54 protein-coding genes (2 of these 54 cut by a window edge) are annotated in these 57,099 nt (G+C 66.0%); 20 read left to right on the top strand and 34 right to left on the bottom strand.

The window, feature by feature from the left end; translation table 11 throughout:
* On the top strand, positions 1-1,189 hold the 3' portion of the coding sequence (gene glnA, locus F791_RS0105760; protein WP_018139726.1) for a glutamate--ammonia ligase. 221 nt of this gene lie to the left of the window's left edge; 1,189 of the gene's 1,410 nt are visible here — the last part of the coding sequence; its start codon lies beyond the left edge, outside the window; its stop codon occupies positions 1,187-1,189.
* Positions 1,190-1,287: 98 nt separating this feature from the next.
* Here glnA and F791_RS0105755 read toward each other — a convergent pair whose 3' ends face one another.
* Both F791_RS0105755 and F791_RS0105750 read right to left on the bottom strand, forming a co-directional pair.
* On the bottom strand, positions 1,288-2,184 hold the full coding sequence (locus F791_RS0105755) for a lysophospholipid acyltransferase family protein (protein WP_018139727.1): 897 nt from the start codon (positions 2,182-2,184) through the stop codon (positions 1,288-1,290).
* Positions 2,159-2,953 carry a tRNA 2-thiocytidine(32) synthetase TtcA gene (locus F791_RS0105750; protein WP_020146083.1) on the bottom strand — a complete coding sequence of 265 codons (795 nt, stop codon included), beginning with the start codon at positions 2,951-2,953 and terminating at the stop codon, positions 2,159-2,161. Before F791_RS0105750 ends, F791_RS0105755 begins: the two co-directional genes overlap by 26 nt.
* Before the next feature lie 210 nt (positions 2,954-3,163).
* Here F791_RS0105750 and F791_RS0105745 point away from each other — a divergent pair, with 210 nt between their 5' ends.
* The 3 genes from F791_RS0105745 to dtd all read left to right on the top strand — a co-directional run bounded on the left by F791_RS0105745 (position 3,164) and on the right by dtd (position 4,954).
* A complete protein-coding gene (locus F791_RS0105745; RefSeq protein WP_018139729.1) occupies positions 3,164-3,454 on the top strand; it encodes a hypothetical protein in 291 nt (96 codons plus the stop codon).
* Between the two features lie 73 nt (positions 3,455-3,527).
* Positions 3,528-4,514 (top strand): prolyl aminopeptidase, encoded by a 987-nt coding sequence (gene pip / locus F791_RS0105740; protein ID WP_018139730.1) that lies wholly within the window; start codon positions 3,528-3,530, stop codon positions 4,512-4,514.
* Positions 4,511-4,954 carry a D-aminoacyl-tRNA deacylase gene (dtd, locus tag F791_RS0105735; protein WP_018994438.1) on the top strand — a complete coding sequence of 148 codons (444 nt, stop codon included), beginning with the start codon at positions 4,511-4,513 and terminating at the stop codon, positions 4,952-4,954. The genes pip and dtd overlap by 4 nt, the downstream gene beginning before the upstream one ends.
* Before the next feature lie 77 nt (positions 4,955-5,031).
* Here the strand turns inward: dtd and F791_RS0105730 are convergent, their stop codons facing one another.
* From F791_RS0105730 to rpmH, 21 genes are all read right to left on the bottom strand, one after another.
* Positions 5,032-5,328, bottom strand: a complete 297-nt coding sequence (locus tag F791_RS0105730) for a hypothetical protein (protein WP_018139732.1) — start codon at positions 5,326-5,328, stop codon at positions 5,032-5,034.
* 109 nt (positions 5,329-5,437) lie between these two features.
* Entirely contained in the window at positions 5,438-7,288 is a 1,851-nt protein-coding gene (gene glmS, locus F791_RS0105725) for a glutamine--fructose-6-phosphate transaminase (isomerizing) (protein ID WP_019592297.1), read from the bottom strand.
* Between the two features lie 33 nt (positions 7,289-7,321).
* A complete protein-coding gene (gene glmU / locus F791_RS0105720) occupies positions 7,322-8,701 on the bottom strand; it encodes a bifunctional UDP-N-acetylglucosamine diphosphorylase/glucosamine-1-phosphate N-acetyltransferase GlmU (protein WP_081622275.1) in 1,380 nt (459 codons plus the stop codon).
* Positions 8,702-8,771: 70 nt separating this feature from the next.
* Complete coding sequence (locus F791_RS0105715) at positions 8,772-9,191, bottom strand: F0F1 ATP synthase subunit epsilon (protein ID WP_018139735.1); 420 nt, start codon at positions 9,189-9,191, stop codon at positions 8,772-8,774.
* Between the two features lie 12 nt (positions 9,192-9,203).
* Positions 9,204-10,580: a F0F1 ATP synthase subunit beta gene (atpD, locus tag F791_RS0105710; RefSeq protein ID WP_012983948.1), complete on the bottom strand. Its 1,377-nt coding sequence runs from the start codon at positions 10,578-10,580 to the stop codon at positions 9,204-9,206.
* A gap of 58 nt (positions 10,581-10,638) precedes the next feature.
* Positions 10,639-11,499, bottom strand: a complete 861-nt coding sequence (gene atpG, locus F791_RS0105705) for a F0F1 ATP synthase subunit gamma (RefSeq protein ID WP_018139736.1) — start codon at positions 11,497-11,499, stop codon at positions 10,639-10,641.
* Between the two features lie 12 nt (positions 11,500-11,511).
* The gene (atpA, locus tag F791_RS0105700; RefSeq protein WP_018139737.1) at positions 11,512-13,053 is read right to left on the bottom strand and encodes a F0F1 ATP synthase subunit alpha; all 1,542 of its coding nucleotides are present in this window, start codon (positions 13,051-13,053) and stop codon (positions 11,512-11,514) included.
* A 13-nt stretch (positions 13,054-13,066) separates the two neighbouring features.
* The gene (locus F791_RS0105695) at positions 13,067-13,603 is read right to left on the bottom strand and encodes a F0F1 ATP synthase subunit delta (RefSeq protein WP_012983951.1); all 537 of its coding nucleotides are present in this window, start codon (positions 13,601-13,603) and stop codon (positions 13,067-13,069) included.
* A 9-nt stretch (positions 13,604-13,612) separates the two neighbouring features.
* Entirely contained in the window at positions 13,613-14,083 is a 471-nt protein-coding gene (locus tag F791_RS0105690) for a F0F1 ATP synthase subunit B (RefSeq protein ID WP_012983952.1), read from the bottom strand.
* Positions 14,084-14,136: 53 nt separating this feature from the next.
* Positions 14,137-14,373 (bottom strand): F0F1 ATP synthase subunit C, encoded by a 237-nt coding sequence (gene atpE / locus F791_RS0105685; RefSeq protein WP_012983953.1) that lies wholly within the window; start codon positions 14,371-14,373, stop codon positions 14,137-14,139.
* A gap of 51 nt (positions 14,374-14,424) precedes the next feature.
* On the bottom strand, positions 14,425-15,267 hold the full coding sequence (gene atpB, locus F791_RS0105680) for a F0F1 ATP synthase subunit A (protein WP_018139738.1): 843 nt from the start codon (positions 15,265-15,267) through the stop codon (positions 14,425-14,427).
* A 31-nt stretch (positions 15,268-15,298) separates the two neighbouring features.
* Positions 15,299-15,685: an ATP synthase subunit I gene (locus F791_RS0105675; RefSeq protein WP_012983955.1), complete on the bottom strand. Its 387-nt coding sequence runs from the start codon at positions 15,683-15,685 to the stop codon at positions 15,299-15,301.
* Between the two features lie 132 nt (positions 15,686-15,817).
* Positions 15,818-16,660: a ParB/RepB/Spo0J family partition protein gene (locus F791_RS0105670; protein WP_019592296.1), complete on the bottom strand. Its 843-nt coding sequence runs from the start codon at positions 16,658-16,660 to the stop codon at positions 15,818-15,820.
* Positions 16,661-16,958: 298 nt separating this feature from the next.
* The gene (locus F791_RS0105665) at positions 16,959-17,714 is read right to left on the bottom strand and encodes a ParA family protein (RefSeq protein ID WP_018139740.1); all 756 of its coding nucleotides are present in this window, start codon (positions 17,712-17,714) and stop codon (positions 16,959-16,961) included.
* Entirely contained in the window at positions 17,711-18,340 is a 630-nt protein-coding gene (gene rsmG / locus F791_RS0105660) for a 16S rRNA (guanine(527)-N(7))-methyltransferase RsmG (RefSeq protein WP_018993358.1), read from the bottom strand. Before rsmG ends, F791_RS0105665 begins: the two co-directional genes overlap by 4 nt.
* Positions 18,330-20,204 (bottom strand): tRNA uridine-5-carboxymethylaminomethyl(34) synthesis enzyme MnmG, encoded by a 1,875-nt coding sequence (gene mnmG / locus F791_RS0105655; protein WP_019592295.1) that lies wholly within the window; start codon positions 20,202-20,204, stop codon positions 18,330-18,332. Before mnmG ends, rsmG begins: the two co-directional genes overlap by 11 nt.
* Before the next feature lie 111 nt (positions 20,205-20,315).
* Positions 20,316-21,629 carry a tRNA uridine-5-carboxymethylaminomethyl(34) synthesis GTPase MnmE gene (gene mnmE, locus F791_RS0105650; RefSeq protein ID WP_018139743.1) on the bottom strand — a complete coding sequence of 438 codons (1,314 nt, stop codon included), beginning with the start codon at positions 21,627-21,629 and terminating at the stop codon, positions 20,316-20,318.
* A gap of 7 nt (positions 21,630-21,636) precedes the next feature.
* Positions 21,637-23,340: a membrane protein insertase YidC gene (gene yidC, locus F791_RS0105645; RefSeq protein WP_018649132.1), complete on the bottom strand. Its 1,704-nt coding sequence runs from the start codon at positions 23,338-23,340 to the stop codon at positions 21,637-21,639.
* A gap of 8 nt (positions 23,341-23,348) precedes the next feature.
* Entirely contained in the window at positions 23,349-23,606 is a 258-nt protein-coding gene (yidD, locus tag F791_RS0105640; protein WP_012983962.1) for a membrane protein insertion efficiency factor YidD, read from the bottom strand.
* A complete protein-coding gene (gene rnpA / locus F791_RS0105635; protein ID WP_012983963.1) occupies positions 23,603-23,953 on the bottom strand; it encodes a ribonuclease P protein component in 351 nt (116 codons plus the stop codon). Before rnpA ends, yidD begins: the two co-directional genes overlap by 4 nt.
* Positions 23,954-23,975: 22 nt before the next feature.
* The gene (gene rpmH, locus F791_RS0105630; RefSeq protein WP_012983964.1) at positions 23,976-24,116 is read right to left on the bottom strand and encodes a 50S ribosomal protein L34; all 141 of its coding nucleotides are present in this window, start codon (positions 24,114-24,116) and stop codon (positions 23,976-23,978) included.
* A 151-nt stretch (positions 24,117-24,267) separates the two neighbouring features.
* On the opposite strand from rpmH, the gene dnaA reads away from it, so the two are divergent.
* From dnaA to ubiD, 8 genes are all read left to right on the top strand, one after another.
* On the top strand, positions 24,268-25,635 hold the full coding sequence (gene dnaA, locus F791_RS0105625) for a chromosomal replication initiator protein DnaA (protein WP_012981417.1): 1,368 nt from the start codon (positions 24,268-24,270) through the stop codon (positions 25,633-25,635).
* Positions 25,636-25,887: 252 nt separating this feature from the next.
* Entirely contained in the window at positions 25,888-26,991 is a 1,104-nt protein-coding gene (dnaN, locus tag F791_RS0105620; protein ID WP_018175068.1) for a DNA polymerase III subunit beta, read from the top strand.
* A 23-nt stretch (positions 26,992-27,014) separates the two neighbouring features.
* A complete protein-coding gene (locus F791_RS0105615; RefSeq protein WP_081622273.1) occupies positions 27,015-28,088 on the top strand; it encodes a DNA replication/repair protein RecF in 1,074 nt (357 codons plus the stop codon).
* A 65-nt stretch (positions 28,089-28,153) separates the two neighbouring features.
* Positions 28,154-30,586 (top strand): DNA topoisomerase (ATP-hydrolyzing) subunit B, encoded by a 2,433-nt coding sequence (gyrB, locus tag F791_RS0105610; protein WP_018139749.1) that lies wholly within the window; start codon positions 28,154-28,156, stop codon positions 30,584-30,586.
* Between the two features lie 6 nt (positions 30,587-30,592).
* The gene (locus F791_RS0105605; protein WP_018139750.1) at positions 30,593-31,123 is read left to right on the top strand and encodes a hypothetical protein; all 531 of its coding nucleotides are present in this window, start codon (positions 30,593-30,595) and stop codon (positions 31,121-31,123) included.
* Positions 31,124-31,237: 114 nt separating this feature from the next.
* Positions 31,238-33,286, top strand: a complete 2,049-nt coding sequence (locus tag F791_RS0105600) for a M3 family metallopeptidase (RefSeq protein WP_018175070.1) — start codon at positions 31,238-31,240, stop codon at positions 33,284-33,286.
* Positions 33,283-34,050 (top strand): exodeoxyribonuclease III, encoded by a 768-nt coding sequence (gene xth / locus F791_RS0105595; protein WP_018139753.1) that lies wholly within the window; start codon positions 33,283-33,285, stop codon positions 34,048-34,050. The genes F791_RS0105600 and xth overlap by 4 nt, the downstream gene beginning before the upstream one ends.
* Positions 34,051-34,083: 33 nt before the next feature.
* Complete coding sequence (ubiD, locus tag F791_RS0105590) at positions 34,084-35,547, top strand: 4-hydroxy-3-polyprenylbenzoate decarboxylase (RefSeq protein ID WP_019592293.1); 1,464 nt, start codon at positions 34,084-34,086, stop codon at positions 35,545-35,547.
* Between the two features lie 25 nt (positions 35,548-35,572).
* Here ubiD and F791_RS0105585 read toward each other — a convergent pair whose 3' ends face one another.
* Positions 35,573-36,145, bottom strand: coding sequence for a hypothetical protein (locus F791_RS0105585; protein WP_018139755.1), 573 nt, complete (start codon positions 36,143-36,145; stop codon positions 35,573-35,575).
* 158 nt (positions 36,146-36,303) lie between these two features.
* Here F791_RS0105585 and F791_RS0105580 point away from each other — a divergent pair, with 158 nt between their 5' ends.
* Positions 36,304-37,332, top strand: a complete 1,029-nt coding sequence (locus F791_RS0105580; protein ID WP_019592292.1) for a CDP-6-deoxy-delta-3,4-glucoseen reductase — start codon at positions 36,304-36,306, stop codon at positions 37,330-37,332.
* 19 nt (positions 37,333-37,351) lie between these two features.
* On the opposite strand, the gene F791_RS0105575 is transcribed toward F791_RS0105580, so the two are convergent.
* From F791_RS0105575 to F791_RS0105560, 4 genes are all read right to left on the bottom strand, one after another.
* Complete coding sequence (locus F791_RS0105575; protein WP_012981427.1) at positions 37,352-38,167, bottom strand: uroporphyrinogen-III synthase; 816 nt, start codon at positions 38,165-38,167, stop codon at positions 37,352-37,354.
* Positions 38,168-38,169: 2 nt separating this feature from the next.
* Positions 38,170-39,117, bottom strand: a complete 948-nt coding sequence (gene hemC / locus F791_RS0105570) for a hydroxymethylbilane synthase (protein ID WP_081622270.1) — start codon at positions 39,115-39,117, stop codon at positions 38,170-38,172.
* A 94-nt stretch (positions 39,118-39,211) separates the two neighbouring features.
* Positions 39,212-39,937: a LytTR family DNA-binding domain-containing protein gene (locus tag F791_RS0105565; protein WP_018175074.1), complete on the bottom strand. Its 726-nt coding sequence runs from the start codon at positions 39,935-39,937 to the stop codon at positions 39,212-39,214.
* Entirely contained in the window at positions 39,927-40,967 is a 1,041-nt protein-coding gene (locus F791_RS0105560; RefSeq protein WP_012981430.1) for a sensor histidine kinase, read from the bottom strand. Before F791_RS0105560 ends, F791_RS0105565 begins: the two co-directional genes overlap by 11 nt.
* 107 nt (positions 40,968-41,074) lie before the next feature.
* On the opposite strand from F791_RS0105560, the gene argH reads away from it, so the two are divergent.
* Positions 41,075-42,511 (top strand): argininosuccinate lyase, encoded by a 1,437-nt coding sequence (gene argH, locus F791_RS0105555; RefSeq protein ID WP_018139760.1) that lies wholly within the window; start codon positions 41,075-41,077, stop codon positions 42,509-42,511.
* 49 nt (positions 42,512-42,560) lie between these two features.
* Here argH and F791_RS0105550 read toward each other — a convergent pair whose 3' ends face one another.
* On the bottom strand, positions 42,561-43,064 hold the full coding sequence (locus tag F791_RS0105550) for a hypothetical protein (protein ID WP_018993369.1): 504 nt from the start codon (positions 43,062-43,064) through the stop codon (positions 42,561-42,563).
* 139 nt (positions 43,065-43,203) lie between these two features.
* Here F791_RS0105550 and F791_RS0105545 point away from each other — a divergent pair, with 139 nt between their 5' ends.
* Positions 43,204-44,706 carry a YdiU family protein gene (locus F791_RS0105545; protein ID WP_019592290.1) on the top strand — a complete coding sequence of 501 codons (1,503 nt, stop codon included), beginning with the start codon at positions 43,204-43,206 and terminating at the stop codon, positions 44,704-44,706.
* 15 nt (positions 44,707-44,721) lie between these two features.
* On the opposite strand, the gene F791_RS0105540 is transcribed toward F791_RS0105545, so the two are convergent.
* A complete protein-coding gene (locus tag F791_RS0105540) occupies positions 44,722-45,210 on the bottom strand; it encodes a universal stress protein (RefSeq protein WP_018993371.1) in 489 nt (162 codons plus the stop codon).
* Between the two features lie 247 nt (positions 45,211-45,457).
* Between F791_RS0105540 and F791_RS0105535 the strand changes: the two genes are divergently transcribed.
* Both F791_RS0105535 and F791_RS0105530 read left to right on the top strand, forming a co-directional pair.
* Complete coding sequence (locus F791_RS0105535) at positions 45,458-46,963, top strand: SulP family inorganic anion transporter (RefSeq protein WP_018993372.1); 1,506 nt, start codon at positions 45,458-45,460, stop codon at positions 46,961-46,963.
* 188 nt (positions 46,964-47,151) lie between these two features.
* Positions 47,152-47,880, top strand: a complete 729-nt coding sequence (locus tag F791_RS0105530) for a rhomboid family intramembrane serine protease (RefSeq protein WP_018175081.1) — start codon at positions 47,152-47,154, stop codon at positions 47,878-47,880.
* Positions 47,881-48,085: 205 nt separating this feature from the next.
* Here the strand turns inward: F791_RS0105530 and F791_RS0105525 are convergent, their stop codons facing one another.
* The gene (locus F791_RS0105525; protein ID WP_369771587.1) at positions 48,086-50,200 is read right to left on the bottom strand and encodes a TonB-dependent receptor family protein; all 2,115 of its coding nucleotides are present in this window, start codon (positions 50,198-50,200) and stop codon (positions 48,086-48,088) included.
* 6 nt (positions 50,201-50,206) lie between these two features.
* Positions 50,207-51,619, bottom strand: a complete 1,413-nt coding sequence (locus F791_RS0105520) for a hypothetical protein (RefSeq protein ID WP_019592288.1) — start codon at positions 51,617-51,619, stop codon at positions 50,207-50,209.
* 246 nt (positions 51,620-51,865) lie between these two features.
* On the opposite strand from F791_RS0105520, the gene F791_RS0105515 reads away from it, so the two are divergent.
* Positions 51,866-52,885: a porin gene (locus F791_RS0105515; RefSeq protein WP_018993374.1), complete on the top strand. Its 1,020-nt coding sequence runs from the start codon at positions 51,866-51,868 to the stop codon at positions 52,883-52,885.
* A 150-nt stretch (positions 52,886-53,035) separates the two neighbouring features.
* On the opposite strand, the gene F791_RS0105510 is transcribed toward F791_RS0105515, so the two are convergent.
* Complete coding sequence (locus F791_RS0105510; RefSeq protein ID WP_012981439.1) at positions 53,036-54,655, bottom strand: BCCT family transporter; 1,620 nt, start codon at positions 54,653-54,655, stop codon at positions 53,036-53,038.
* A gap of 240 nt (positions 54,656-54,895) precedes the next feature.
* A complete protein-coding gene (locus tag F791_RS0105505; RefSeq protein WP_019592287.1) occupies positions 54,896-55,948 on the bottom strand; it encodes a porin in 1,053 nt (350 codons plus the stop codon).
* A 287-nt stretch (positions 55,949-56,235) separates the two neighbouring features.
* Between F791_RS0105505 and F791_RS0105500 the strand changes: the two genes are divergently transcribed.
* Positions 56,236-56,754, top strand: coding sequence for a MarR family winged helix-turn-helix transcriptional regulator (locus tag F791_RS0105500; protein ID WP_012981441.1), 519 nt, complete (start codon positions 56,236-56,238; stop codon positions 56,752-56,754).
* Between the two features lie 26 nt (positions 56,755-56,780).
* On the top strand, positions 56,781-57,099 hold the 5' portion of the coding sequence (locus F791_RS0105495; protein WP_018175089.1) for a hypothetical protein. Its footprint extends 83 nt past the window's final position; 319 of the gene's 402 nt are visible here — the first part of the coding sequence; its start codon is at positions 56,781-56,783; the stop codon falls past the right edge of the window.

Here is a 57,099-nt window from a genome sequence, read left to right as displayed (position 1 = left end):
CGCGGTCATCGATCCGTTCTTCGAGGACATGACGATGAACATCCGCTGCGACGTGGTCGAGCCGGCCACCATGCAGGGCTACGACCGCTGCCCGCGCTCCCTGGCGCGTCGTGCCGAGGCCTATCTGCAGAGCACCGGCATCGCCGACACCGCGCTGTTCGGGCCGGAAAACGAATTCTTCGTGTTCGACGACGTGAAATGGGGCTCGGACCTCTCCGGCTCCTACTGCCGCGTGGACTCCTCCGAGGCCTCCTGGAATTCCGAGCGCGTCTACGAAGACGGCAACATCGGGCACCGCCCGGGCGTGAAGGGTGGCTACTTCCCGGTGCCGCCGGTCGACAGCCTGCACGACATCCGCTCGACCATGTGCGAAGTGATGACCGAGATGGGCCTCGTTACCGAGGTGCACCACCACGAGGTGGCCACCGCCGGCCAGTGCGAGATCGGTGTCGGCCCCGCAACGCTGACGCAGAAGGCCGACGAGGTGCAGGTACTGAAGTACGTGGTGCAGAACGTGGCCCACATGCACGGCAAGACCGCGACCTTCATGCCCAAGCCGATCGTCGGCGACAACGGTTCCGGCATGCACGTGCACCAGTCGCTGTCCAAGGACGGCAAGAACCTGTTCTCCGGTGACCTGTACGGCGGCCTGTCCGAGACCGCGCTGTACTACATCGGCGGCATCATCAAGCACGCCCGCTCGCTGAACGCCTTCACCAACCCGTCCACCAACAGCTACAAGCGTCTGGTGCCGGGCTTCGAGGCGCCGGTGATGCTGGCCTACTCCGCGCGCAACCGCTCCGCGTCGCTGCGCATCCCGTTCGTGATGAGCCCGAAGGCCCGCCGCATCGAGCTGCGTTTCCCGGACTCCACCGCCAACCCGTACCTGGCGTTTGCCGCGATGCTGATGGCCGGCCTGGACGGCATCCAGAACAAGATCCACCCGGGCGACGCGATGGACAAGAACCTCTACGACCTGCCGCCGGAAGAGGAAAAGGGCATCCCGCAGGTCTGCCATTCGCTGGACCAGGCGCTGGAAGCCCTGAACCAGGACCGCGAATACCTGACCCAGGGTGGCGTGTTCACCGACGACATGATCGATGCCTACATCGACCTGAAGATGGAAGAAGTCACGCGCATGCGCATGACCACCCATCCGGTCGAATTCGACATGTACTACAGCCTGTAAGGCATCCGCATCCGGCCCCTCGGGGCCAGATGCACCGGCCGCCGCGACCTTCGGGTCCGGCGGCTTTTTTTGTGCTCGGAACCTGGCTCGACCGGGTGTCAGCGATAGGGGTTGGGCTGGCCCTCGGGGGCCGGGTGGAAACGCTTGTAGGCCCAGTTGTACTGCTCGGGGCAGCGCCGGACCAGGGCCTCCACATGGGCGTTGATCGCGGCAGCGGCGCGGGCGAAGTCGCGGTCGGCAACCTCCGGCCCGGCCTCGATCTCGTGATAGCGAAACCCGCGCCCCTTCGGCAGGCGCTCGGCGAACAAGAACACGACATGGTCCTCGCGCCCACGCAGCAGGCGCGGCAGCAGGGTCATGGTCAGCGCCGGGTGGCCGAAGAACGGCGCATGCGTACCCGAGGCGCCCTTCGGGCTCTGATCCGGCAGGATGCCGATGATCTCGCCGCGATCACGTGACTGCTGCAGCACGCGCAGCCCGGAGCGGTCGGCCGGGGCCAGGGTCGCGCCGGTGGAGGCGCGGGCGTCGCGCACCCAGCGGTCGATCTCGGGGGTCTTGAACGGGCTGTACAGGGTGGCCATCGGCCCGTGGCAGGCCGCCTGCAGCCCGGCGAACTCCCAGGAACCCAGATGCGGGGCACACAGGAACAGCGCCCGCCCGCCCTCGCGTTCGCGCAGGCGGGCGTAGCGGGGCGGCTCGACCGCCAGTCGCTCGAGGGTTTGCGGCGTAGCCTGCCAGAGCCAGGGGGACTCGGTCAGTGCCCGGCCCATCGCCATCAGCGATCCACGCCCGACCCGGCGGCGCCAGGCGGTGTCCTTGTCCGGGAAACAGAGTTCGAGGTTGCGGCGGGTGATGCGGGCGGAGCGCGTCGGCCAGTACCAGGCCAGCGCGCCGAGCAACCCGCCCAGCGCATGATTTACGCGCAGAGGGAGGCGGGCGAGCAGGCGCAGACCGCCGGCGATCAACCGGTCACGCAGATGCCGGCGTTCGGCCATGATCGCGGGATTCGGGTGGATCGGCCGGGGTCCGAGGCGGGATGCCGCCCTCGGTCATCAGCGGCTTCAGGGTTGTGCGCAGGTTGCGGAACAACCGCGGGTGCTGGGCCTCCTCCTGCGCGAGCAGCTGCTTCATGTGTTCGCGCTGGGTGGGCATCGCGAAGCAGGCCGGGCAGTTGTCCAGGATCACCGGCAGCCCGGCGGCCTCGGCGAAATCGCGGGTCTGGCGTTCGCGCACATAGACCAGCGGGCGGATCACCCGCAGGTCGCCTGCGTCGATCGCGTAGTGGGCCTTCATCGTACGCAGCTGGCCACCGTGGAAGGCACTCATCATGAAGCTCTCGGCCAGGTCATCCAGGTGCTGGCCCAGCGCCAGCACGTTGTAGCCGTGTTCGCGCGCGGTGCGATACATCAGGCCGCGTTTCATTCGCGAGCAGAAGGAGCAGAACGAGTCGTTGTCCATGTGCTCGCCGGCCAGCTCCGCGATTGGCTCGGAGACGAAGTGATACGGGATGCCGTAACCACCGAGATAGTCCATCAGCCGCTGTGGCTCGAAGCCCTCGATCTCCGGATTGATCGTGACCGCGCCGACCTCGAAGCGCACGGGCGCCCGCCGCGCCAGGCCATGCAGCAGCCACAGCAACGTCAGCGAATCCTTGCCACCGGACAGCCCGACCAGGATCCGGTCGCCCTCGCGGATCATGTCGAAGTCCGCGATGGCGCGGCCGGCCAGGCGGCGGATGGAGGTGGGGACGGCGGGCGTTTCCATGGCCCGCAACATAGGGCGGCGAGGCCCGCTTCGCAAGCGCCGCCATACCCGCAGCGGTTGCCGGATGGCGCCCATTGTCGGTGCATCCATGCGCCGTTATGCACCCGGTGGAGGCAAGAAGCCCCGGCGCCCAGCGCCGGACGCGGGCCACACGCATGGCACCGCGCTTGCATACGGGTTGGACAGGCGCTTCAACGGTGGGGGACCGGTATGCACGATCGCAAGAGCTTGAGCCTGGCCGCCGAGCTGCGCCGGAACCTGCGCGCAGAGTTCCCGGCGGTGGCGCGGCTGTCGGTCACCAACCCCGACTTCATGGAGGCCATCCTGGACTACGCCTCACGCTCGCAGTCGAGCGCCGCCCAGGCCGCCGCGCTTTCGCTGCGCAGCGAATTGCAGCGTTCGGGGCACCTGGCACCGCCGGAAGCTGGGCCGGACTCGTCGGAACGCCACGTGGAGCCGCAACGGCGCCGGGTCTATCGGGGGCAGATCATCGACGAATAGACGGACTGCGGACTTTCCCTGCGCGAACGTTTTGGCGACACTCGGGGCCCGCAATCTAGGAAACACTGACTCAATGGACACCCTTTACCCGGAGATCGAACCGCACAGCACAGGAAGGCTCGCGGTCGGTGACGGCCACGAGCTCTACTTTGAAGAATGCGGCACACCCGACGGGATCCCGGTCGTGTTTCTGCATGGCGGGCCGGGCTCGGGCTGCGAGCCGTGGCATCGGCGCTTCTACGACCCGCAGCGCTACCGCATCGTGCTGTTCGACCAGCGCGGCTGCGGGCGCTCGACGCCTCACGCGAGTCTGGAGGCCAACACCACCTGGCATGCAGTGGCCGATATCGAGCGCCTGCGCGAGCACCTGGGCATCGAGCGCTGGGCGGTGTTCGGTGGTTCCTGGGGCTCGACGCTGGGGCTGGCCTACGCACAGACCCATCCCGATCGCGTGCTGGGACTGATCCTGCGCGGGGTATTCCTGTGCCGGCCGCGGGACATCCAGTGGTTCTACCAGTCGGGGGCCGACCGCCTGTTTCCCGAGGCCTGGGCGCACTACCTACGGCCGATTCCAGCGGAGGAGCGCGACGACCTGGTCGGGGCCTACTACCGTCGGCTGACCGACCCGGATCCGGAGATCCGGCACACCGCGGCTCGCGCCTGGTCAGGCTGGGAAGGACACACCTCCTGCCTGATCCCGAACGATGACGTGATCGCGCATTTCGACGATCCGGAGGTGGCCGTAAGCCTGGCGCGGCTGGAGTGCCACTACTTCATGCACGACACCTTCCTGGAACCGGACCAGCTGCTGCGGGACGCACCACGCCTGCGCGACATACCGGGCTGGATCGTGCACGGACGCTACGACGTGGTGTGTCCGGTGGAGCAGGCGGTGGAACTGCATCGGGTCTGGCCGCAGGCGCGCATGGCGATCATCGCGGACGCCGGGCACTCGGCGGCCGAGCCAGGCATCGTGCGCAAGCTGATCGCGGCGACCGACACCCTGGCCGATGATCTCGAGGGGCAGGTCTCGGGCGGGACCGGGGCTGCCTCGACGTGATCGCGCTGATCCAGCGGGTGACCGAGGCCGCGGTGAACATCGGCGGCGAGCGCGCCGGTGCGATCGGGCCAGGGCTGCTGGCGCTGGTCGCGGTGCAGCCCGATGACAGCGAAGCGGCGGCCAGGCGGCTGCTGGAGCGGCTGCTCGGCTACCGCGTATTCGCGGATGCCGAAGGCCGCATGAACCTGAGCCTTCAGGATACCGGCGGGGGGCTCTTGCTAGTGCCGCAGTTCACGCTGGCCGCGGATACGCGCAAGGGGATGCGCCCAAGCTTTACCAGCGCCGCGAGCCCGGAGCACGGCCAGGCGCTGTTCGACTATCTGGCGAAGCAGGCGCAGGCATCGCATCCGCAAGTCGCTAGCGGGCGCTTTGGCGCGGACATGCAGGTCAGCCTGGTGAACGACGGCCCAGTGACGTTCTGGCTGGAGACGCGCGGCTGAGGAGGCCTGACCGAGGGCCCAAACAAAAGACCCGGCGCAAAGGCCGGGTCCTCGACATCACCAGTCTGGAGACCGGATCAGGCGGCGCGACGCAGGAACGGACGCTGGCCGGACTGCACGGCACGACGGATGAAGTCGGCGCGGCCGGCATCGCGACCATTCAGGTTGTCGGCGCACTGGGACGGCTCGTAGGCAGCCGCGGACAGCATCACCTCGAGCTCGCAGAGGTCGACCTTGGGCTCGGTCAGCTCTTCGGGGGTCACGTTCAGCTTGCGGCCGACGTTCCAGAACATGCGCGGGTTCCAGAGCTTGGTCTGGATACGCGGGGACTGAAACAGGGTGACGCAGCGGTTGTTGAGCTCTTGCTGATCCATGGGATACTCCTGATCGTACGGTTATTCGAGCGCGCCCGAATCTAGCCGACCCGCCCGGCGAATACAAGCGTTTCCTGATAGAAACTCCGGGAGTACCGCGTGCAAGGGGCTATTCCACGGTCACCGATTTCGCCAGATTGCGCGGCTGATCAACGTCCGTGCCCTTGAGCACCGCCGTATGGTAGGCCAGCAACTGCAACGGCACGGTCAGCAGGATCGGCGCCAGCCAGGGGCTCAGCGGCTCGCTCTGCGGCAGGCCGATCCAGATGTCCTCCGGGGCCAGGGTACGCGCCGCACTGGACTCGCCAATCACGATCAGCTGCCCGCCCCGGGCGCGCACCTCCTGGAGGTTGCTGGAGAGTTTCTCCAGCTGCGCGTCGTCGGGGGCCACGGCGACTACCGGCATCTCGGTGTCCACGAGCGCGAGCGGTCCGTGCTTCAGTTCGCCCGAGGGATACGCCTCGGCATGGATGTAGGAGATCTCCTTCAGCTTGAGCGCGCCCTCCAGGGCGATCGGGAAGTGCGCCCCGCGCCCGAGGAACAGGGCGTGGTGCCGCTCCATCAGATCCTCGGCGACGCGCGCAATCGGGTTGTCCAGGGCCAGGATGCGCGCCACCTGATCGGGGAGGCTGCGCAGGGCCGTCACCGCAGCGACGCGTTCCTCGGCGGTCATACGGGCGGCCGTAGCGGTCTGGCCCAGCAGGAGTACGAGGGTGGCGAGGGCGGCCAGCTGGGTCGTGAACGCCTTGGTCGAGGCGACGCCGATCTCGGGTCCGGCATGGGTCATCAGGACCAGATCGGCAGCCCGCGCCATGGTGCTCTCGGGGACATTGCAAATGGCCAGACGGGCCAGGAACGGCTCGTCCTGGGACTGGCGCAGCACCGCGAGGGTATCGGCGGTCTCCCCCGACTGGGAGATCACCACCAGCAGCGTGGCCGGGGCCAGCACGTGACGGCGATACCGGTATTCGCTTGCCACATCGACGCGGGCGGGCAGGCCCAGGTGCTCCTCGATCCAGTGGGCGGCCACCATTCCGGCGTGATAGCTGGTGCCGCATGCCACGATTTGCACGGCGCTGACCTCGGCCAGGCGCTCGCTGGTACCGGGCCCGAGGATGTTTTCCAGGACGGCGTCCTCGCCCAGACGGCCGGACAGGGTCTCCGCCAGTGCGTGCGGTTGCTCGTAGATCTCCTTCAGCATGAAGTGGCGATACTCGCCACGATCGGCAACGCTTGCCTGGCAGCGGGTCTCGCGGACACTGCGCTCGACCGCCTGGCCGTGCAGGTCCTGGACCTCCACGCCCTTGCGCGTCAGGCGGGCGATATCCCCGTCCTCGAGGTCGACGAATCGCTGGGTCACCGGCAGCAGGGCCTGGACGTCCGAGGCGGCAAAGAACTCGCCGATTCCGAGCCCGAGGATCAGGGGGCTTCCGAAACGCGCGACGATCAGCTCGTCGGGATAGTCGGCAAAGACCGCCGCGATGGCATAGGCCCCTTCAAGGTCGGCACAGGCGCGGCGCATGGACTCGAGGGGCGAGGCCCCGTCGACCAGGGCCTGCTCGATCCGGTGGGCAATGACCTCGCTGTCGGTTGCCGACACGCAGTGCCAGCCGGCAGCGGCCAGGTCGTCTCGCAGCCGGGCATGGTTTTCGATAATGCCGTTATGGACAATCGCGACCCGGCCGTCACGGGAACGGTGGGGGTGGGCATTCACCTCGGTGGGCGGCCCGTGGGTCGCCCAGCGCGTATGGGCAATCCCCACCGGCCCTTGCAGGCCGATCGTGTCGATCTGTTCCTCCAGGGTGGCGACCTTGCCGACCGCACGGACGTCGCGTAACGCGCGGTTCTCGATGACCGCTACACCGGCGGAGTCGTACCCGCGGTATTCCAGTCGATGCAGACCCTCGACGAAGATCGGGACCAGGTTGCGCTCACCAATACCTGCCAGCAGACCGCACATGCAAACTCCTTATGTCGAGTCGGACTTTTGTGTCTAGTCGGACTTCTTCTTGGGGCGCGGCCAGTCCTGGATAACGCGCGGGCGTGCACGGGTCAGCGCCAGCGCACGCGGGTCGACATCGTCGGACAAGGTCGAGCCCGCCCCCACCGTCGCGTCATCGCCGATGCGGATGGGCGCCACCAGGGCCGTGTTGGAGCCGATGAACGCTCGCTCGCCGATCTCGGTGCGATGCTTGTTGGCACCATCATAGTTGCAGGTAATCGTCCCTGCGCCCAGATTGGCGCCGGCCCCGACGCTGGCATCCCCGACGTAGGTCAGGTGGTTCGCCTTCGCGCCCGGACCCAGCGTGGCGTTCTTGATCTCGACAAAGTTGCCGACGCGGGCACCGGGGCCGAGCTCGGTCCCCGGGCGCAGCCGGGCGAACGGCCCAACATTGGCCCCCTCGCCGATCCTTACACCTTCCAGGACACTGTGTGCCGCAACCTGCGTGCCGGATCCAATCTCGCAATCGCGCAACACGCAGCCGGGGCCAATATAGACATCGTCCGCCAGCGTCACCGTGCCCTCGATCACGACGTTCACGTCGATCGAACAGTCGTGTCCGAATTTCAGGACGCCGCGCACATCCAGGCGGGCGGGGTCCGCCACTGCGAGACCATCCCGCATCATCCGGGAGCACTGCTCCGCCTGGTGCAGGCGCTCCTGGACGGCCAGCTGCTCGCGGTCGTTCACACCCAGCACGGCGACGGGATCGGAACTGCGCACGACATCGATCACCCGTCCTTGACCTCGTGCCACGGCCACAATGTCGGTCAGATACCACTCGCGCGGCCCTGCCGGATCGGGCTCGCAGGAAGCTAGCCAACCACGCAAGTCCCCGGCCGGTGCGGCGAGCACGCCGGTATTGATCAGGTCGACCGCACGTTCCCCGCTGGTGGCCTCCTTGTGCTCGACGATCCGCTCCAGCTGGCCCGCGGCATCGAGGATCAGGCGACCGTATCCGGTTGGGTCGGGAACCTGAGCGGCCAGGACGGTTACGCCAGTGCCGCGAGCACAGGCCTCCAGGTCCGCGACCGGGATCCGCGGGACGTCCCCATAGGTCACCAGGACACGCGCATGGTCTGGGATGTGCTGCAGGGCCTGATAAACCGCATGCCCGGTCCCCCGCGGCTCGCCCTGGTCGATCCAGTCAAGTGCGGGGACGTGCTCGGCAAATGCGGCTCGCACACGTTCCTGTTCGTGGCTGACCACGACGTGGAGCGCGTCGGCTTCCAGCGGCGCCACGCGTTGGAGGACATGGTCCAGCAGGGGGCGTCCGGCTAGAGATTGCAGGACCTTGGGGAGGCGCGACCGCATGCGCGTCCCCTTGCCGGCCGCGAGGACCGCGATATGAAGGGGTGTCGTCTCAGACATGGGTGCAATCATAAAGGGCCAACCGAATCGGTTGGCCCTTGGGGTCGGTCATTCGTCGCAGTTTGCCGGATTATTTCCGGCGCAACTTCTGGATCATCTGCAGGCGGGCGGCGGCCTCCACGAGTTCCGCCTGCGCCTTGGCGTAGTCGAAATCGGCCTTGGAGTTCTCCAGGGCCTCCTCCGCACGTTTCTTCGCCTCCAGCGCCTCGGCCTCGTCGAGATCCTTGGCCCGCACCGCCGTATCCGCCAGGACCGTCACATGATACGGCTGGACCTCGAGGATACCGCCCGAGACGAACACCGGCTGCGGATCGGCGCCTTCCTTTTCCAGGATGCGCAGCTCGCCCGGGTTCAGGCGCGCCAGCATCTGGGTGTGGCCCGCATAGACACCGACCTCGCCACCCTCGGCCGGGGCCGCGATCATCAGCGCGGTCCCGGAGTAGATGGACTCCTCGGCACTGACCACATCCACGTGCATCGTCATGGGCATGTTGCTCACTCCTTAGCCGAGCTTCTCGGCCTTCTCGACGGCTTCCTCGATGGTGCCGACCATGTAGAAGGCCTGTTCGGGCAGATGGTCATACTCGCCAGCCACTATGGCCTTGAACGCGCGGATGGTGTCCTTCAGAGACACGTACTTGCCCGGCGCCCCGGTGAACACCTCGGCCACGAAGAACGGCTGCGACAGGTAGCGCTGGATCTTTCGCGCACGGGCCACGACCAGCTTGTCGTCTTCCGACAGCTCGTCCATGCCGAGGATCGCGATGATGTCCTTCAGCTCCTTGTAACGCTGCAGAGTGTTCTGCACCGCACGGGCGGTGTCGTAGTGTTCCTGCCCGATGATCTGCGGGTCCAGCTGGCGCGAGGTCGAGTCCAGCGGATCCACGGCCGGGTAGATGCCCAGCTCGGCGATCTGGCGCGAGAGCACGACGGTCGCATCCAGGTGCGCAAAGGTCGTGGCCGGCGACGGGTCGGTCAAGTCATCCGCCGGCACGTAGACCGCCTGGATGGAGGTGATCGAGCCCTTCTTGGTCGAGGTGATGCGCTCCTGCAGCACACCCATCTCTTCCGCCAGGGTCGGCTGGTAGCCCACCGCGGACGGCATACGCCCCAGCAGCGCGGAGACCTCGGTCCCGGCCAGGGTGTAACGGTAGATGTTGTCGATGAACATCAGCACGTCGCGGCCTTCGTCACGGAAGAACTCGGCCATCGTCAGGCCGGTCAGCGCGACACGCAGGCGGTTACCCGGCGGCTCGTTCATCTGGCCGTAGACCAGGGCCACCTTGTCGAGGACGTTGGAGTCCTTCATCTCGTGGTAGAAGTCGTTCCCTTCACGGGTACGCTCGCCCACACCGGCGAACACGGAGTAACCGGAATGCTCGATCGCGATGTTGCGGATCAGCTCCATCATGTTCACGGTCTTGCCCACGCCGGCACCGCCGAACAGGCCGACCTTGCCACCCTTCGCGAACGGGCACAGGAGATCGATCACCTTGATTCCGGTTTCCAGCAGCTCGGTGGAGCCCGCCTGCTCGTCGAAGGTCGGGGCGGCACGGTGGATCGACCAGGTTTCCTGGGCCTCCACGTCGCCGGCGTTGTCCACCGGGCGGCCGAGCACGTCCATCACGCGGCCCAGGGTCCCCTTGCCGACCGGCACGGAGATCGGCTTGCCGGTCGCGGTGACCGGGGTCTGACGCTTCACACCCTCTGTGGTCCCCATGGCGATCGTGCGCACGACGCCGTCACCCAGCTGCTGCTGGACTTCCAGGGTCAGGCCGTTTTCCAGGGTCAGGGCGTCGTAGACCTTGGGCACTTCGCCGTGGGGGAACTCCACGTCCACGACGGCGCCGATGATTTCGACAATTTTTCCGGAACTCATTTGTTCATCCTCGTAAGTCGTAATTCGTGCCGAGCCGATCGATTCGTGCCGGCGGGCGCTAGACCGCAGCCGCGCCGCTGACGATCTCGGAGATCTCCTGGGTGATCGCGGCCTGGCGCGCCTTGTTGTAGACGAGCTGCAGGTCCTTGATCATCGTGCCGGCGTTGTCGGAGGCCGACTTCATCGCGACCATGCGCGCGGCCATTTCGCAGGCCACGTTCTCGACCACCGCCTGGTAGATCAGCGACTCGACATAGCGCTCGAGCAGGGTATCCATCACCGGAACCGTATCGGGCTCGTAGATGTAGTCCCAGTGATGCTTCAGAGACTCGTCCTTGCTCGGCGCGGTCGGCAGAAGCTGGGTCGCCTCCGGCTGCTGGGTCATCGTGTTGACGAACTTGTTCTCCAGCAGCACGACGCGGTCGACCTTGCCATCGCGGAAGTTGTCCAGCACCACCTTGATGGAGCCAATCAGGTCCGTGATGTGCGGGCGATCACCCAGATCGCGCGCCTCGGCCACGATGTTGCCACCCAGGCGCTTGAAGAACTGCAGCGCCTTGTTGCCGACGACGCACAGGTCCACCTCGACGCCCTCTTCGCGGTAACGCCGCATCTCGCCGACGGCCTTCTTGAACAGGTTGGTGTTCAACCCGCCGCATAGGCCACGATCGGTCGAGACGATGATCAGCGCCACACGCTTCACTTCGCGCTCGACCATGAACGGATGCTTGTACTCCGCGTTGGCCATCGCGACGTGACCGATCACGTCGTGGATCTTCTGGGCGTAAGGCCGGGACTCTTCCATGCGGTCCTGGGCCTTGCGCATCTTGGACGCTGCGACCATCTCCATGGCCTTGGTGATCTTCTGAGTATTCTGGATACTCTTGATCTGCGTCCGGATCTCCTTAGTGCCCGCCATTGCGTGCTCCCGTTACCAGCTGTGCTTGGCCTTGAACTCTTCCAGGGCCTTCTTCAGCTTTTCCTGGATGGAGTCGTTGTAGTCGCCAGAGCTGTTGATTTCGTCCAGGAGCTCCTTCTGCGAGGAACGCGCGTAGGCCATCAGTTCCTTTTCGAAGCTCACGACCTTGTCCGCCTCGACGTCATCGAGGTAGCCCTCGTTGGCGGCGTACAGCGAGAACGCCATCTCGCCGATGGACATCGGCTGGTACTGGCCCTGCTTCATCAGTTCGGTGACGCGCTTGCCGCGGTCAAGCTGCTTGCGGGTCAGCTCGTCGAGATCGGAGGCGAACTGCGAGAACGCCGCCAGTTCACGGTACTGCGCCAGCGCCAGACGCACACCACCACCAAGCTTCTTGATGATCTTGGTCTGCGCGGCCCCACCGACTCGGGAGACCGACAGACCAGCGTTGATCGCCGGGCGGATGCCCGAGTTGAACAGGTCGGTCTCGAGGAAGATCTGGCCGTCGGTGATCGAGATCACGTTGGTCGGCACGAACGCGGACACGTCGCCCGCCTGGGTCTCGATGATCGGCAGCGCGGTCAGCGAGCCGGTCTGGCCCTTCACTTCGCCGTTGGTCATCTGCTCGACGTAGTCGGCGTTCACGCGGGAGGCGCGCTCCAGCAGGCGCGAGTGCAGATAGAAGACGTCACCCGGATAGGCTTCGCGGCCCGGCGGACGACGCAGTAGCAGCGACACCTGACGATAGGCCCAGGCCTGCTTGGTCAGATCGTCGTAGACGATCAGGGCGTCTTCACCACGATCGCGGAAGTACTCGCCCATCGCGCAGCCGGCGTACGGGGCGATGAACTGCATCGCGGCCGACTCGGAGGCGTTGGCGGCCACAATGATGGTGTTATCCATCGCACCGGCCTCTTCCAGCTTGGCCACCACAGAGGCAACCGACGAGGCCTTCTGACCCACGGCGACGTAGATACACTTAACGCCGGAGTCCTTCTGGTTGATGATCGCGTCGATCGCCACCGCGGTCTTACCGGTCTGGCGGTCACCGATGATCAGCTCGCGCTGGCCACGGCCCACGGGGACCATCGCGTCGATCGCCTTGATGCCGGACTGCAGCGGCTGGTCAACCGACTGCCGGTCGATAACACCGGGGGCAATCTTCTCGATCGGGCTGGAGACTCCGGTTTCCACCGGACCCTTGCCGTCGATCGGGCGGCCGAGGGAGTCGACCACGCGGCCCAGCAGGCCCTCGCCCACCGGCACCTCAAGGATGCGACCGGTGCACTTGGCGGTATCGCCTTCTTTAATGTGCTTGTAGTCACCCAGGATCACGACGCCGACAGAGTCACGCTCGAGGTTGAGCGCCATGCCGAAGGTGTCGCCGGGGAACTCGATCATTTCGCCCTGCATGACATCGCCAAGGCCGTGCACGCGAGCGATACCGTCGGTCAGGCTGACCACGGAGCCCTCGTTGGCGGCCTCGGAGGAGGCATCGAATTTCTCGATGCGCTGTTTGATCAGATCACTGATCTCGGAGGGATTCAGTTGCATGTTAAATATCCTCTTAGCGACTCAAATTGGCAGCCAGGCGGTTCAGCTGGCCTCGCACGGAGCCGTCGATTACCAGGTCGCCGGCGCGGATGATGGCCCCGCCGAGCAGGGAGCTGTCGACTGAACACTCGAGATCGACTTCGCAGCCCAGGCCTTTGGCCAGGGCATCGTGGATCTCTTTCTCCTGCGCCTGCGTGAGCTTGCGGAAGGCGATTACGTCGGCGTGGACGCGCTTTTCGGCCTCGGCCTTCATCGCGGAGAACGCGTCGTAGACGGCGGGCAGCGCGGGCAGGCGACCATTTTCGGCCAGCAGCCGAACCAGGTTGCCGGCCTCGGGGCCGACCTTGTCGCCGGCCACGTCCAGCACGAGCTGCGCGCGATCGGCACGCGGGAGCCGCGGGTTGGAGAGGAGACTGTGCATCTGCGAGTCGGCGGCGATGGCCGCCAGCAACTCGAGCTGCTCGGCCCAGCCAGCGAGATCGTTTTTCTCCTGGGCCCGCTCGAAAGCGGCGCGGGCGTAGGGTCGGGCGACCGAAATCAGGTCTGACATAACGTCTCCTTAGAGCTTGGCCGCGAGCTTCTTCAGCAGATCGCCGTGGGCCTTGGCATCGATCTCCTTGGCCAGGATCTGCTCGGCACCGGCAACCGCCAGCTGGGAGACCTGCTTGCGCAGTTCTTCCTTCGCACGGTTGATCTCCTGCTCAATCTCGGAGTGCGCCTGTTCCTTGATACGCTCGCCTTCCTCGCGCGCGGTGGTCTTGCTTTCCTCGACCAGCTCTGTCGCACGCTTCTGCGCAGAGGCCATGATCTCGTTGGCCTGCTGCTTGGCCTCCTTGATCACCGCGGTCGCGCGCTCCTGGGCGAGCTCCTGTTCCTTTTCGCCACGCTCGGCGGCGGCCAGGCCGTCCGCAATCTTCTTGCGGCGCTCTTCCAGGGCGGCGGACATGGGCGGCCAAACGTAGCGCATCGTGAACCACACGAATACGGCAAACGCCAGGAGCTGGCCGATGATGGTCAGATTGATATTCATCCTGCTACCTCAGGTTGACGAGTGGAGGGGACCTCGGGACTCGCTCAGCCTTGTTAACCCAGGGCGAACAGAACGTACAGGCCGATACCCACGCCGATCATCGGCACGGCGTCGGTCAGACCCATCACGATAAAGAACTGAGTACGCAGCATCGGGATCAGTTCCGGCTGACGCGCGGCGCCTTCCAGGAAGCGACCACCCAGGGTACCCACGCCGATGGCGGCGCCGACAGCGGCCAGACCCAGAAGCAGAGAGCCAGCCAGGACGATCAGAGCGTTAGCCATTTCCATTTTTGTATCTCCAGTCGAGTGTTGAAACGGTCAGTTTGAAGGTGAATCGAATCAGTGGTCTTCGCTGTACGCCATGTCCAGATAGACGACGGTCAGCACCATGAAGATGAAGGCCTGCAGCGGCACCACGAGAATGTGGAAGATCGCCCAGCCGACATGCAGCACACCACCGGCCAGACCCAGGATCAGGCCCGCGGAGTACATAACGCCGATCAGGATGAAGATCATCTCCGCCGCGTACAGGTTGCCGAACAGTCGCAGGGCGAGCGATGCGGGCTTGGCCAGCAGGTTGATGAACTCCAGCGCGAAGTTGATCACCCAGAAGATCGGCTTCAGGAACACGATGTTGGTCTGGAACGGGATGCCCGTCAGTTCCTTGATAAAGCCCACCGGGCCCTTGATCTTCAGCGAGTAGTAGATGATCAGGACGAACACGCCCAGCGCCAGACCCGCGGTCACGTTGATGTCCGTGGTCGGCACGATCTTGAAGTAGGGGATACCCAGCAGATAGGCGATGTGCGGCAGCAGATCCACCGGCACCAGGTCCATCAGGTTGAGCAGGAAGATCCAGACAAAGATGGTCAGCGCGAGTGGCGCGACCATGTCGTTCTTGTGCTTGAACGAGCCACGGACGTTGTCGTTAACAAAGTCCATCGTCATTTCGACAAAGTTCTGCCAGCCACCCGGGACGCCAGCGGTGACCTTCTTGGCGGCAGCGCGAAACGTGAGGATAAACAGGAGGCCAAGACCAATCGACCACAGCATGGAGTCGACATGGATCGCCCAGAAGCCCATTTCGGCGGCCTGGGTGCTGGTCGTGGCGAAGCTCAACCCGTTCTCGGGGTGGAGCCCAAAGGTGAGGTTCGTGAGATGGTGAGCAATGTGCTCTTCCATCGTGGGCAGTTCGCTTTCTGAAGCCATGCAGTTATCTCGTCATTGCTTGATCAGAAACCCGGTGCAGCCACCAGAGCGGGGCCAGATGCACCAGGAGGAAGATGCCGAACAAAGCCAGCAAGTTCGGCTCGTCCAGGTAAGCGAACGCCACCCCGAATGCCACCGCGATGATTACGAGTCGTCCCAGCTCGGCGCCCATCATTCGCGCCGTGAGCGAGCCCACCTGATCAGAGCGATAGGCTCGAAACACAACGACCGCGGCCACGGCATTGCCGAGGGTCGCGGTCAAGCCGCCGACCATGGCCGAGATCGCCACGATCGGGGGGAACAGGGCCAGTAGTAGGCCCGACAGTATCAGCGTTAGGGCGAGCTGCAGACCGATCGATTGTAAGGCGTGTCTGAAGCGTCGCGGTGTCATTCAGCGGATGGGCACACCCACCCCTCTCCCAAAAAGTGCGCGCATTATAAGAGCACCCTTCTATTAGGTCAAACCGTTATGGGGTGGCCAAAGGGGCGTGGGGAGAGGCTTTGGGCGAGGCAGACGGGCTTTTTAATGGATGTGTTCGAGGATGCCGTCGAGCTCGTCGAGGCTGTTGTATTCGATGACCAGTCGGCCCTTGCCCTGGCGGTTGTAGCGGACCTGGACGGGGGCCCCGAGGCGATCAGACAGGCGGCTTTCGAGTTGCCGGACCTCTGGCGAGGGGCCGGCCTCCTTGCGCGGCTCCGGCTGCGCCGAGAGGACCTTCTTGACCAGTTGCTCGGTGGCGCGGACGGTCATGTCACGCTTGACGACCGTCGCGGCAACCCCCGGCTGGTCGTCCAGCGGCAGGGCCAGCAGAGAGCGGGCATGGCCCATCTCCAGCCGGCCCTCGTTCACATGTTCCTTGACCACGTCGTGCAACTCCAGCAGACGCAGCAGGTTGGTGACGGAGGTGCGCGAACGGCCGACCGCATCCGCCGCCGCCTGATGGGTCATCTCGAATTCGTCGATCAGGCGCCGGATGGCCTGCGCCTCTTCCAGCGGGTTCAGGTCCTCGCGCTGGATGTTCTCGATCAGCGACATCGCGGCCGCGGCCTGATCGGGGATGTCGCGCACCACCGCCGGCACGCTCTCCAGCCCCGCAATTTGGGCGGCTCGCCAGCGGCGTTCGCCAGCAATCAGTTCGAAGCCGCCCTCGACCCGGCGCACGACAACCGGCTGAACAATGCCCTGGGCACGAATCGACTCGGCCAGCTCCGCGAGCGCGGGCTCGGACATGTGCACGCGCGGCTGATACTGACCGCGGCGGATCTGTTCGATCGGCAGCTGCGCCAGGGAGTCACTCTCGTTGCCGCCGCTTTGTGCCCCCGACAGGAGGGCATCGAGCCCGCGGCCCAGTCCACGTTTTGCCATCGTTTCAGTCCTGCTCGTCTAGGGAAACACTGATTAATGCACGCGCTCGCGCTCGAGTCGCTTTTGCGTGCGAACAAGGCGCGGTGACTGCCGTGCAGTCATTCTGCACAAGGGAGCCGCAACGCCGTGCGCGCGCAAAAGCGGCCGAGCCCCTTCGGGGTTGGCACCCCAGGTTCCCCGATCCTGCGTTGCGCCGCTTGCGGGTAGAACCACTACCCGCTGCACGACGCGCCTTGTCTCGGAAAACCTGGGGTGCCAACGCGAGCGTGTGCATTAATCAGTGTTTCCCTGGGCGCGATCAGCGGCGCAGCATCTCGCCGGCCAGCGCGAGGTAGGCCACCGCCCCGCGCGAGGAGGCATCATACAACAAGGCCGGCTGACCAAAGCTGGGGGCCTCGGCCAGGCGGATGTTGCGCGGGATCACAGTCCGGAACACGCGTTCGCCGAAGTGCCCGGTGAGCTGGTCGGAGACGTCACCGGACAGCCGGTTGCGCGGGTCAAACATTGTGCGCAGCAACCCGGCGATGCGCAGCTGCGGGTTGGGCCCCTTCTGGATGCTCTCGATCGTGCGCATCAGCGCGGTCAGGCCCTCGAGCGCGTAGTACTCGCACTGCATCGGGATCACGACCCCGTCGGCGGCCACCAGCCCGTTGACCGTCAACAGGTTCAGCGACGGCGGGCAGTCGATCAGGATGTGGTCGTAGTCGGCGGCCACCGGGCCCAGGGCGTCGCGCAGCCGATATTCGCGTCGCTCCTGATCCATCAGGCGCACCTCGGCCACGGTCAGGTCCCCGTTCGCCGGCACCAGATCGAAACCGCCCTCCACACGGTGAGCGGCCTCCGGAACCGTGGCCTGGCCCAGCAGCACCTCGCAGGAGGTCGGGTCGTCGGCGTGCTTGTCCACGCCGGAACCGGTGGTGGCATTCCCCTGTGGGTCCAGGTCCACGACCAGCACGCGCTTGCCCAGCCGGGCGAGCGAGGCGGCGAGATTCACGCAGGTCGTGGTCTTGCCCACCCCGCCCTTCTGATTGGTGATGGCCAGCGTATCGGTCACGTCTCGGCTCTCTCGATAATGGCGATGTGCCGCTGGGCGGCCTCGCCGGGAATGGTAACCGGGTCCACAGCCCGGTACGACCACGGGGCGGGCAGCGGCGCGTCCGCCACCGAGCGCTGCCCGAGCATGGCCAGCACCCGCCCGCCCGTGGCCACCTGCGGTGCGACGCGCGCGACCATGTCCGCCGGTGCCTTGAATGCCCGCGCCAGGACCGTGGTGTAGGGCGCGGCGGGTCCGAAATCCTCGATCCGCATATGCACGGCCTCGACCCGGGTCAGCCCGGCCAGCCCGATCACGTTGCGCAGGAAGCGGATGCGCTTGGCCGCGCTGTCCAGCAGGCAGAAATCGCGCTCGCGCTCGCAGGCGGCCAGCACGAAGCCCGGCAGGCCGGCGCCCGTCCCGACATCCAGGATGCGGTCCCCGTGAAGATACGGGCGCAGGGTCAGGCTGTCGAGGATGTGACGGGGGATCCACTGCGCGGGATCGCGCACGGCGGTCAGGTTGTGCACCCGGTTCCAGCGCCCGAGCTGCTCGAGATAGATCGCCAGGGCCTCGATGGCGGCTGCGTCCAGCGCCCACTCGTCGGCGACGGCGCCCAGGGCCGCCCGCCAGTCGTTACTCGCCACTGGCGCGCTGCTTCAGGTGAACAGCCAGAGCCGAAAGCGCGGCCGGGGTCACGCCCGGGATGCGCTGGGCCTGACCCAGCGTGTGCGGACGGAATTCGGCGAGTTTCTGGCGGATCTCGTTGGACAGACCATGCACCCGCGCGTAGTCGAGGTTGTCCGGCAGCGCCGTCTGCTCGGCCTTCGCCTGGCGCGCGACCTCGGCCTGCTGGCGTTCGATGTACCCGGCGTATCTGGCCTGAATCTCGGCCTGCTCGCGCACGTCCGGCGTGCAGCCCGCATCCAGTTCCGGGAGTGCCTGCATCAGGGCGTCATAGTCGGCCTCCGGTCGGCGCAGCAGGTCGAGCAGTGTGGCATCCGGCTCCGGGGCCTTGCCGAGGAGCTCGACCAGGGCCGGGCGGCTGCGCTGATCCCGGTCCGGTCGCGTCTGTGCAAGCCTGCTCATTTCCGACTCGATCGCGGCGGCGCGGCGCTCGAACCGTGCCCAGCGGGCATCGTCGACCAGGCCATGTTCGCGCCCGACCGGGGTCAGGCGCAGATCCGCGTTGTCCTCGCGCAACAGCAGCCGGTACTCGGCGCGCGACGTGAACATGCGGTAGGGCTCCTGCGTGCCGCGGGTGACCAGGTCGTCGATCAGCACACCGATATAGGCCTCGGAACGCTGCGGGATCCAGGGTTCGGCGTCCCGGGTCAGGCGGGCGGCATTCAGTCCGGCGACCAGGCCCTGGGCGGCGGCCTCTTCGTATCCGGTGGTGCCGTTGATCTGCCCGGCGAAGAACAGATTGGCCACCTCCCGCGTGGCCAGCGATGGGCGCAGGCCGCGCGGGTCGAAGTAGTCGTACTCGATCGCGTAGCCCGGACGGGTAATGCGCGCGTGCTCGAAGCCCTCGATGCTCTGCACCAGCGGCACCTGGATCGCATAGGGCAGGGAGGTGGAGATGCCGTTTGGGTAGAGCTCGTGGGTGGTCAGCCCCTCCGGCTCGACGAAGACCTGGTGGCTGGTCTTGTCGGCAAAGCGCACGACCTTGTCCTCGATCGAGGGGCAGTACCGCGGTCCGGTGCTGTCGATCTGGCCGGAGTACATCGGCGCCTGATCGAGGTTGGCGCGGATCAGGTCATGGGTCCGCTCGCTCGTACGCGCGATATGACAGGGGCGCTGTTCCGGGTGGTCGCCGGGCGAGCCGGTGAACGAGAACACCGGGCGCGGGTCATCGCCCGGCTGCACCTCGAGGCGCGAGAAGTCGACACTGCGCCCGTCGATGCGCGGCGGGGTGCCGGTCTTCAGGCGCCCGACCGCAAAGGCCATATCGCGCAGGCGCGCGGCCAGGCGCACGCTCGGCGGATCGCCCGCGCGCCCGCCCGGCTGCTGGGTCAGCCCGGTATGCATCTGGCCGTTGAGGAAGGTCCCCACCGTCAGCACGACGGCGCGGGCCTGGAACGCAAGGCCCGCCTCGGTGACCACACCGGTCACACGATCACCGTCCATGGTGATGTCGGCCACCGGCTGCTGGAAGATCTGCAGATTGGGCTCGGCCTCCACGAACTGGCGAATGGCCTGGCGGTAGAGCTGCCGGTCGGACTGGGCGCGGGTCGCGCGCACCGCCGGACCCTTGCGCCTATTGAGGATGCGGAAATGGATGCCGGCGGCATCCGCCGCGCGCGCCATCACGCCCCCCAGGGCATCGATCTCCTTGACCAGGTGGCCCTTGCCAATGCCGCCGATCGCCGGATTGCAGCTCATCTGGCCAATCGTCTCGATGTTATGGGTCAGCAGCAGCGTGCGCGCACCCGCGCGTGCCGCGGCCAGAGCGGCCTCGGTGCCGGCGTGTCCGCCGCCAATCACGATGACATCAAATTCTTCTGCCATGACCTCTTGAAACCCGGCCGCTGGGCGGCCCGAAAAAGTAAAATCAGCAGTTTAGCAGGAGTGGCGGTGGCGTCGAAGCGGCCGCATGGGGATCCATGTTTCCCTACGCCATCACTTGCCGATGCAGAAACCGGCGAAGATCTCGCCGAGCAGGGCCTCGTGGTCCTGGCGACCCAGCAGGGCGTCCAGCGCCGCTTCGGCCAGGCGCAGCTCCTCGGCGATCAGGTCGGGCGCGGCGCTGGCCTCGATGCGGCCCAGATGCAGCGCCGCCAGGCGCAGGCCATCGAGGTGGCGCGCACGCACGCTGAAGCGCTGCTGCCCGCCCTCGCTGGCACCCAGCCGCTCGACGATGGCCTGCTTGAGTTCATCAATGCCCGCACCGGTGCGCGCCGAGATGACGATCCCCTCTGTAGATCGGGAATCCGCGACGCAATCCTGCTTGTTCCAGACCGTGAGCCGCGGGATCTCGGGCGGGGCCTCCAGCTCGGGGACGGCCTCCGGCCGGGTCAGATCCCGAAGGTCCAGGATCAGGTCGGCCCCGGTCGCAGCCTCGCGGGCGCGCTGCATCCCGATCTTTTCCACAGGGTCGTCGCTGGCGTGCAGCCCGGCGGTGTCGATCAGTTCCACCGGGATCCCGTGGATGGCGATCGGCGAGCGCAGTACGTCCCGGGTGGTCCCGGGGCGGTCGGTGACGATCGCCACCTCGCTCTCGGCCAGTCGATTCATCAGGCTGGACTTGCCGACATTGGGGGCACCGACCAGGGCCAGACGCAGGCCCTGGGCGAAATAGCGGGCCGGGCGCAGGCGCTCGAGGAGCGCGAGGATGGTCGTGTGCAGGACCTCCGCCCGCCGGGCGATGTCCGGGGCGGCCTCGGATTCGAGGTCAGTCTCGCCGAAGTCGATCTCGGCCTCGATGACCACGCGCATGTCGCGGATGGCCCGGGAGACCGGCTCCAGCTCCGCGGCCAGCGCCCCGTCGAGGCTGGAGCGGGCCAGGCGCGCGGCCTGGGCCGTCTGGGCATGGATCAGATCGGCGACGGCCTCGGCCTGCGCGAGGTCGAGGCGGCCGTTCAGAAAGGCCTGTTCGGTGAATTCGCCCGGCCGCGCGCGGCGCGCACCGAGGCCGACCGCCGCCGCGACGAGCGCCTCCAGGAGCACCGGGCTGCCGTGGCCTTGCAGTTCGACCACGTCTTCACCGGTATACGAATGGGGCGCGGGGAAATAGAGGATCAGGCCATCGTCGATGGTCTCGCCGCTGGCCGGATCAGTGAGGCGGCCGTAATGAGCTTGGCGTGGTCGCAGGCGGTCGCGCCCGGTCAGGCGCCGGGCGATCACCAGCGACTGGGGGCCCGACAGACGGACCACGCCAATGCCGCCGACCCCCGGCGGGGTGGCGACCGCGACGATGGTATCCGCCACGGTCACGGCCCGGTCAGCTCTTCTGCTTGTCCGGGTCCTCGCCGCCCTCGATCTTGCGCGTGATGTACCACTGCTGGGCGATGGAGAACAGGTTGTTGGTGAACCAGTACAGCACCAGGCCCGCCGGGAAGAAGGCGAAGAAGATCGTGAACACGAATGGCAGCGCCATGAAGATCTTCTGCTGCACCGGGTCCATCGGCGGCGGGTTCAGCTTGTACTGCACGAACATGGACACGCCCATCAGGATCGGCAGGATGAAGTACGGATCACGCGAGGACAGATCCTGGATCCACAGCCACCACGGGGCCTGACGCAGTTCCACGCTCTCCAGCAACACCCAGTACAGGGCGATGAACACCGGGATCTGCACCAGGATCGGGAGACAGCCACCCAGCGGGTTGATCTTCTCCTTCTTGTACAACTCCATCAGCGCCTGGTTCATGCGCTGCTTGTCGTCCTTGTAGCGTTCCTTCAGGGCCTGCAGCTTGGGCGCAACCTTGCGCATGCGCGCCATCGAGCGATAGCTGGTGGCGGACAGCTTGAAGAACGCGAGCTTGATCAGGATGGTGAGCAGCACGATCGACCAGCCCCAGTTACCGACGACGCTGTGGATCAGATCCAGCAGCCAGAACAGCGGCTTGGCCAGGAAGGTGAACATCCCGTAGTCGACGGTCAGTTCCAGGCCCTGGGCGATCTGGGAAAGCTCGTCCTGGAGCTTCGGCCCAACCCACAGTCGGGTCTGAAGCTGCCCGCTCTCGCCCGGGCGCACGGTCAGGGGCTCGGCCGAGTGCAGGCCGATCAGGTATTCCTCGCCAACCTCGCCAGGCACGGCGCGGGCATACAGCGCGTTCACCTCGTCATCGCCCGGGACCCAGGCAGAGACGAAATAGTGCTGGATCATCGCGACCCAGCCGCCATGCAGGCGTTGCTGGATGGGGTCGTCGGCGAGCGACTCGAAACGCTCCCGCTGGTAACTGCCGTCGAAATACGCGGCCCCCGTGAACGTATACAACCACCAGGACTCGCGGTCCGGGGTCGGCCCGTGGCGCAACTGTCGATACTGGCGCCCACTCCAGGTGGAATCGCCCTGGTTGCGGACCTCGTAACCCACCTCGATCAGATGAGTCCCGCGGGTAAAGGTGTAGGTCTTGATGACCTCGATCTCGCCATCGTCCGAGACCCAGCGCATCGGGACCTGAAGGGTATCGTCGCCCTCGGCCATCTCGAAGTGGTCGCCGTCAACCTCGAAATTGGCGTGGTGCGAGGGGGCCCGCCCCTCCATCGCGCGGTCGTTGACGCGGTCGTGCGTCAGGCCACTCTGAGCCACGTAGCCGCGCACGCGGTGGTCAAACAGGCGAACCGGAACCAGCGGGTCATCCTGCAGATCGCGCGGATACTGCAGCAGGTCTGCGCGCAGGATGGTGCCGCCACGGGTGTCGATCAGCAGCTCGTGCTTGTCGGTGCGGACGGTGAACTGGCGACGATCCGGCTCCTGGATCGGGCTGATCTCGGACACATCCGCGGCGGCACGTGGATCGTCCTCGTCCTCGAACTGGGGCGCGTCGGGGACATCCTCCGGGCGGGCATCGGGATCCTCCGCCTCTTGCTCGGCCGTTTCCGGCTGGGCAGGGGTGCCGTAGTCCTGGTTCCAGGCCTGCCACATCAGGAACAGGACAAAGGCCAGGCTGAGCCACAAAAGGGGACGCAAGTTATCCATGAGCGCGACTATTTCCGGGATCGATGCGAGTGGGCGGACAGATGGGGTTCCGGCACGGGGTCATAGCCCCCGGGGGACCACGGGTGGCAACGCAGAATGCGCCGCAGTCCGAGCCAGAAGCCGCGTGTGACGCCGTGTTTTTCCACCGCCTCGACGGTGTAGGCCGAGCACGTCGGGTAATGCCGGCAATGCGGCGCCATGAACGGGGAGATGCCGTACTGATAGGCCCGAACCGGCAACAGGGCAATCTTGCGTACAAGGGTCATTGCAGGCGATCCAGCAGCGTTTCCATCTCCGAGCGCAGGGCCCGTCGGTCACAGGTGCCCGCACCGGCGCGGGCCAGGACAATCAGGTCCACCGGTGGCAGCGCCGCGCGGCGTTGGCGGAAGGCCTCGCGCACGATGCGCTTGACCCGGTTGCGATCCGTGGCGTTGCGCACATGGCGCTTGGCGATCGCGAGCCCCAACCGGGGCTCGCCGCCGCCCTCGCGGGCACGGTACAGCAGCGTCAAATAGCGGCCACGGATCGGACGCGCGTCGGCGAAGACGTGCCGGTAATCAGCACCGACCAGCAAACGCGCCTGGCGCGGGAAGCCCTGCGCCCCGGCGGTCATGATGGCCAGCCGGACAGCGCGATCAGTTGGTCGGGCAGAGACGCTTGCGGCCTTTGGCGCGACGGGCGTTCAGGACCTTGCGACCGCCACGGGTGGCCATGCGGGCACGGAAGCCGTGGGTACGGGCGCGGACAAGCCGACTCGGTTGAAAGGTGCGCTTCATGACGAATCTCGGACAATGGGATAAAGGGCGGAGAAAACTACCGTCAACCGTGCGCGAAGTCAATCAGCGGGCGAGACTTGGCTAGCGCACGGGGTCACCATCGGCGTAGACTCAGGGGCCCCCGAACCCTCGTGATCCCGGAGACCCGCGTGTGACTGCCAATACCCTGTGGACAGCCTGTCTGGATCGCCTGCAGGGTCGTGTGAGTGAGCAGCAGCTGAACACCTGGCTGCGACCCCTGCACGCCGAGGAGGAAGCCGGGGCCTTGCGCCTGCTGGCACCCAACCAGTTTGTCTTCGAACATGTCCGCGACCATCTCCTGAGTTCCATCGAAGAGGCCGTCAGCGAACTGCGCCCCGGCACCGAAGAGACCGATAGGCAACGCGTTCGCCTGGGGATCGGGGGCACGGAGTGGACCGCCGCGGAGCCCGAAGGCTCCGCACCTTCACGGGCACCCGCGAGCGCGCCAGCGCGGCGAGCAGCGGTCCCCAAGGGGCCGGTCAGCAACCTGAACCCGGCCTTCACCTTCGACACCTTCGTCGAGGGCAAATCGAATCAACTGGCGCGCGCGGCCAGTCTGCAGGTGGCCGAAAACCCGGGGGTCGCGTACAACCCGCTGTTCATCTATGGCGGCGTGGGCCTGGGCAAGACCCATCTGATGCACGCGATCGGCAACAGCATCCTGAGCCGGCTGCCGGAAGGCCGGATCATCTACCTGCACTCCGAGCGCTTCGTCGCCGACATGATCAAGGCGCTGCAGCACAACGCGATCGACGACTTCAAGCAGCACTATCGCACGGCCGATGCCCTCCTGATCGACGACATCCAGTTCTTTGCGAACAAGGAACGTTCCCAGGAAGAATTTTTTCATACATTCAACGCGTTGCTTGAAGGTCAGCAGCAGATCATCCTGACCTCGGACCGTTATCCGAAGGAGGTCGAGGGGCTTGAGGAACGGCTGAAATCACGTTTTGGCTGGGGCCTGACCATCGCCATCGAACCCCCGGAGCTGGAGACGCGCGTGGCCATCCTGCAGCGCAAGGCGGAACAGGCCGGGATCGAGTTGCCAACCGAGGTCGCCTTTTTCATGGGCAAGCGCATCCGGTCCAACATCCGGGAGCTGGAGGGGTCGCTTCGCCGGGTCATCGCGAACGCGCATTTCACCGGCAAACCGATCACCCTGGACTTCGCCAAAGAGGCGCTGCGCGACCTGCTCGCCGTCCAGAACAAGCTGATCACCTTGGAGAACATCCAGAAGACCGTGGCCGATTACTACCGCATCAAGGTGGCGGATCTGCTCTCCACTCGCCGCAGCCGCTCGGTGGCTCGACCGCGCCAGATGGCGATGGCACTCGCGAAGGAACTCACGCAGCACAGCCTGCCGGAGATCGGCCAGGCCTTCGGCGGACGGGACCATACGACGGTCATTCATGCCTGTCGCAAGATCGTCGAGTTGCGCGAGGCGGATGCGAGCCTGGATGAAGACTATGCAAATCTGCTGCGGACCCTGAGCAGCTGACGCTGACGCACATCCCTGCAGGTTGACCGAACAAGCTGTGGATAAGATGGGGGGAAGTCGTGCGCAGTCAGCGTAAATTTTTGGTGCCTGATTTCATCCACAGGATAGACACAGGCGATACAGAGGTTTGAAAGCCGTTTTTTGAATAATAAACGTCGAAAAATCAATAAGTTAAAGGTTTTCCGCACAGGGAGAAGCGGACCTTATTATCATCAGTTTTAAATTACTTAAACCCAATTACAGGACACCGCCATGGAACTCTCTTTCCAGCGCGAAGCGATGACTGACGCCCTGCAACGGATTGTCGGGGCGGCCGAGAAACGTTTGACGATGCCGATCCTCGGCAACGTGCGCTTGCGACCGGATGAACGGGGCGGCATTCGCATGGATACCACCGACCTGGAACTGGCCTGGCAAGGTGAGGCGACGGGAACCATCCCCGGCGAGTGCGACGTGACAGTATCGGTACGCAAGCTGCTGGATGTGGTAAAGGCGGCACCGGAAGAGAGCGAGATCCGGGCGACGATCGATGGAGAACGGATGTCCGTGGGGTTCGCTGGCTCGCGTTTCAGTCTGGCCACGTTGCCGGGTGCGGATTTCCCCGACTGGGAGAGCAAGAGCTCGGAGTGGACCCTGGACATCCCGCAGAACCGGCTGCGTCGGTTGCTTGAGGCCACGATGTTCTCGATGGCGCAGCAGGACGTTCGCTATTACCTTCAGGGATTGCTGTTGGTAGCCAGTGGTCACAGCCTGCGCGCGGTGGCAACCGACGGGCATCGACTGGCACTGGCCGAGGCCGAGCTTGACCAGGCGATCGATGGACGGATCGAGAAGATCGTGCCGCGCAAGACGATCGCGGAGCTGCGCCGCAACCTGTCGGACGACGATGTACCAGTTCGCGTCGGGTTCAGTGAGGATCAGGTGCTGTTCGATCTTGGGAATGCGGTGCTGCGCAGCAAGGTGATCGAAGGGCGGTTCCCGGATTACGAGCGCGTGATTCCAGCGGACCTTCCGGCGACCCTGACGGTGGAACGCGAGCGTCTCAAGCAGGCACTGGCACGCGTATCCATCGTCGCGTCGGACAAGTACCGCGGGGTGCGGATGACGCTTGGCGATCAGGGCTGTCAGGTCATGACCCACAACGCGGATCGTGAAGAGGCCCAGGAGTCAGTCGAAGCCGAGTATCAGGGCCCGCCGATGGAGATCGGATTCAACCTCGGATACCTGGTCGATGTCCTCAATGCCATTGAAACCGATCAGGTCCGGATCGGGCTGCGGGACGGGAACTCCTCGATCCTGGTGCAGGCCGATCCTCCGGGTGGCGCGCGTTACGTCGTGATGCCGATGCGCCTGTAGTCGCGACCGGGCGAACAGACGCCGTGCTGGAAGCCCTGTGGTGGAGGGGGGTGCGAAATCTCTCGGAGCAGACGTTCGAGCCGGGCAAAGGTATCAACCGGCTCGTGGGTCCAAATGGCGCAGGCAAGACGTCGGTGCTGGAGGCCTGTCATGTGCTTGCCGCGGGACGATCGTTCCGGACGCCGCAGCTTCGTCGGGTCGTTCGGTCAGGCGAGAAGGGCCTGTGGATCGGGGGGCGGGTGCGTGACCTGCGTGGAGGTGAGCATCGCCTGGGCGTGAGCTGGGAAGGCACACGGCGGTCGCGGGTCGACGGGCGATGGATGGAAGGGCATGCCAGCGTTGCGGAGTGGCTGCCGGTCCGGGTGCTGCATGCGGGATCCTTTGAGCTGCTCACGGGATCGCCGGAGGAACGGCGCCGTTTGCTCGATTGGGGTTGCTTTCATTCCGTGCAGGGGTATCGGTGGCACTGGCAGCAATGGAGGCGGGCGCACGAGCAACGCAACGCCGCTTTGCGCAAGGGCGATCGTCGTGCGGCGCGAGAATTTGAACGCCCGCTAGTCGCCGCCGGTGAGATCATCACGCAGGTGCGACAGGCCTATATCGATCGCTGGGAGAGCAGCACTGCGGAGGCGGCGCGGGCCTTCGGATTTTCGCAGCGCCTGGAAGGCTTCCAGGTGCACCTTCGTGTTGGCTGGGAACGGGATCGTCCGCTCTCGGACGCAATTGCACGCAGCCGGGCCTCGGACGAAGAGAGGGGCTTCGGACAGGTCGGGCCGCAACGCGCAGACATCGACCTCCGCTTTGATGGTCGGGTGGCGGCGGAGGCGTCGCGGGGTGAACAAAAAAGGCTGATCACGGCGTTGACCGGCGGGCAGGCCAGGATGCTCGAACGTGAGGCCGGTAGGGCACCGGTCGTGCTACTGGATGATGTGGTTTCGGAACTGGATGTGGATGCGGTGGAAGGGTTGATGTGCGGCCTCCAGAACTTCGGGTGGCAGGTACTGGTCACCGCAGTCGAGTCGCGTATCCCCGGGCTGGAGGGTGGGCGATCCACGCGATTGTTTCACGTGGAACATGGTGTGGTGACCCCGGACTGAGCCGCGCCCCGGCCCCCGCCTTTGCGTTATACTGCAGTGTCTGTTACCGCCGGATGCCGTAATCCATGTCCGAATCTGAACCGCTCGACCCCGAAACCTACGATTCTTCCCAGATCCGTGTGCTCAAGGGCCTGGATGCCGTGCGCAAGCGCCCTGGCATGTACATCGGGGATACCGATGACGGGACCGGTCTCCACCACATGGTGTTCGAGGTCGTCGATAACTCGATTGACGAGGCCCTTGCCGGCCATTGCGACACCATCGAGGTCACGATCCACGAAGACAACGCGGTGTCGGTCTCGGATAACGGGCGCGGTATCCCGGTGGATATCCATGAGGAAGAGGGCACGTCCGCCGCAGAAGTGATCCTGACGGTCCTCCACGCCGGCGGTAAGTTCGATAACAACTCCTACAAGGTGTCCGGGGGCCTGCACGGCGTCGGGGTATCGGTCGTGAATGCCCTGTCGGAAGAGCTCCGATTGGAGATCCATCGTGCCGGCCAGCGTCACGAGCAGATCTATCATCTCGGTGTACCTGATGCCCCATTGGCGGTCGCAGGCCCCACCGATCGGACTGGCACCAGGATCTGGTTCCGCCCCAGTGACGAAATCTTCACCGACATCGAATTCCACTACGAGATCCTCGCCAAACGCCTTCGCGAGCTCTCATTCCTGAATTCCGGTGTCCGGATTACCCTGCGCGACCAACGCGACAACCGCGAAGAGACCTTTCTGTTCGAGGGCGGTATTCGTGCGTTTGTCGAGCACCTGAATCAGAAGAAGACGGCGTTGCATCCCACCGTGATCTACGCGAACCAGACACGCGAGGATGACTACGTCGTCGAGGTCGCGCTGCAGTGGAACGACTCCTATCAGGAGAACATCTTCTGCTACACCAATAATATTCCGCAGCGCGATGGCGGCACCCATATGGCCGGTTTCCGCGCGGCGCTCACGCGTACGGTCAATCAGTACCTGGAGAAAGAGGGGCTGATCAAGAAGGCCAAGGTCGCCACCGCCGGGGATGATATGCGTGAGGGCTTGACCGCTGTACTCTCGGTCAAGGTCCCGGACCCGAAGTTTTCATCCCAGACCAAGGACAAGCTGGTCTCCTCAGAGGTCAAGCCGATCGTCGAGAGCGTCTTGTCCGATGCACTGACCAACTTCCTGCTGGAGAACCCTCCCGAGGCCAAGGCGATCACCGACAAGGTTCTCGAGGCGGCGCGTGCGCGCGAGGCGGCGCGCAAGGCGCGCGAGGTGACGCGCCGCAAGGGTGCGCTGGACATCGCCGGCTTGCCAGGCAAGCTGGCCGATTGCCAGGAAAAGGATCCGGCGCATTCGGAACTCTACCTGGTGGAGGGCGACTCAGCGGGCGGTTCTGCCAAACAGGGACGGGATCGGCATTTCCAGGCGATCCTGCCGTTGAAGGGGAAGATCCTCAATGTCGAGCGAGCACGCTTTGATCGCATGCTCGGATCCGCCGAGGTCGGGACCCTGATTACGGCGCTGGGTTGCGGGATCGGGAAGGACGAATACGATCCGGACAAGCTGCGCTACCACCGCATCATCATCATGACCGACGCAGACGTGGACGGATCGCACATCCGCACCCTGCTGCTGACTTTCTTCTTCCGTCAGATGCCCGAGCTGATCGAGCGTGGCCACGTCTATATCGCGCAGCCGCCGCTATACAAGATCAAGCGCGGCAAGCGCGAGCAATACGTCCGCGACGAAGCCGAGATGGGCGAAATCGTGGTCTCGCTTGCCCTGGACGGCGCCGCGCTGCATCCGGGTCCGGACGCCCCGCCCGTCACGGGCGAGGCCTTCGAAGAACTGGTGAAGGGCTACCAGAAGGCCGCCCGCGCGGTCGAGCGGCTCGGACGTCTGTACGACTCGCGCATCCTCTGGGCCATGCTCGAGGCCGACGCGATTCCCGAGCCGCGCAGCGTCACCAACCCAGAAGTTCAAGCCTGGTTCTCGCGCATCCTGGAGTCTATCTCCAGTGATCGCGCCGGTGCTACCCGCTACAGCCTGGGTCCGGTTAACAATGTCGACGGTCACGCCCAGCTGAGCCTGGATCGTCTCGAGCACGGCGCCGCGTTGTCGCAGTACATCACCGACGATACGCTCGCCTCGCGCGATTTCCAGACGATCCTGGACCTCTCTGCCCGCCTCAATGCCCTGCTTGAGTCTGGTGCCTACATCAAGCGAGGCGAACGCGTTCACCGCATCCAGGGCTTTTCCGAGGCCATGGAATGGCTGCTCCAGGAGGGCCGCCGGGGCCTGGCCACCCAGCGTTACAAGGGCCTGGGCGAGATGAATCCGGATCAGCTCTGGGAAACGACGATGAATCCCGAAACCCGTCGCCTGCTCCAGGTCCGGGTAGAGGATGCGATCCGCGCGGACGAAATCTTCACCACCCTGATGGGGGATCAGGTCGAACCGCGCCGGGACTTCATCGAAAGCCGAGCTCTGAGCGCGGAGAACGTTGACGTCTGATCCCGGATGGCGATCTTCGTCATCGTCACGATCGCCGGGCTCGTGGGTCTGACTCTGGGCATTGCGCGCTTGTACTCCCATCTGGCCGTCCAGGAACGCCAAGTGGTCGGCACCTGGGATCAACTGGAGCGCCTTCTTGTGCAGCGCAACGGCCACTTGCAGAAGGTCTGCATCCAAGCTGACAGCGGACCACCGGCCGTCCAGGATCTGCACCGATCCTTGCAGCGTCAGGAGACGGCTCGTCGCCGGGGCGACCTGACCACCGTCGCCGAAGCGGAGCGCGAAATCCGCGCCCTGTGGGACTCGATATACCAACAACCTATTGATATTAATAGAGAAAGTTTGGACGAGTCGACGCGACGGGTCGTCGCTCTGGATCAGGCCATTCGCGACACCCTGATTCGCTATAACGCCGCCCTGCAGACGTATCGGCACACCTGCCGCTCGCCCTTCTACGCACCGCTCGCCTGGCTCGCCGGAATGGGCCGTTACACACCCTTGCAACCCCCATCCTCCGATCCGGACAATCCTGCCTAGCCTTTCCAGCACCCTCCAGCGACCGGTTCGATGGAGTCTCGCAACGGCGGAACACCCTCCCGGGCCTGTGGTCCGAATGGCATAATTCCCGTCCTACTCGAATCTGGAGTCCACGTGACCAACCCTCTGCTGCAAACGGATCGCCTGCCCGCGTTTCGATCCATCGTCCCGGCACACGTTCTCCCCGCTATCGACACCGTCCTTCAGGAGAATCGCGACGGGATCGAACAGCTCGTCGCCCAGGCTGGCGACGCCCCGACCTGGGACGGACTTGTGGCGCCTTTGCAGCACCTGGATGCCCGTCTCTCTCAGGTATGGGCACCGGTCGGACATCTTAATGCGGTGATGAACAGTCCGGAGCTGCGCCAGGCATACAATGCCTGCCTGCCCAAGTTGTCCGAGTTTGGGAGCTGGGTGTCGCAGCATCAGGGGCTGTATGCCGCCTTTCGCCGCCTGGCCGATGGCCCGGAATACCCCCAGCTCGCGCCCGAGCGACGCAAGGTAATTGATGACGCCCTGCGTGATTTCCACCTCAGTGGTGTCGATCTCCCCGAGGATGCGCGCGCCCGCTTGCGGGAAATCGATGCCCGTCTGTCCGCACTCACGGCGCGATTCGAGGAGAACGTCCTCGATGCGACCCAGTCCTGGACCTGGCAGACCGACAATCAGGACGAACTTGTCGGCATACCCGCAGCAGAACAGGCCATGTTGGCCCAGAACGCCCGCGCCCACGAGCAGACCGGTTACGTCGTCACACTGGATTTCCCAAGCTATTTCGCGGTGATGAGCCATGCTGACAACCGCCAGCTTCGCCGCCGCGTCTACGAGGCCTTCGCGACCCGCGCATCTGACCAGGGCCCCGATGAAGGTCGCTTCGACAACAGCGAGGTCATGGTCGAAATCCTCCAGCTGCGGGAGGAGAAGGCGCGCATCACGGGGTTTGCGCACTACGCGGAGCGCTCACTGGCGACCAAGATGGCCGAGAACGCCGGTCAGGTCGATACCTTTCTGCAGGACCTCGCCCAGCGGGCACGTCCCCGGGCCGAACAGGATCTGGACGGGCTGCGTGCCTTCGCCCGCGATGAGCTCGGGCTCGACTCCCTGGAAGCCTGGGATATGGCCTATGCCGCCGAGAAGATGCGTGAGCGGCGTCTTGGACTGAGCCAGGAAATGCTGAAGCCCTATTTCCCCGCCAGCCAGGCGGTGGAAGGCCTGTTTCGCCTGGTCGAGCGCCTGTTCGGCGTGCATTTCGAGGCCGACCCGACCGTCGAAAGCTGGCATGACGACGTTCGCTACTATCGCGTCGTTGACGCGAACGGCGTCGAACGTGCGGGTTTCTACTTTGATCTCTACGCCCGCAAGAACAAGCGAGGCGGTGCCTGGATGGATGTCTGCCGCCAGCGTTTTGTCTCGGCAGAGGCCCAGCAGGTCCCGGTCGCCTTCATGACCTGCAACTCCACCCCGCCCGTGGATGGCAAGCCTGCGCTGTTTACCCACGACGAGGTGATCACCCTGTTCCACGAGTTCGGCCATGGCCTCCACCACATGCTCACACGCGTGAACGAGCCCGAGATCGCCGGGATCAATGGCGTCGAGTGGGACGCCGTCGAACTGCCAAGCCAGTTCATGGAGAACTGGTGCTGGGAGCGCGAGGCCCTGGATCTGTTCGCCCTTCATTACGAGACCGGCGAGCCCATGCCGGATGACCTCTATCAGCGCCTCGTCGATACCCGCCACTTCCATGCCGCGCTGCAGCTCCTGCGACAGGTCGAGTTCTCCCTGTTCGATATGCGCCTGCACGCGGGGCCGGCACCCGACAGCGCCCAGGCCATCCTCGACCTCCTGGAGACGGTGCGTGACGAGGTCGCGGTGGTCCGTCCGCCGGCGTTCAACCGCTTCCCCCATGGCTTTGCCCATATCTTTGCCGGAGGCTATGCGGCGGGTTACTACAGCTACAAGTGGGCGGAGGTCCTGTCCGCCGATGCCTTTGCACGATTCGAGGAAGAGGGTCTGTTCTCGCCCGAGGTCGGTGCAGCCTATCTGCGCGAGATCCTGGAGGTCGGAGCCTCTCGTCCAGCCGCCGACTCCTTCCGGGCCTTCCGCGGTCGTGACCCCGAGATCGACGCCCTGCTGCGGCACAGCGGACTGGAGAACGCCGCGTGAAGATCGCCAGCTGGAACGTCAACTCCCTGAAGGTCCGCCTGCCCCAGGTCCTCGACTGGCTGGGTAGCTCGCGCACGGACATCCTCGCCTTGCAGGAAACCAAGCTAACCGACGAGAACTTCCCGGTCAGTGCGATCCAGGATGCCGGTTACGAGGTGGTCTACTCCGGCCAGAAGACCTACAACGGCGTGGCCATCCTCTCGCGTACACAGGCAACGGACGTCGTCACTGATCCGCCGGGGCTGGAGGACGCCCAGCGCCGCATCCTGGCGGCCACGATCGGCGATATCCGTATCGTGAACCTCTATGTGGTGAACGGCGAAAATGTCGGGACCGAAAAGTACGCCTACAAGCTCGACTGGCTGGCACGCATGCGCGCCTGGCTGGCCGCCGAGATCGAGACCTACCCGAACCTCGTGGTGCTGGGCGATTTCAACATCGCCCCGGAAGACCGCGACGTGCACGACCCCGAGGCCTGGCACGAGCGTATCCTGTGCTCGACCCCGGAACGGGAGGCCCTGGCGGCCCTCACGGACCTTGGTCTCGCGGACACCTTCCGAGCGTTCGAGCAGCCGGAAGAGGAATTCTCCTGGTTCGATTACCGCGCCGCTTCCTTCCGGCGCAACCGCGGCCTTCGGATTGACCTGGTCCTCGCCAGCCCCGCACTGCAAAAACGCCTGACCGCTGCCGGGATCGACCGCGAGCCCCGCGGCTGGGAACGGCCCTCCGACCACGCCCCCGTCTGGGCCGAATTCAGCGACTAGGCCCGGCCGACGGCCGCGCCCTGGGAGACACCTTTGAAATACAGGGACCTGCGTGACTTCATCGACGGGCTAGAGGCCCGCGGCGAGCTCAAGCGCATCACCACCGAGATCGACCCGAACCTCGAGATGACCGAGATCGCCGATCGTGTCCTGCGCGCCGGCGGACCCGCGTTGCTGTTCGAGAACCCCAAGGGTTCCGATATCCCGGTCCTGGCTAACCTGTTCGGCACGCCGGAACGGGTGGCCATGGGCATGGGCGAGGACTCGGTCGAGGCCCTGCGCGAGGTCGGCCGGCTGCTGGCCTTTCTCAAGCAGCCGGACCCGCCCAAGGGCCTGAAGGCGGCCTGGGAACAGCTGCCTGTGTTTCGCAAGGTGCTCGACATGGCGCCCAAGAAGACGCGCGGGGCCGCCTGCCAGCGCCATGTGATCGAAGGCGACGACGTGGACCTGTCCACCCTGCCGGTGCAGACCTGCTGGCCGGGGGATGCCGGGCCGCTGATCACCTGGGGCCTGGTCGTGACCCGCGGGCCGGAGAAGTCGCGGCAGAACCTCGGCATCTACCGTCAGCAGGTGATCGGCCGCAACCGTGTGATCATGCGCTGGCTGTCGCATCGCGGGGGCGCGCTGGACTACCGGGAATGGTGCCAGGCCCATCCAGGTGAGCCGTTCCCCATTGCGGTGGCCCTGGGGGCCGATCCTGCGACCATCCTCGGCGCGGTCACACCCGTGCCGGATACGCTGTCGGAATACGCCTTTGCCGGGCTGCTGCGCGGCAGCCGCACGGAGGTCACCCGCTGCATCGGCTCCGATCTCGAGGTCCCGGCATCCGCCGAGTTCGTGCTGGAGGGCCATATCCACCCCGACGAAACCGCGCCCGAGGGCCCGTTCGGCGATCACACGGGGTACTACAACGAGGTGGACGAGTTCCCGGTGTTCACCATCGACCGTATCACCCACCGTGAACAGCCGATCTATCATTCCACCTATACCGGGCGTCCGCCCGATGAACCGGCGGTCCTGGGGGTTGCCCTGAACGAGGTCTTCATCCCGATCCTGCAGAAGCAGTTTCCGGAGATTGTGGACTTCTACCTGCCGCCTGAGGGTTGCTCCTACCGTATGGCGGTGGTTTCCATGCGCAAGCAGTACCCGGGCCACGCGAAGCGCGTGATGATGGGGGTGTGGTCGTTCCTGCGCCAGTTCATGTATACAAAATTCGTGATCGTCGTCGATGATGACGTGAACACGCGCGAGTGGAACGATGTAATCTGGGCGATTACCACGCGCATGGACCCTGCGCGTGACACGACGCTGGTGGAGAACACGCCGATCGACTACCTGGATTTCGCCTCACCCGTCTCGGGGCTGGGCTCCAAGATGGGTATGGACGCGACCTCCAAGTGGCCGGGCGAGACCGATCGCGAGTGGGGCCGACCGATCACCATGGATCCGGCCGTACGTGAGCGGGTGGATGCCCTCTGGGACGAGCTGGGGCTGTAGCCGTCGCCACAGCCCCGCCCGGCCCCTAGTTGCCCAGGTGTGCGCCGTCCTCGGGTAGCCGCACCCAGGCCGCGATGTCGGCGCCCATGGCCCGTACCGTGCGACCCATCACCGCGCAGCTGCCCTTGAACCCGCCGAATGCCCCGCCGCCAGACACCCGGCGTGAGGTGAAGTCAGCCACCGCCTCGCCGTTCTCGTACAGCGTGCCCTCGGCCTCCGCCAGGGACCGGTGTCCGGACCAGGCGCTGCCGTCATTGCGGGCCTGGGTGATCTCCACCACCAGTACCTTTCCAGCATCCCCGGGGCTCACGTCCGCGCCGGATTCCACGCGGACATCATGGCGAGCCCCGAACTCCTGCACGAAGCCGGGGAAGCGCTCCTCCAGCTCGCATTCGCGGCGAATGGCTTCGGACACCGTTGCATCGTCGCTGTAGGCGAACCGCTCCGGGACCGCGACGATCACCTCCGGATCGGTGACCTCGGCAGCGGCTTCGGCCCCTGCATCGGTCGTCGTGTCACGGGTTTCGTTGGCTGCACATCCGCCCAGAACCATCACCCCGACGGCGGCCAGTGCGGCTGTCCATTTTTCTCCTTGCATTCCTTTCTCCCTGCCTGTGATTGGCGCCCCCGAGTCTGCCCCATCCCGTCCATGGAATGCACCCCGGGACCGCTACATGCGGCTTCCGGGGTTGCTTGCGTTCGCCCGGACCGTGGAGACAATAGGCCCCCTTGTTGGACCAGCAGCGGGAGCAGCGCATGGCCTTTGACGTGATCATCCAGCCCAGCGGGCAGCAACTCGAGGTCGAAGACGACGAGACCGTACTCGAGGCCGCGTTGCGCCAGGGGTTTGCGTTTCCCTATGGCTGCCGTAACGGCGCCTGCGGATCCTGCAAGGGGCGCGTCCTCGCGGGCGAAGTGGACCACGGGCCGAAAAAGCCGCCGGGCATTACCGAGGCCGAACTGGCCGATGGCTGGGCCCTGTTCTGCCAGGCGGCCCCGGTGGATGACCTGGAGATCGAGGTGCGCGAGATCGGCGCGGCCAAGGATATCGTCGTGAAGACGCTGCCCTGTCGTGTCGCGCAGCTGAACCGCCTGGCCGACGATGTCATGGAGCTGCGTCTTCAGCTCCCCGCAACCGAGCGCATGCAGTTCCTCGCCGGACAGTACCTGGATGTCCTGCTCAAGGGCGGCGGGCGCCGTAGCTACTCGCTGGCCAATGCCCCGCATGACGACGAACAGCTGGTCCTGCATGTGCGCAACCTGGAGGGTGGGCGCTTCTCGAAGATGGTGTTCGAGGAGATGCAGTCCAAGGCGCTGTTACGGATCGAGGGGCCGCTCGGCACGTTCTTTGTCGACGAGGAATCGGAGCGGCCGCGCCTGTTCGTTGGTGGTGGCACGGGCTTCGGCCCGCTCAAGGGGATGCTGGACCATCTGGCGGTCGAGGGCTTCGACCGCCCGCACCACCTGTTCTGGGGCGCGCGCAGTGCAGAAGGGATTTACGCCCCCGATTGGCTCGGCCGCATGAGCGCCGAACACGGTGAGCATTTTCGCTTTACGCCGGTGCTCTCCGATGTGCCGGCGGACACGGCGGGCGGGTTCCCGGCTGTCGCGGGCTGGCCACACGATGCGGTACTGGCCGAATACCCCGACCTGTCCGGCTTCGATGTCTACATGGCCGGTCCGCCGGCGATGATCGAGGCGGCGACCAATGCCTTCCTCGCCGCGGGCCTGCCGACCGAACAGCTCTACTACGACAGCTTCGAGCCGGCCGCGCCCCACGAATAGGGGCGCGCGACCCCGCTGATCAGCTGGTCGCGAGTTGCGCGGCCAGGCGGTGCACCGCCTGCTGCATCGCGGCGTCAGTCGGGTCCTCTGCGACCTCTACGGCGGCCTTGAACCCCAGCTCGTGGGCGATCTCGCCGATCCGTTCGGAACCCACCACCAGCGGTGTCTTGCGCAGCCACATGCGCCCGAGCTTGCCGACCATCTCGTAGAGATTGCGCAGCCCCTCGCCACTGGTGATCGTGATGATGTCGATCTGGTCGCGCGAGAACGCATACATCAGCGCGCCGGTATCGCCCTCCGGGCGCCCGCGCCGATAGGCCTCGGCAAAGGTGACCTCCGCGCCGCGCGACTTCAGCGTATCGCCGAGGTATTCGCGCCCGCCGTCGCCGCGAAAGATCACCACGCGCTGGCCGGCCACGTCCTGCATCGCCGGCTGTTCCAGCAACGCCTCGCTGTCGAAGCGCCGCGGCGGGGCGATATCCACGTTCAGCCCGAAGCCCTTCAGCTCCTTCGCGGTGCGGTTGCCGATGGCTGCGATTCGCGTCCCTTCGGGCCAGGTGCGGTCGGCCAGCGCCAGGTTCAGCACCCGCTGCACCGCGTTCGGGCTGATAAAGACCGCAATATCGAAATTATCCAGCTGATTCAGTACCGCGCGCAGGTCGGTCGGGTCGCTGGGCGCCAGGATCTCCAGCACCGGAAAGCGGATCACCTCGGCGCCATCGCCAGCCAGCAAGGTGCAGAACTCCTCTGCCTGCGCCGCCGGCCGCGTGACCAGGATCCCGCAGCCGTTCAGGGGGCCGTCCGCGGTGGGCTTCATGATATCCAGCTCGGCCATTTTCAGGATCCTTTCGTGGAGGCTGCGTTCTCGGCGTGGGCGGCGGCCAGCAGCTCGCCAGCCCCCAGTTCCAGCAGTTGTTCGGCCAGCTGTACCCCGAGGGCCTCCGCGTCGCCGCGCGGCCCTTCCACCTGCCGTCGCAGGAGCTGGCTGCCATCGACGGCGCCGACCAGACCGTCCAGGCGGAGCCGGTCGCCGTCCAGGGTTGCGTGGGCGGCCAGAGGGACCTGGCAGCCGCCCTCCAGGCGGCGATTGAACGCGCGTTCTGCACGCACGCGGTCGGAGGTGTCGCGGTCGTTCAGGGGTGCGATCAGCGCCGCGATCTCCGGGTCGTTCTCGCGGCACTCGATGGCGATTGCCCCCTGGCCCACCGCCGGCAGGCTGACAGCCGGTTCCAGCCGGGCGCGGATGCGCTCGTCGAACCCAAGGCGCTTCAGTCCGGCCGCCGCCAGCAGGATCGCGTCGTACTCGCCGGCATCCAGCTTGCCCAGCCGGGTGTTCACGTTGCCGCGCAGATCGGTGATCTTCAGGTCCGGCCGCCGTGCCCGCAGCTGGCACTGCCGGCGCAGGCTGGACGAACCCACGCGCGCGCCCTGGGGCAGCTCGTCGACATGGGCATAGGTGTTGGAGACGAACGCATCCAGCGGATCTTCCCGATCGAGGATCACCGGTAGCACCAGGTCCTCCGGCAGCTCCATGGGCACGTCCTTGACCGAATGGACCGCGATGTCCGCACGATCCTCCAGCATTGCGACCTCCAGCTCCTTCACGAACAGCCCCTTGCCGCCGATACGGGCCAGCGGGGAGTCGAGCACGCGATCGCCCTGGGTCGTCATGCCGACCAGTTCCACCGGAAGATCCGGGTGCAGGCCCCGCAGGCGCGCGGCGACATGTTCCGCCTGCCACATGGCGAGCGGGCTTTTTCGAGTGGCGATACGCAGGGGTTTCATGCGGGGTCCGGCGGCTGGAGAATAAAGCGCCGTAGTATAACGGTTTCGGCGCAGTGGCCCGAACCCTCCCGGATCCAGGGGCTGTCGCTTCTTGCTATGCCAGATTGCCGCGCAGGAAGGCCCTCACTTGTGGCAGCTGACGGCGACTGACGGCCACCGGATCGACGTGGCCGTGAAACAGCAGGCGGTGATCGGCCGGGCCGCGTGTCTCCAGCCCCCGGATCGCCGTGCGCACCACCAGGCAGCCCCGGCGCACGCACAGGAGGGCATCGCCGAACCGGGATTCCAGTTCGTGCAGTCGTGTATCTACAAACCCCTCGAGCTGTTCACCGCGCGCAATCACATAGCCGTCTTCGGCCGTGAAGTAGGCGATACGGTCCAGGGCCACGCGTTCCTCGCGCCGCCCGATGGTCAGGCGAACCGTCCGTGGAGCGGGTGCCGAAGAGCCGGCCTTGTGCCGGGCCGCGCGCTCCAGGGCCTGGGTCAGGCGCTCGCCGCGCACGGGCTTGAGCACGTAGTCGCGCACGCCGGCCTCGAAGGCGTCCAGGCTGAACTGCTCGTGTGCGGTGACCAGGATCACCATCAGGTCGGGTCGCCGGGCGCCGATCTCGGCGGCCAGCTCCATGCCCGACTCACCGGGCATCTCGACATCCAGCAGCACCAGATCGGGTGCCTCGCGGGTGATGGCGTCGCGTGCGCTGATCGCCTCGGCCGCCTGGCCAATCACCTGATGTCCGGCGTCGTTGACCATCCCGGCCAGGCGCTGACGCGCAATCGGTTCGTCGTCCACGATCAGGACGCGCAAGGCTTCACTCGACATGTTGATTCCCCCGTTCCAGTGGCAGGCGAATACGGACTTCGAACTCGCGCTCCCGGGTCACGGTTTCGAAGCGACACCGATCGCCAAACGCATGGTGCAGGCGCAGGCGCACGGCCTCGCTGGCGGTGCCGGTCCCCTCGCTGTGTGCCTCCGGGTCGACGCTGTTGGTCAGCGACAGCATCACTGTGCCGGAGTCGAGCCGACAGCGAACGCGCACGAAGCCGGGACCCCGGGCCGGCCCGATCCCGTGCTGGATCGCGTTTTCCGCCAGCGGCTGCAGGATCAGGGTGGGCACGCTGACGTCCAGACCGGCCTGGTCCGGGCAGTCCCATTCCACCTCCAGGCGTTCGCCAAACCGCGTCTGCTCGATATTCAGGAAGGCTCGCACCAGCTCCAGCTCCGCGCGCAGGGACTGGCGATCCGCGGTCGCGAAGGTGGCGCGAAAGAGATCGGCCAGATCCAGCGTGATCTGTTCCGCGCGCGCGGGTTCGCTGCGGCACAGCCCGGCAATGGTGTTCATGCTGTTGTAGAGAAAGTGCGGCCGCAGCCGCGCGCGCATCGCCTGCTCGCGGGCGCGGGAGACGGCCTGGGTCTCGCGCTGCCAGGCCGCCTGCAGGTAGAGGTAATGCATCGCCACCAGGCTCAGGATCGTGGCCACCGCGATCGCCGGCCAGCGCCAGGCCGGATCGGCCAGCTGCAGGCCCTCGGCCCCCAGAAAGACCGCCGCCGTGTTGGCGATTGGCACCAGCGGGGGCAGGACGATCTGGCCCCACAGGGGCAGGCGCACCAGCAGCCGCTTGCCGGCGCACAGGATCAGCAGGCTGGTCAGCGCGACCCAGAAGATGAACAGCGCATGCAGGGCGAGCCCCGGCACCCAGTCCTGCCCGCCCCCGCGCAGCAGGGTCACCGCCAGGGCCAGCAGTACCGCGACCATCAGCACGCGCAACAGCGTCTCGGCGCTGCAGAAATCCGGCAGCGGCGATTGTTTCGCCAGTTCGGTGGTCTCGTCGTCCGGCGCAGGTGCCTTCACGACCCGTCTCCCCTCCGGGTGCCGTCCATCCTTGTATTTGGTCGGGGGACACTGTGCCGCGTCTCCCTTATACTTCCGAGTCTTTCCAACCCGGTTCAGGGTGCACCATGACGCAGGATTCCGCACGCGACAAGCCACAGGCCCCGGCCCCCGAGGGCGAGGCCAAGCTCTGGGGCGGCCGTTTCTCCGAACCCACCGATGCCTTTGTCGAACGCTTTACCGCCTCGGTCGAGTTCGACCAGCGCCTGTACCGGGAGGATATCCAGGGATCGCAGGCGCATGCGCGCATGCTGGCCAAGGTCGGCGTCCTGACCGACGCCGAGGCCGAACAGATCCTGCAGGGGCTGGACGCCATCCGCGACGAGATCGCCGCCGGCAAGTTCGACTGGCAGATCGGCCGCGAAGATGTGCACATGAACATCGAGGCGCGGCTGATCGAGCGGATCGGTGACGTCGGCAAGAAGCTGCACACCGGCCGTTCGCGCAACGACCAGGTGGCGACCGACATCCGCCTGTGGCTGCGCGCCGCCATCGACGACATCCTGAGCCTTGTCCGGGCCTACCAGCGCGGGCTGGTGGATCTGGCCGAGCGCGAGGCCGAGACGGTGATGCCCGGCTTTACCCATCTGCAGACCGCGCAGCCGGTCACCTTCGGGCACCACATGCTGGCCTGGTACGAGATGCTGGAGCGCGATGCCCAGCGCCTGGTCGACTGCCGCGCGCGGGTCAATGTCCTCCCGCTGGGCGCGGCCGCGCTGGCCGGGACACCGTATCCGCTGGATCGCGAGTACACCGCCGAGCTGCTGGGCTTTGACGGGGTGACGCGCAACTCGCTGGACGCGGTCTCGGATCGCGACTTCGCGATTGAGTTCACCGCCGCCGCGGCCACGCTGATGATGCACCTGTCGCGCCAGGCCGAGGAACTGATCCTCTGGACCAGTGCGCAGTTCGCGTTCATCGACCTGCCGGACCGCTACTGCACCGGCTCGTCGATCATGCCGCAGAAGAAAAACCCGGACGTGCCCGAGCTGGTGCGTGGCAAGACCGGCCGGGTCTATGGCCACCTGATGTCCTTGCTGACCCTGATGAAGGGCCAGCCGCTCGCCTACAACAAGGACAATCAGGAGGACAAGGAACCGCTGTTCGACACCGTGGATACCTTGCTCGGCTCGCTGCGCGCGTTTGCCGACATGGTGCCCAACCTGGAGGTGCGTGCGGAGAACACCCTGGCCGCCACGCGCAAGGGCTTTGCCACGGCAACGGATCTTGCCGACTACCTGGTCGGGCGGGGTGTGGCCTTCCGTGATGCCCACGAGGTCGTGGGTCGTGCGGTACGGGTGGCGCAGGATCGTGGGGTCGATCTGGCGGAACTGCCGCTGGCCGACCTGCAGGCCATCAGCGACGCGGTGGGCGACGATGTTTACACGGTGCTGACGCCGGAGGGGTCGGCCGCTGCTCGCAACCTGACCGGCGGCACGGCCCCGGAGCAGGTCCGGCGCCAGGTCGCGGTCGCCCGCGAGCACCTTGCGGGCACGATGGGCTGAGACACGATCGAGGTGGTGCGAAGGCGCACCACCTGATTTACCAGGATCGTCAGTAGGCCAGCGTCGAGTCGATCACTTCCCACATCACGTTACCGTGCACCACCTCGTAGCCGAGCAGGACCTGGCCATGGGCATCGTCGCCCTCGAAGTTCGCCAGTACCCAGCGGTGGTTCAGCACGTGGATGCCGTCGGGCCGGAACGTAAAGCCCTCGTCACCCTCCGCCTCGTGCGGGATCAGCTCCGGATGTTCCATCAGATCTGCACGCAGGCGCTCCTCGGCGCGTGCCATGCCGCGGCGTTGCAGGTCCTGGATGTGCGCGTTCGTCAGGCCCAGTTCGACCGGGCGCGGAATCTCGTGCCGGGTGTATTCCTGTAGCTGCACCTGCGTCTGGTACAGCTCGCGCTGGGCCTCGGTCACATCCTGCTCCAGCCCGGTGGCACGGGCGATGTAGATGGCGAGGATGATGACGAAAAACAGCATGAAGCCCAGCCAGGCCAGGCGTTCGCTGTTCTTCAGGCCACCCTGATTCTTGTTGTCCTGCTCTTCGGTCACGAGTCTCCTCCCGGAAATGGGGCGTACGACATGGTCGCCGTGCCCGCGTGACGGAACACCCGGGCACTGTGGGCCCAAAGGTGCAAAATCGAATCGTCGCGCATCATAACGCCTGAAGCCGCGATCTGCCGAGGTATCGATGTCCCGCGCCGAAGCCCCAGCGCCCAGCACCCCCGAACTGCAATGGGTGAACCGCTTTGCGAGCCTGCCGGAGGCCTTCTATGACCGTCCGGCGCCGGCCCCGTTCCCGGATGCCACGTGCCTGGCGACCAGCGCCGAGATGTGCCGGCGCCTGGGGCTGGCCGCGACCGACCTGGCCCGCCAGCCCTGGCTGGGGGCCTGCACCGAAGGACACCCGATGGAGGGCCCCGACCCGCTGGCCAGTGTCTATGCCGGGCACCAGTTCGGCGTCTTTGTCCCGCAGTTGGGGGACGGACGCGCAAAGCTGCTGGGCGAGGTTCGAACCACCTCCGGTGAGCACTGGGAACTGCAGGTGAAAGGGGCTGGCCGCACGCGCTATTCGCGCGGCGCCGACGGCCGCGCGGTACTGCGTTCCTCGATCCGCGAGTACCTGATCTCCGAGGCGATGGCCGCACTGGGCGTGCCGACCACCCGCGCGGTGGCCCTGTTCGGCTCCAGCCTGCAGGTCCTGCGCGAGCGCGTGGAACCGGGGGCGATCGTGCTGCGCGCGGCACCCAGCTTCCTGCGCTTCGGGCACTTCGAGTATTTCCACTACAGCGGCTACAGCGAACGCCTGCGCGAACTGATCGACTATGCGCTGGCGCACGACTATCCCGAGCTGGCGGACGCCGACGACCCGGTGGCCGCGATGCTCGAACAGGTGATCGCGAACACCGCCGAGATGATCGCCGACTGGCAGGCCGTCGGGTTTTGCCACGGGGTGATGAATACCGACAACATGAGCCTGCTGGGGCTGACCATCGACTATGGCCCGTTCGCGTTCCTGGATGCCTACGACCCGGGCTACATCTGCAACCACACCGACCAGGGCGGCCGCTACGCCTTCGACCAGCAGCCGGCGATCGCGCAGTGGAACCTGATCCGTCTGGCCGAGACCCTGGTAATCCATTTCCAGGACGCCACCCGCGAAGCCGCGATCGAGCGGGCCAAGGCACTTCTGGTGGACTTCATGCCCCGGTTCGAGCAGGCCTTGCTAACGCGCATGCGCGCGAAGCTGGGGCTGGCGGAGGAACGCGAAGGGGACCTTGAGTTGATTCACGACCTGCTGGCGCGCATGGCCGCGGAGGGCGTCGATTACACGCGCTTCTTCCGCCAGCTACCGGACCTGGAGCAGCCCGAGATCCGCGAACAGCTCGAGGCCGAGCTGGAGGACGCGGAGACCTGGCGCGCATGGTGGTCGCGCTATCAGGCGCGCCTGGAGACGGAGGCCCGCCCGTTCGAGGCGCGTCGGGCGGCGATGAACGCGGTCAATCCGAAGTACATCCTGCGCAACCACCTGGCGCAGGCCGCGATCGAGCAGGCCGAGGCGGGCGATACGTCCGAGCTGCTGCGGCTGCAGGCGATCCTCGCGCAGCCGTACGACGAGCAGTCCGAGTTCGAGGCCTACGCGGACCTGCCGCCCGCCTGGGCCGCCGGCATCCAGTTGAGTTGCTCCTCCTGAGGCCCCGCTGCGTGGTCAGTTGACCGCGCCCTCCGGGGGCAGCTTTTGCTTCATGGCGTCGGACAGCGGGACGTCGTGCACCACCAGTACCGGCAGGCGTGCATTGCGCACCAGCCATTCGGTCGCGGACCCGGAGAGCATGCTGGCGATCTGGCTGCGACCGCGCGTGCCCATCACGATCATGTCCGCACCCCATTCCTCGGCATGGCGGGAGATCTCCTCCGGCGCACTGCCAATGGCCACGGCGACCTCGTCGTCCTCCTCGGCCCACGCCTCGAGCTGTGCGCGGACCTTGTCTTCCGCGGAGTGACGCATGTCCTTCGCGTTCAGCGGCGAGGTGCCGGCGCCACTGAAGGCGCCAGCGGCGCTGGGCCCGGCCACATCAGAGGGCTTCATCACGTAGAGCAAGCGCTTCTTCGCCCCCGAGCAGTGCTGCCGCGCGACGGCCAGGGCCGCGGCGGAGGCAGGCGAGAAGTCGACGGCGATGATGACGCGCTGCAGCATGGGGATCCTCGGGCTGGTCGTGGGAAGGGCCTCGGCGAGACCCCACAGGGGGCGCGCGGTTCAGCGTCTTGGTGCGAGGTGCTAGACTTCGCCCCCTTTCGGCGGTTTCAGTCTGTACTGGCACCAGACCGCTTGCAACCGCGCCTGCGAGAGGTGGAACACCGGTGAGCCTCCCCTCGCATCTGTCCGCCCGCCAGTCCCGGCCCCGGTCGATACAGCGGCGCGCATCCGTATTGGGGATTCCCACGTGCAGCAGACCCTGACCGACTTCCTGCAACGCCAGCGCAAGATCTGGTTGTTCAATGTGCGCGCGGACCTGATCGCCGGGATCGTGGTCGCGCTGGCCCTGATCCCCGAGGCGATCGCGTTCTCGATCATCGCCGGGGTCGACCCGAGCGTGGGCCTGTACGCCTCGTTCACCATGGCGGTGGTGATCGCCTTCGCCGGCGGACGCCCCGGCATGATCTCGGCCGCGACCGGGGCCATGGCGCTGCTGATGGTGACATTGGTGGCGGAACACGGGCTGCAGTACCTGCTGGCCGCGACCATCCTGACCGGGATCATCCAGATCCTGTTCGCCTGGGCCAAGCTCGCGCGCTACATGATGTTCATCCCGCGCACGGTGCTGGTCGGCTTCGTGAATGCGCTGGCGATCCTGATCTTCCTGTCGCAGGTGCCCTATCTGGTGGACGGCGACACCACCATGTGGGCGCTGGTCACCGCCGGGCTGCTCATCCTCTACGGCCTGCCGATGATCCCGGGCTACCCGAAGCTGCTGCCGCCGCCGCTGGTCGCGATCGTGGTGCTCAGCGTCCTGGTCTACTTCATGGGCCTGCCGACGCTGGAGGTCGGCGACATGGGCGAGCTGCCGGACGGCCTGCCGGTGTTCCTGTTCCCGGACATCCCGCTGAACTGGGAGACCCTGCAGATCATCTTCCCGACCGCCTTCGCGCTGGCGATCGTCGGCCTGCTGGAGTCGCTGCTGACCGCCTCCATCCTCGACGACCTGACCGACACGCCCTCCGGCAAGAACCGCGAGGCCCAGGGCCAGGGCATCGCCAACATCGTCACCGGCTGTTTCGGCGGCATGGCGGGCTGCGCGATGATTGGCCAGTCGGTGATCAACATCAAGTCCGGGGGGCTGGGGCGCCTGTCCACGCTGTCGGCGGGCATCTTCCTGCTGATCTTCATCGTGTTCCTCGGTGACCTGGTCTCGATCATCCCCATGGCCGCGCTGGTCGCGGTGATGATCATGGTCTCCATCGCCACCTTCGACTGGGGCTCGCTGACCACCCTGCACAAGCTGCCGCGCACCGACGCCACCGTGCTGATCGTGACCGTCGGCACCACCGTGATCACCCACGACCTGTCGCTGGGCGTGTTCGCCGGCGTGCTGCTCTCGGCGATCTTCTTCGCGCGCAAGATGGTCAAGGCCGTCGAAGTCACCAGTGCGCTGTCGGAGGACGGCCGGACTCGCATCTACACCGTGCGCGGCCAGCTGTTCTTCGTCGCCGTGGACAAGTTCATCGACAGCTTCGACTACCGCGAGGGCATCCACCACATCGAGATCGACCTGACGCGCGCCTCGCTATGGGACAGCTCGGCGGTGGCTGCCATCGACAAGGTCGTCGGCAAGTTCCGCCGCAACGGCATGGAGGTCGAAGTCAGGACGCCGCGTGGCGAGAGCGGCGAACTCCACGACAAGCTCGCGCAACACGACAAGGGCGCCGACCTGGGGCCGGGCGGGCACTAATGCCGCCACCGTCATTGCGAGGAGTGCAGCGACGAAGCAACCTCCCTCCGAAACCCTCGGACCCCGACACTGCGCAAGCTTCGGGAGGTTGCCGCGGCCCCTGCGGGACCTCGCAATGACGGTGCCCGTGGCGGCGCCGGGGGATGGGAGAGATTGGACCTCCTGTCCAGGCATGGCAGGCTAGGCGGATGATGAATCTTCGCCGGCCGGCGCCTCCGGCCGACCCCCGGGCCGAGCAGGAGCGGATTCGGCGTGCGCTGCTCTGGCCGATGCTGGGGGCCGCCGTCCTGATCGTGATCCACGCCCTGCACGACCTGCTGGGCGGGGACTGGTCGCGCCTGGGCATTCTGCCGCGCGACGCGGTCGGGGCGCTGGGCATCATCACCTCGCCGTTGATCCACGGCTCCTGGGGTCACCTGCTCGCCAATGTGCCGACCTTGTGGGTGCTCGGCATGCTCACGCTCTACGGCTTCCCGCGCGCCACGCGCGTTGCAGTCCCGCTGATCTGGCTGATGGGGGGGCTGGGTGTCTGGCTGTTCGCCCGCGAGGGGCTGCACATTGGCGCCTCGGGTCTGACCCACGGGCTGATGTTCTTTGCCGTGGTGATCGGGATCCGCCGGCGCGATGCGCTGTCCATCGCGGTGGCCATCATCATCCTGTTCCTCTACGGCAGCATGCTCTGGGGTGTCTTCCCCAGCGGCCCCAAGGTCTCGTTCGAAGCGCACCTGTTCGGCGCGGTCGTGGGTGCGGTCTGTGGCTGGTTCCTCTATCGCCGAGATCCGTTCCCGGTGTATCGGCGGCACGACTGGGAGGACGACGACCCCACCGACCCCGAGACCCTGCGCAAGATCGAACAGGGGCGGCTCGACGAGATCGAGCCGAAAGAACCGCCGGAGGAGCCCGGGCGGCGCGATTAGTCGGACACCCTTTCTGGATGCCGTTCGCCGCGCTCGGTGCATCCCGCGACGTAGCGGTGACGGCGCTTCGTCGCACCGTCATTGCGAGGAGGCGAAGCCGACGAAGCAATCTCGCTCCGGAAGCACCGCGTTGCCAGCGTTCGGAGGTTGCCACGTTGGCTTCGCCTCCTCGCAATGACGGCTCAGGGTCCGGCGTGGTGGCGCTCTAGCGCCCGAAGGTCATGCGCATGCCGGCCATCAGGGTCAGGCCCGGGGCTGGCTCGTAATAGCGGCGGTTGCCGTCGTTGATGCGGATGTTGTCGACGTTGTCCGCGTCCAGCAGGTTGTTCGCGGCCACGAAGGCCTCGACATGGGCGTTGCCATCCTGCCAGTGGCGGCCCGCGCGCAGGTTCAGCGTGGTCTGTCCGCCCACTCGTTCGTCGTTGGCGTCGTTCACGTAGCGCCCGCCTGTGTACAGCGCATCGATGGTGAAAAAGTAAGGTCCCTGACGCCAGTCGGCCTCCACGAACAGCTGCTCGCGCGGCAGCCCGGGCAGGCGATTGCCGTCGCGCCGTTCGCCCTGCTGGTCCACGAAATCCCGATAGCGGAAATCGTTCAGGCTGAGCGCGTTGGACAGCGTCCACTGCTCCGTCGCGGACCAGTCGACCGCCAGCTCGAAGCCGTTACGCGCGGTCCGGCCGGCGTTGGTGTAGAACGTGCGACCGTCCACGTTGGGCTCCTCGAACGGGGCGATCTCGTCGCGCACGCGGGTCGCGTAGACCGAGGCATCCCAGGCCAGGCGACCGGTCTCGCGGCGGATTCCGACCTCGATGCTGCGTGCCCGCTGGGGGTCGAGGCCGTCGTTGAAGCCGCCCCCGCCCTCGGGATTCGCGAACTCGGTGAAGGTCGGGGTCTCGAAGTTGGTGGCTACGTTCACGTAGGCCCGGTAGTCCGGCTGGAAGTGCCAGATCAGCCCCGCCATCGCGCTGGTCTCGCGGAAGGTCCGCGCATCCGAGCGATCCGGTTCGCCCACCCGGTCGGAGAAGTGGTCATCGATGGACATGCGGATGCGGTCGTGGCGTGCGCCGAGCACCACGTTCCAGTCCGACCCCAGCGCGGTGTCGGTCTGCACGAACACCCCGCGTGAGCGGGCGCGCTCGCGTTGGTCCAGCGCAAGGTCGTCGATCGAGGGGGTGCCGCCCGGACAGTTCGCCTGTCCCTGGATATCGGTACAGCGGCGGGTGCGGTCGTCGCGCTGTTCCTCCAGGTCGATCCCGGTCAGCACCCGGGTCGGGCCGATGTCCTGTTCGTACTGGGCGTTGAGGCCGTAGAAGTCGCGCTCGTAGGCTACCCGTGAGTCGCCGGGGAATGGCAGTTGCTGCGCGTAGTCGCGCTGGGTCCAGAAACCACCCAGGCGCAGCTCGCCGGGGCCGAGCGACTGCTCCCACTGCAGCCCCGTTGTGAGCTGCTCGGCTTCCTGGGTGCTGTCGAGGGCCGTGGCCAGCGGGGCGGCCGCGCGCCGGTTCTGGCGCATCTCCTCGCGCGTGAGCCCGCCGGGGTCATCGGTGCGCGGGGCATCGAGGTAACGCAGGTGAAAATTCAGCGTCCCCGCCTCCAGCTCCGAGGCGGTATGCAGGCGCAGGTAGCGCTTCTCGGCGGTGGACTGGTCGCGGTAGCCGTCGATGGCGAAGTCGTGGGCGGTCAGGGAGTAGCGATGGGTCCCGTGATCCTGCTCGGCGATCGCCTCGGCGCGGCGATAGCCGTAGCTGCCCAGCATGACTCCGCCGCCAAAGCCACGCGCGTCGCGGCCGTCGCGGGTGCGCGCCGAGATCACGCCTCCGGAGGCATTGCCGTACAGCGCGGCGCTGGGCCCGCGCAGGACCTCGATGTCGCGCAGGTTCAGCAGGTCGATGGCGTCCACCTGCGATTGGCCGTCCGGGGTGGTCTCGGGGATGCCATCCTGCAGGATGCGCAGCCCGCGCACCCCGAACGGTGCGCGCGAGCCGAAGCCGCGGATGGAGATGCGCGCGTCCTGCGCGAAGTTGTAGCGGTTCTGGGCGAACAGCCCCGGAACGCGATTCAGCGACTCGTCCAGCTGCAGGCCCTGGCGCCCCTCGGTGGCCTGGCGCTCGTCCACGCGCGATACCGCCGCCGGCAGGTCCGCCAGCGGCGTGGCCAGCCTGGGTGCGGTCACCGTGATCTCGACCGGGTCGAGCACGGGTACGTCGTCCTCGGCGATGGCCGTCGGAGCGGCCAGGCCCAGCACCGGCAGGGACAGCGGCAGCAGAGCGACCGGTCCCCTGAGGCTCCGGGTCTGCCCGTCTGCCGGTCGCCTGGGCATCGCGCGTTAGTCCCGGAGGGTCAGCTGCTCGGTCAGGAGCTCGCCATGATCGAGGAAGGCGTCGTACAGCGCCCGGCTGCGTTCCGCCAGCGCCTCGTCGTCGCCCCAGGACCCTGGGCGGTCGAAGGCCTCGCCCGTACGGTAGCCATTGGCCACGGCCATCATGAAGGCCGCGACGGATCGGGTGGTCACGGTCGGGTCGGTCACCGATCCATCCTCGTAGGCCAGGCGTGTGGGGAAGATGGCAGACCCGAGCTGGTATTCGAGCGCGCCCTCGAGCAGGCGGTCAATCGCCGCACCCAGTTCGCCTTCCAGCTCCGGCGCCCGCTCGCTCAGCAGCTTTGCGGTCCCCTCGCGTTCGCGCAGCAGGGAAAAGCCGCCGGTGACCTGGTGGACGAACCGCCATTGCGCGGCGACGTCGACGTGGTCGGAGGCCGCACGGGCCTCGCCGTCCTCGAACGCGATGCGTTCGGGCAGGCCCCAGTCGCGGATCGGCCCGTCTTCGGACACGATGGCGCGGGTGATGGACGCAGTGCGGTCCGCCAGCGTCTCGGCGCGCCCCTGATCGTCCGCATCCCCGAACAGGTAGAGCGTCTCGTAGACCCCCTTGAGGCCACGCAGCAGCGCCCCGACCTGATCCACCGACCACTCCGCGCCCTGGTCGCGGACAAACATCCCGGCATCATCATCCCAGGCCGCGTCGGCGGTGTCCGCCATGGCCCGGGCGATCTCGACCATGTCGTCGCGCGAGTGGCCCAGCCAGCCCGCGAGGGTCTCATGCTCCAGCTGCCCCATGTCGTCCTCGCCACCCGGCTTGTGCTGGCGCACCCAGGCGTATGCGGGGCCGTGCAGGGCGTCGAGGCCGAAGGCGAGGGCATCGGTGCCCGAGTCATTCGCCGCTGCCACCTCGCCGTCGGCGTAGCGTTCGTTGACCAGGTGGTCCGCCAGCGCCGACATCAGCGGTGCCGGGTTGTGGGTGATCTCGTCGTACAGGCCCAGGTGTTCGAAGCGACCCCCGCTGTGATGCATATGGTAGAGATACGCGGCATCGGCATAGGCCGCCGGAGCAGCCTCGTCGTCACTGCCGGACTGTGCGCGGATGCGCCCTTCATCTACCAGCTTGCCGTGCACCGTATCCAGCAGGCCGAGCCAGGTCTCGCCGATCTCCCGCATCGGGCCATCGGCGAGTTCCGGACGGTAGTCGTCATGCCCCAACTCACTGTCGCGCATCAGGCGGCCCTTGACCGTCAGTGCCCCCAGCGTCATGAACGCATCATCGGCGGTCATCCCGTCGGCATGCACCAGCACGCGGTCCTGGTGATCGAGCCCGTGGGCGACCCCAAGCGGAGCGGCCTGTGCGAGCGCGGGCCCCAATAGCGAAAATGCGGCCGCCGCCGCGATTGCGGACTGCTTCATCATGAAACTCCCCTGCCTGATCGTGAGCACTTGAGCCCGTAGGCCTCATTTCCACCTGACCGGCCACGATGGGCTCGGTTCCACTTCCGTTGTCTCCCCCCGGGCAACGGTGTTGCGCCTTAACCGGATCTTCACCGCTTCTTAACCGGCCTTTCATCCGGCCTCCCCATGCTTGCGGCCGGTCGGGATGCCTGTGCGTCGCGACCGCTTTTCGACGCATCGAACGCATTCGCCTAGGGGAGAAAACCTATGAATCGCAAGCAACTGCTGACCAGCCTGATCGCGGCGGGCCTCGTCGTCCCGGCTGTGGCCACCGCCGACTGGACGCTGTACGGGCGTGCCCATCTGTCCGCCGACGTCCTCGACGACGGTGCCGACTACAACGAGTTCAACATATCCAGCAATTCGAGCCGCCTGGGCTTTCGTGGCGAACGCGAGTTCCGCGACCAGCTCACCGGCATTTTCCAGATCGAGCAGCAGATCGACTTCGACACGGATGGTACCCACTTCGCCACCCGTGACACCTTCGCCGGGATCAAGGGCGACCGTTGGGGGATGCTGCGCATCGGCAAGTTCGATACCCCGTTCAAGCGGGCCCGCGGGCCGGCCAACTTCTTTGGCGACCAGGTCGGTGATCTGCGCAACCTGACACGTTCCGCCGCCCAGACCGGGCGCTTCGACGAGCGTTTCAACAACAGCATCCACTATCAGACCCCGAGCTTCGGCGGCCTGACCTGGAATATCCAGTACTCGAACGAGACCGATGGCGCCACGACGGTGGACGGCGCTGACAACAAGGCCTATTCGACCTCGCTGAACCTGAGCATGGGCGACTGGACCGGCGCGCTGGCCTACGAAAAGCAGGAAGACGGTGACGTGAACCCGGACGCCTGGCGCCTTGCTGTCGGCTACCGCATCACGGAGGCCTTCCGCATCGGCGGCCTCTACCAGAATTCCGAGACGGTCAACGGTGACGAGGCGGATGTGTACGGACTGGGCGGTCAGTTTCGGATGACCCCGAGCATGTACTTGAACGGCCACGTCTTCCAGCTGGACTCCGACCTGGACGATGCCGACGCCACGATGTACGCCGTTGGCCTGGAATATCGTATCGACAGCGACCTGCGCTTCTACGGCAACATTGCGCTGGTCGACAACGACGACCACTCCGCCCTGACGCCCTGGGGTGCAGCACGGACCTCCGGCCCGGGCGGAGCGCTGGGCGAAAACGCCACCGCCTTCTCGATCGGCATGCGCTACGACTTCTAGGTCGTGGCCCCAGCCGTGTCCCGGGGTCCGGGACACGGCTGAACAAAAAACCCCCGCCGGACTACGCCCCGGCGGGGGTTTTTGTTTCTCTAGCAGCCAGGCCGGGAGCATCTGGCCCTGTGCCGGCCTAAAGGGCGGAGCCTTGCTGAGTTACCCCGTCGCCTCCTTCAGTCGGATCAGCTTGAGTTCGTGGAACAGCCCCATCATCAGGCTGACGCACATGAACAGCAGCACGATCACGAAGGGCAGGCCGGCGCTGACGGCACCGGCCTGCAGGGCCTGCAGCGCGGCCGCGCCACCCACCGCCAGCAGCACACCGGCGATCACGCCCTCGACCGTGGCCCAGAACAGGCGCTGGGACTGCGGGGCGTCGGTCTTGCCGCCGGAGGTGATCGAGTCGATCACCAGCGAGCCGGAGTCTGACGAGGTGATGAAGAAAACCAGGACCAGGGTGATTGCCAGCAGTGAGGTGATCGTGGTCAGCGGCAGGTGCTCGAGCATCTGGAACAGCGCCAGCGAGGAGTCACTGATGCCGTCGGCCAGTGCACCGACCCCGTCGCGGGCCTGATCCAGGCCGGTGCCGCCAAAGGCACTCATCCAGATCACGGTGACGGCTGTCGGCACCAGCAGCACCGCGGTCACGAACTGGCGCACCGTGCGCCCGCGCGAGACCCGCGCGATGAACATGCCGACAAACGGCGACCAGGAGATCCACCAGGCCCAGAAGAAGATCGTCCACTCGTGGTAGAAGGTCTGGTCGTCACGACCCACAGGGTTGCTGAGCGGCCACATGTACTGGGCGTAGGCGCTCAGCGTGATGCCGGTATTGGAGAGGAAGGCGATAAAGCCGCCGAACAGGGCCACGAACAGTAGCAGTACCACCGCCAGCGTCAGGTTGATGTTGCTGAGCACGCGCACCCCGCCATGGATGCCGCGCATGATCGACAACAGGGCAATTACCGTGACGCCGATGATGATCGCGACCTGGGTGTTCAGGCCGGCTTCGATGCCGAACACCGACTCCAGCCCCGATGCCGCCTGCTGCGCCCCAAGACCCAGGGAGGTGGCCAGGCCGAACAGGGTGGCCAGTACCGCCAGGGTGTCGATCACATGCCCGAGCGGGCCCCAGATCCGCTCGCCGAAGATCGGGTAGAACGCGGAGCGGATGGTCAGCGGCAGGCCCTTGTTAAAGGCAAAGAACGCCAGCGCCAGGCCTACCACGGCATAGATCGCCCATGGGTGCAGGCCCCAGTGATACATCGTCGCACCCAGGGCCGCGTGCTTCGCTTCCTCGGTGCCGCCCTCGATGCCCAAAGGCGTCCCGAACCACTCGGTGAAGTAGCCTACCGGTTCGGCCACGGCCCAGAACATCAGGCCGATGCCCATGCCGGCGGCGAACAGCATCGAGAACCAGGACAACACGCTGAAGTCCGGCTTCGCATCCTGGCCGCCAATCCGGATGCTCCCGACCGGCAGCAGGATCAGGGCCAGACAGAACAGCACGAACAGGTTGCCGGCCGACAAGAACAGCCAGTCAAAGGTCTCGCCGATCCAGGCACGCGTGGCGCCCAGGCCCTCGTCGGCCTGTTCCGGGAACATCAGGGACAGGATCACGAACGCGAGGATCAGCAGGGCGCTGACGGCGAATACCGGGTTGTGCAGATCCAGCCCCAGCGGGTTGATGTTCTGTTCCCCGATCTCGTGATCGGTCTCGTAACGGGCCTCGAGCTCCTCGATCTCCCGTTTCGGGTCTTGTGCGTTGTCGCTCACGCTCACCTCCTTGGTGTGATTGGGGGACGCTGGTCCAGACGTTCTCCGGTCCATTGCCTGGAACTGTCTGACCGCCAGGGCGGTAGTCTTCGATTGAGACCGCGTCTCCCGAGGTACGAGTCGTTTCGTTCTGGCATCCGGCCGTCGGAATCCGAAACGAAAAATTCGGGACCTTCATGGCTGACTTCCATTGCTCACCCGCTAGCGGGTGAGCAACAAACGTGCGCGGCGGATTGGCTGCTAGAAGCTGTAGTGCATGCCGACCATGAACACGTTGTTGCTTCCATCCTCGGGAAAGTCAGCCCCGGCCCGGCCGGTGTCTCGGGCCCTTGATGCCGGTACCGCACCGGTTGCTTCTTCTTCGTAGTAGTACTCGGCAAACAGGGACAGCCCGTCCATCCAGTTGAACGCGTAGCCCAGGTGGAAGACGTCTCCGCCGTAGTTGTCGACGTTGGCGTAGGTTCCGTGGAATATATGTTGCCCCACGGCGTGGGCGGCGTAGATGTTCGCGGCGACGTCGCCGTCGTCCCCGAAGGCCCCGGCGTCCTGGTCGCTTTCAATGTATTCGACCTTGGCACCCATCGACCATGGGCCCATGCTGTGCATCGCGGACACCCCCCAGATCCGAGTGTTCTGCTCGCCATTGGCATCATCGACCCCGACGGAAAGAGTCGTGTCGCCGAAGGCGTACGAACCGGTCACCTGGTAGCGATCATCTGGAGAGCCCGATGCATCGTCGTAGCCGCCGTTCGCGCTGTAGGAGGCCGCGAACGAGAAGCCGTTGAAGTCCGGAGAGTAGTACATGAGGCTGTTGCTCTCACGGAAGGTCGTATAGGTCGCGAAGCCGCTCTGGTAGGAGTAGAACATGTCCACCGGGAAGGCGATCGCGTTGTAATACGGCAGCCAATCGCGGCCATACGCCACGGTACCGAATGCGCCGTCGAGCCCGACCTTGCCGATGCGGACGTCCTCGTCTTCGCCACTGAAGGGGTCCTGTACTCGGCCGTTGGCCAGGTCGAGCGGGATTTCCAGCTGCGCAAACGCGTTCAGGCTTTCATTGATCTCATAGTTGGCGTTGAAGCCGATGCGTGAATAGGCATCCCGGAAGCCGTCATAGCTGTCCTCGCCATCCGGGTCCGCCGTTTCGTACTGCAGTCTCAGTGACCCGTAGAAATCGAACTCGACGCCCCCTGCACCCTCCTGTTCTGCGGGGCTGACCGCTGGCGCCAGAAGAAGCGCCGTGGCAACGGCCCCGGCCAGTGGAGTGAGATTCCACGAAATGTTGTTTTTCATTATTCGTTCCTTTTGGCAGTTCGATCCTGGAATCCGAAAGAGAAACAGGCCCCTGTACCCCCGGGGGACCGATGGCGAGCTCCCGAGGAACCGCCACAACCGTTTCTGTCGCGTATGGCTAACGAGAGGCCCGTTTTGTTGCCCAGAGACCGGATCCTGGTGACCTCGGCTAGCCGGAAACCCCATTAATAGAACGCGCTCGCCGCTTTCGCCAGCAAAGGACAAGTTGCAACTCCATTATTTTTGTACAAAACTATATGGCATTTGCCATACTGAGTCCGACTGTGATGTCAGCTGTTTCTGCCCAGAACGAACCTCATCGCCCCGCGACGGAAGGGGAACCGGATCTGTCGCGTTCCGTGATCCGTCAGCTGCGCGTGATCATCCGCGCCCTGCAGGGGCATTCGCGGGCAGTGGAGCGTGCCTGCGGGATCAGTGCCTCGCAGTTGTGGGCCCTGTGGGAGCTGCAGCGCACGCCCGGGCTGAATGTCAGCGACCTTTCGCGCCGGCTGTCGGTGCATGCCTCGACCACCTCGAACCTGCTGGACAAGCTGGAATACAGCGGGCTCGTCGAGCGCCGCCGCCCGGAGAAGGACCAGCGCATCGTGCGGCTGTATGTCACGCCCAAGGGGGAGGCGCTCCTGTCCGACGCCCCGGCAGCCCCCCAGGGCGAGTTGAACCGCGCGTTGCACGCTCTCCCGCCCGAGCGGCTGGCGGATCTGGACGAAGGGCTTACCCTCCTGGTCGAGGCGATGAACACCACCGAGCCTCGTGCCGGTCTGCAGCCGTTCGAGGTGAAAACCTGAGCGGCGTGGCCGCCAGGTAACGCGCCATGCGCTCCCTCCTGCCCGCCAGCCTGCTGCTTCTGCTGCTGCCGCTGGTTGTACTGGCCGAGCCCCGATTCGACGACCCGCCCACGGACTCGCGTGATGGCGGTCTAACCCTCGAATGGAACGCCGAGGGGCCCGTCGAACTCGAACAGGCGAGCGGTCCGGACTTCGACGACGCCCGCGTGATCTATCGCGGTGGCGACACCAGCAGCGTAATCAGCGGCCTCCCGGACGGCGAATATCGCTTTCGCCTGCGGGCCGATGGCGCGGACGACTGGGCCGACGAGGCCCGGATCGATGTGGCGCACCACAGCCTGGCCC

It is taken from the genome of Thioalkalivibrio sp. ALRh (assembly GCF_000381425.1).
Taxonomy (GTDB): domain Bacteria; phylum Pseudomonadota; class Gammaproteobacteria; order Ectothiorhodospirales; family Ectothiorhodospiraceae; genus Thioalkalivibrio.
The sequence above is the reverse complement of the archived record's forward strand: the minus strand, read 5'-3'. Positions and strand labels throughout refer to the sequence as shown.

Bases quoted from the DNA above. Each gene is read 5' to 3' on its own strand.
- F791_RS0105755 (WP_018139727.1), bottom strand. From the start codon at position 2,184: ATGGCCGAACGCCGGCATCTGCGTGACCGGTTGATCGCCGGCGGTCTG.
- F791_RS0105750 (WP_020146083.1), bottom strand. From the start codon at position 2,953: ATGGAAACGCCCGCCGTCCCCACCTCCATCCGCCGCCTGGCCGGCCGC.
- F791_RS0105745 (WP_018139729.1), top strand. From the start codon at position 3,164: ATGCACGATCGCAAGAGCTTGAGCCTGGCCGCCGAGCTGCGCCGGAAC.
- pip (WP_018139730.1), top strand. From the start codon at position 3,528: ATGGACACCCTTTACCCGGAGATCGAACCGCACAGCACAGGAAGGCTC.
- F791_RS0105730 (WP_018139732.1), bottom strand. From the start codon at position 5,328: ATGGATCAGCAAGAGCTCAACAACCGCTGCGTCACCCTGTTTCAGTCC.
- glmS (WP_019592297.1), bottom strand. From the start codon at position 7,288: ATGTGCGGTCTGCTGGCAGGTATTGGTGAGCGCAACCTGGTCCCGATC.
- glmU (WP_081622275.1), bottom strand. From the start codon at position 8,701: ATGTCTGAGACGACACCCCTTCATATCGCGGTCCTCGCGGCCGGCAAG.
- F791_RS0105715 (WP_018139735.1), bottom strand. From the start codon at position 9,191: ATGCCCATGACGATGCACGTGGATGTGGTCAGTGCCGAGGAGTCCATC.
- atpD (WP_012983948.1), bottom strand. From the start codon at position 10,580: ATGAGTTCCGGAAAAATTGTCGAAATCATCGGCGCCGTCGTGGACGTG.
- atpG (WP_018139736.1), bottom strand. From the start codon at position 11,499: ATGGCGGGCACTAAGGAGATCCGGACGCAGATCAAGAGTATCCAGAAT.
- atpA (WP_018139737.1), bottom strand. From the start codon at position 13,053: ATGCAACTGAATCCCTCCGAGATCAGTGATCTGATCAAACAGCGCATC.
- F791_RS0105695 (WP_012983951.1), bottom strand. From the start codon at position 13,603: ATGTCAGACCTGATTTCGGTCGCCCGACCCTACGCCCGCGCCGCTTTC.
- F791_RS0105690 (WP_012983952.1), bottom strand. From the start codon at position 14,083: ATGAATATCAATCTGACCATCATCGGCCAGCTCCTGGCGTTTGCCGTA.
- atpE (WP_012983953.1), bottom strand. From the start codon at position 14,373: ATGGAAATGGCTAACGCTCTGATCGTCCTGGCTGGCTCTCTGCTTCTG.
- atpB (WP_018139738.1), bottom strand. From the start codon at position 15,267: ATGGAAGAGCACATTGCTCACCATCTCACGAACCTCACCTTTGGGCTC.
- F791_RS0105675 (WP_012983955.1), bottom strand. From the start codon at position 15,685: ATGACACCGCGACGCTTCAGACACGCCTTACAATCGATCGGTCTGCAG.
- F791_RS0105670 (WP_019592296.1), bottom strand. From the start codon at position 16,660: ATGGCAAAACGTGGACTGGGCCGCGGGCTCGATGCCCTCCTGTCGGGG.
- mnmG (WP_019592295.1), bottom strand. From the start codon at position 20,204: ATGGCAGAAGAATTTGATGTCATCGTGATTGGCGGCGGACACGCCGGC.
- yidC (WP_018649132.1), bottom strand. From the start codon at position 23,340: ATGGATAACTTGCGTCCCCTTTTGTGGCTCAGCCTGGCCTTTGTCCTG.
- yidD (WP_012983962.1), bottom strand. From the start codon at position 23,606: ATGACCCTTGTACGCAAGATTGCCCTGTTGCCGGTTCGGGCCTATCAG.
- rnpA (WP_012983963.1), bottom strand. From the start codon at position 23,953: ATGACCGCCGGGGCGCAGGGCTTCCCGCGCCAGGCGCGTTTGCTGGTC.
- rpmH (WP_012983964.1), bottom strand. From the start codon at position 24,116: ATGAAGCGCACCTTTCAACCGAGTCGGCTTGTCCGCGCCCGTACCCAC.
- dnaN (WP_018175068.1), top strand. From the start codon at position 25,888: ATGGAACTCTCTTTCCAGCGCGAAGCGATGACTGACGCCCTGCAACGG.
- gyrB (WP_018139749.1), top strand. From the start codon at position 28,154: ATGTCCGAATCTGAACCGCTCGACCCCGAAACCTACGATTCTTCCCAG.
- F791_RS0105605 (WP_018139750.1), top strand. From the start codon at position 30,593: ATGGCGATCTTCGTCATCGTCACGATCGCCGGGCTCGTGGGTCTGACT.
- F791_RS0105585 (WP_018139755.1), bottom strand. From the start codon at position 36,145: ATGCAAGGAGAAAAATGGACAGCCGCACTGGCCGCCGTCGGGGTGATG.
- F791_RS0105580 (WP_019592292.1), top strand. From the start codon at position 36,304: ATGGCCTTTGACGTGATCATCCAGCCCAGCGGGCAGCAACTCGAGGTC.
- F791_RS0105575 (WP_012981427.1), bottom strand. From the start codon at position 38,167: ATGGCCGAGCTGGATATCATGAAGCCCACCGCGGACGGCCCCCTGAAC.
- hemC (WP_081622270.1), bottom strand. From the start codon at position 39,117: ATGAAACCCCTGCGTATCGCCACTCGAAAAAGCCCGCTCGCCATGTGG.
- F791_RS0105565 (WP_018175074.1), bottom strand. From the start codon at position 39,937: ATGTCGAGTGAAGCCTTGCGCGTCCTGATCGTGGACGACGAACCGATT.
- argH (WP_018139760.1), top strand. From the start codon at position 41,075: ATGACGCAGGATTCCGCACGCGACAAGCCACAGGCCCCGGCCCCCGAG.
- F791_RS0105545 (WP_019592290.1), top strand. From the start codon at position 43,204: ATGTCCCGCGCCGAAGCCCCAGCGCCCAGCACCCCCGAACTGCAATGG.
- F791_RS0105540 (WP_018993371.1), bottom strand. From the start codon at position 45,210: ATGCTGCAGCGCGTCATCATCGCCGTCGACTTCTCGCCTGCCTCCGCC.
- F791_RS0105530 (WP_018175081.1), top strand. From the start codon at position 47,152: ATGATGAATCTTCGCCGGCCGGCGCCTCCGGCCGACCCCCGGGCCGAG.
- F791_RS0105525 (WP_369771587.1), bottom strand. From the start codon at position 50,200: ATGCCCAGGCGACCGGCAGACGGGCAGACCCGGAGCCTCAGGGGACCG.
- F791_RS0105520 (WP_019592288.1), bottom strand. From the start codon at position 51,619: ATGATGAAGCAGTCCGCAATCGCGGCGGCGGCCGCATTTTCGCTATTG.
- F791_RS0105515 (WP_018993374.1), top strand. From the start codon at position 51,866: ATGAATCGCAAGCAACTGCTGACCAGCCTGATCGCGGCGGGCCTCGTC.
- F791_RS0105505 (WP_019592287.1), bottom strand. From the start codon at position 55,948: ATGAAAAACAACATTTCGTGGAATCTCACTCCACTGGCCGGGGCCGTT.
- F791_RS0105500 (WP_012981441.1), top strand. From the start codon at position 56,236: ATGTCAGCTGTTTCTGCCCAGAACGAACCTCATCGCCCCGCGACGGAA.